This is a genomic window from Xanthomonas dyei (assembly GCF_002939865.1).
Taxonomy (GTDB): Bacteria; Pseudomonadota; Gammaproteobacteria; order Xanthomonadales; family Xanthomonadaceae; genus Xanthomonas; species Xanthomonas dyei.
Genome location: NZ_MDEE01000036.1, coordinates 1 through 52,402, shown reverse-complemented (window position 1 = coordinate 52,402; position 52,402 = coordinate 1). Strand labels below are relative to the sequence as shown.

The window sequence follows — 52,402 nt, the reverse complement described above, 5'->3', positions numbered from 1 at the left end:
AAATGGCGAAACTCCGAAGATCCAAACGAGACTCTCCGGAACGATGCGGACATTCCGCACTCTCAGGCATCGTTATTCAGACCTTCCCTAGACAAACCACGCATGCCTGGGCACCGAGAACGCCGCAACACGCTTTCATGAGGGCAACGCTGTCGCTGCTAAAGCTACAGCGCCCGATGCTTGGCTTCCCCAAAGAACGGGGTGTGGTGCGCGCAGTCGTTGAGGCGGACTACTTCCAGATGATCCACGTCGTCGCCTTCGAGCAGGTTGAGCGTGGTCGGGGCCTGGCGGAAGCTCCACAGCTTGGACAGCGGCAGGCCGAGGATCTTGCACAGGATCACGCGGTTGACCGCATCGTGCGCGACCACCAGCAAGGTGTCGTCGGCGCCCAGGCCATCGGCCGCGCGTGCCAGGCCGCGCCAGCTGCGGTCCAGCACCTGACGCAGCGATTCGCCGCCCGGCATCAGCACGGTGTCCGGCTCTTCGCGCCAGGCGCGCAGGCGCGCGGGGTCCTTGTCGTTGATCTCGCTGGCCAGCAGGCCTTCCCACTCGCCGTGAGCGATTTCCTGTAGGTCCGGATCGGTCTGCAGCAGGCTTTCGCGCGATGCGCCCAACGCAGCCTTGGCAGTGGCCTGCGCGCGCGACAGCGGCGAGGCGACCGCACGGGTGATCTGCAACGCCTGCAGCCGCTCGCCCAACGCACGCGCCTGGCCTTCGCCAACCGGCGACAGCGGAATATCGATCTGGCCCTGGTAACGGCCTTCGGCGTTCCACGGCGTCTCGCCGTGACGAGCAAGCAGGATGCGCATGCGCTGAGAGTTCCTTGGGGGAGGGGGCGGCACGCCGCGGCGAAACCGGACCGCATCATAACCGCTCCCCGCCCCTTCCCTCTGCGCTTCAGTGCACGCCCTGTTCCTTGCTAGCCGCCGCGCCACCGTTACGCACCCCACCTGAGCCTCTAGACCCTCCAAGCTGCGGCTGTGCGCTTCCGATCCTCGGATCCTGGTGAACTTGTCGAGGCCGGCAGCGGTGCCGGTGCGTTCAACCTGGAGATCGGCCGCTGTGTGCCGGCGTCACGCGCGCGATGCAGCCAACAGCACCGCCACGCTGGACCTGCAGCCCTTGCGCGCAGTACGCGTCCCGATACGGCAGGACGCTGTTGCGGGCCAATATCCGCCACTCTGCGAGGCGCACTCAGACGCGACCGAACACCGGATCGCTGTGGCTGGGCTTGCCGGTTTCCAGGTGACCGGCCAGACGCCGCCGGAACGCGCCGGCCGGTTGCTCCACGACCACGTCGTACCAGTGGTCGCTTGCGGCGAGCGGCAACTGCAGTGTCTGGCGCTGACCTGCAGAAAGTTGCAGCGCGCGCGGGCTCGGATCTGCGTAGTCCAGCGCACGCAGTTGCAGCGTGCAAGGCTGTTGCCCGGCGTTACCGATCTCCAGCACCAGCGTGCCGCCATCCTGGCGCGCTTCGAGCCAAGGTGCAGCAGCAGCTTGCGGTGTCGTGGCCAGATCGCCGGCAAATTCGCGCAGGAATCCGTTCGGCCCGTGCACGCGCAGCGCATATGCGCCGTCGTGCGCGGCACCCATCGGAACGTCATCGAGCCGGGTGCCAGGCAATACCGTGTAGTACCAGGGCCCGCCAGTAGGCGCGCTGGTGTAGACATTGAATGCCGCCGCAGCCGTCCCGGTGTTGACGAATTGCAACTGCAGCGCGCCATCGTCCTGCACGCGTGCGTGCACCTGCAAGGCATACGGCAAGGCGCGCGCCGGGCGTTGGCCGGGCTCTTGCCGTGGCATGACGGCGTTGGTCGGCGGCACCGGCAATGGTTTATTGCGTAACGCCGCCGTACGTGCGCGGTAGTCGCTGATGGACGGCAATGCGCTCAGTGCCGAATCGTCCGGCTCGCGGAAATCGAACACACTGGTGAGATCGCCACTGACCGCCCGACGCCACGGGCTGATATTCGGCTCGGCCACACCGAAGCGACGTTCCAGCAACCGCAATACCGAGGTGTGATCGAACACCTGCGAATTGACCCAGCCGCCACGCGTCCATGGCGAAATCACCAGCATCGGCACGCGGATGCCCAGGCCTACCGGCACGCCGTTGTAGGCCTCGCCGCGCACATCGACATTGCTGCGGCCCATGCGCGCGTCCAGCGCCGGCAATGGCGCCGGCACATGATCGAAGAAACCGTCGTTCTCGTCGTAATTGATGATCAAGGCTGTTCTCGCCCAGACCTGCGGATTGGAGGTCAGCGCATCGATCAACCGCGCCACCAGCGATTCGCCGTAAGCCGGCGGCGCTTCGGGATGTTCGCAATATGCGGTGGGCGGAATGATCCACGACACCTGCGGCAAGCGATTGCCCTGCACGTCGGCAGCGATGGCGGCAATCAGGTGGTCGGCCTGGGTGCTGGCTGCATTGTCTGCGGTGGATCCGGGCACACAGGCACGCGCGCGGCGATAACGTTCGTCGGCTGTGTCCAGTCCTCTGTAGTGCGCAAAATACGCCAACGAGTTGCAGCCGAAATTGTCGTACTCCTGATACACGCGCCAATCGATGCCGGCCGCCTGCAAGCGCTGCGCATAGGTGGTCCAGCCCATCGCCGCGTAACCGGGTTTGTCGCGCGCCATGTCGGCGGTCCAGTTGCCGTCATCGGCGTTGTCGGCCACCTGCGCGCGGGTATCGCCCACACTCAGCCCGCTGGTGCCGGTGAACAGATACATGCGATTGGGATTGGTCGGCCCGTGCATCGAGCAGAAATAACCATCGCAGATGGTGAACGCGTCGGCGAGCGCGTGGTAGTACGGAATGTCGTGACGTTGGAAGTAGCCCATCGTCAGCTCGCCCTTGTAGGACACCCACGCGTCGTATTCGGCCCAGCGCGCCGGGTCCTGCCCGTGGCCGGCTTTCCACGAATGATCCAGGCTTTTGATCAGCGGCGCGCTCGTGGTTTGCGCATCGAAGGCAAACGGCAGCAGCCGGCGCCCATCGGCTGCCGGCTGACTCCACACCGGGTGGCCATCGCGCAACTGCAACGCACGCGGATCGCCGAACCCGCGCACACCGCGCAGCGTGCCGAAGTAATGATCGAACGAGCGATTCTCCTGCATCAGGATCACCACATGTTCGATATCGCGCAGCGTGCCGGTCCGCGCATTGGCCGGCAGTGCCAGCGCGCGACCGATCGACGACGGCAATGCCCCGGCGGCGGTGAGCGCAGCAACGCGCTTGAGGAAATCGCGGCGCGAAGAAGATGACGTCATGACGAAAAAAACCTGCAAAAGTCGGTGGCGCGCAACGCACACGGCGGCCGCACACGACACGTATAGCGGGGCTACGCGACAGTTTTGCGACAGCCACCGTCATCAATGTTTCATGAGCCATTGACACCCTGCGTCGCGAAACGCCGGTCTTGCGCCGTGCGTCCGCCCTCAGCCGTGCTCGAACAGGACTCCCCCATGACTCCCGCCCGTCGTTTCCATGTCACGCCACTGGCCCTCGCCCTCGCCCTCGCCGCGCTGCTTCCTGTCATTGCGCACGCTGCCGACCCCATCCCCGCCAACGTGGCGGATGCACCGGCAACGCCCGCCGATGCGGCCGGCAATGCGACTCAGCTGGATGCGATCAATGTGGTCTCGCAAGGCAGCACGCGGCAGGTGCAGCGCATCAGCCGGCAGGATATCGATCAGCTGACGCCAGGCAGCAGCGCCTTCAAAGCGGTGGAAAAACTGCCCGGCGTGCAGTTCCAGTCCGCCGATCCGTTCGGCACCTACGAGTGGTCCACGCAGGTCACCTTGCATGGCTTCGACCAGAGCCGCCTGGGCTACACGCTCGACGGCATTCCGCTGGGCAACATGAGTTACGGCGTCACCAACGGCCTGCACATCACCCGCGCCATCATTTCCGAAAACCTCGGTTCGGTAGAGATCGCACAAGGCGCCGGCGCACTCGGCACCGCGTCCAACACCAACCTCGGCGGCACCATGCAGTTCTACTCCGCCGACCCGCAGACCACGCCCGGCGCGCGGCTGGTGCAGACGGTGGGCAGCGATGCCACGCGACGTACCTTTGTGCGCGCCGATACCGGCGATCGCGATGGCTTGTCGGCGTATCTGTCCTACGCCAATGCCACTACCGACAAGTGGAAAGGCTTCGGCGATCAGCAATCCGAACAGGCCAACCTCAAGACCGTGTACCAATGGGGCGACGGCAATCGTCTGAGCCTGTTCCTGGATACCTCACGGCGCAAGGAATACGACTACATGGATCTGTCGTTGACCAGCCAGCGCGCACTGGGCTGGGACTACGACTACCTGCAACCGGATTGGGCCACCGCCGTGCAGATGGCGCGCGCCTACCAGACCACCGGCGCCACCAGCGGCGTGGCCAACGGTTACCCGCAATCGCTGGCTGGGTTGCCCAGCGATTACAGCTGGCTCGATGCCAGTTATTACGCCGGCGGCGGCCTGCGCCGCGACAATCTTGCCGGCCTGTCGGGCACGTTCGTGTTCGGCGGTGTCACGTTGGATGCCACCGGCTATTACCACGCCAATCGCGGCGAAGGGCAATGGGTCACGCCGTATGTCGTCACCTCGGCGCAGATTCCGGTGTCGATGCGCACCACCGACTATGGCCTGGACCGTTTCGGCGGTACCAGCGCAGTGAAGTGGTCGTGGGGCGCTCACGATCTGGAAGCCGGCGTGTGGGCGGAAAATGCGCGCACCACGCAGGGCCGCAACTACTTCGCGCTCGGCAACGAGGGCTACACCTCGCTGTACAACGTGTACGAAGCGCAGACTCCCTTCCGCCGCGACTTTCTGCAGCGCTACACCACCCAGACCCGCATGCTCTACGTGCAGGACACCGTGCGTTTGCTCGATGACCGCCTGACGTTGAACTACGGCGCAAAAGCGCTCAACACCACTACGCGCGCGCAATCGCTGGTGCCCACCACATCACTGGCGCAAGGCCGCATCCGTGCCGAAGACAGCTTTCTGCCGCAAGTCGGCGTGAACTACAAACTCGACGAACGGCAGGACATCTACGCGTCCTACAGCAAGAACATCGCCGCCTTCGGGTTCACCCCGTTCGCCACCTCGCAGGCCGCGTTCGATCGCAGCCGCTCCACGCTGGAGCCGGAAGAGTCGCAAACCGTGCAGATGGGCTACCGCATGCAGGACGAGCAGTTCCAGCTCTCGGCCGATGCCTACTTCACCAAGTTCTCCAACCGTCTGCTGACCACCTCGCCGTGCAGCGCGGTGCAGACCTGTGCATCGATCCTGAGCAATGTCGGCGCGGTGCATAGCGCCGGTGCGGATCTGGCGGTGATGTGGCGCCCGACTGACGGCCTGAGCTGGTTGAACTCGCTGTCGTGGAATCGCTCGCGCTATCAGGACAATTACCTCAACAACGGCGTGGTGGCGACCTCGGGCAAGGACGTGGTTGGCATCCCGGCGCTGATGTTCTCTTCCAGCGCCAGCTACCAGCTGGGCAACCTGCGCCTGGATCTGGACGGCAAGTATGTCGACAAGCGCTACATCACCTTTCTCAACGATTCGCAGGTGCCCTCGTACTGGCTGTTCAACGCCGGTGCGCGCTACGACTTCGGTCGCGTCGGCGGCGTGGCGGATATCGCGCTGGCGCTCAATATCACCAACCTCACCGACAAGCGCTACTTCGCCAGCACCGGCACCAACGGCTATGTCGCCTCCGATCCGGATGGCTACAACCAGACCATGGTGGTCGGCGCCCCCCGCCAGTACTTCATGAGTCTGGACGTGAAGTTCTGAGCAGCCTTGCAATCGCCGCTCTCCCGCTGGGGAAGAGGTTGGGGTAAGAAGACGGGCGCCAAGCGAGGAGCGCATGGAAAAGCGCTTGGGTCGCTGACTGCCTCGGTGGGTGAGGCACCCCTCATCCGGCGCTGCGCGCCACCTTCTCCCGCACGCGGGAGAAGGCATGCGAACGATCGCCTGGCGTCTTGCGCAGATCCGCCGCTGCCTATCCCGACACAATCCTTCTCGCCTTGTCGCCCTCTCGCCCTCTCGCCTTATCGCCTCCTGGCCCTCTCGCCTGCGGGCCTTCTGGCCTTGTCGACTTGTCGACGTATTCGTTTTCTCGTCGTGCTCTGCTTCTCTGGCATCCCCGCCCTTCCCCCGCCAGCGGGGGAAGGTGCCCGCAGGGCGGATGGGGGCAGCAGTGGTCAGCCAACCCACGCATGCGGCCCCCGCCCATCCAGCGCCGCCCTCGCCACCACTCACCCGAACGGCAGCCATCACTGCAGACCGGTTCTTGCACCGCCGCATGGCAGCCACCTCGCCCCGCATATAATCAGCAACTTACTTTTACTCAGCAGGCCCCGCCAGATGGCGCAGACGATGAAGGCGCTGGTCAAGCGCGAAGCGAACAAAGGCATCTGGATGGAGCAGGTTCCCGTGCCCACGCCTGGCCCCAACGAGGTGCTGATCAAGCTGGAAAAGACCGCCATTTGCGGCACCGATCTGCACATCTACCTGTGGGACGAATGGAGCCAGCGTACCATCACGCCCGGCCTGACCATCGGCCATGAGTTTGTCGGCCGTGTGGCCGAGCTCGGTTCGGCGGTCACCGGTTACCAGGTCGGCCAGCGCGTCTCGGCCGAAGGCCACATCGTCTGCGGTCATTGCCGCAACTGCCGTGGTGGCCGCCCGCACCTGTGCCCCAACACGGTGGGCATCGGCGTCAACGTCAACGGCGCATTCGCCGAATACATGGTGATGCCGGCGTCCAACCTGTGGCCGATCCCGGACCAGATCCCCTCCGAGCTGGCCGCGTTCTTCGACCCGTACGGCAACGCCGCGCATTGCGCGCTGGAGTTCGATGTCATCGGCGAAGACGTGCTGATCACCGGCGCCGGCCCGATCGGCATCATTGCCGCCGGCATCTGCAAGCACATCGGTGCGCGCAACGTGGTGGTCACCGACGTCAACGATTTCCGCCTGAAGCTCGCCGCCGACATGGGCGCCACGCGCGTGGTCAACGTGTCCAACACCTCGTTGAAGGAGGTGATGAAGGACCTGCATATGGAAGGCTTCGACGTGGGCCTGGAAATGAGCGGCAACCCGCGCGCGTTCAACGACATGCTCGATTGCATGTACCACGGCGGCAAGATCGCCATGCTCGGCATCATGCCGCGCGGCGCCGGCTGCGACTGGGACAAGATCATCTTCAAGGGCCTCACCGTGCAGGGCATCTACGGCCGCAAGATGTACGAGACCTGGTACAAAATGACCCAGCTGGTGCTATCGGGTTTCCCGCTGCAAAAAGTGCTGACGCATCAACTGCCGATCGACGACTTCCAGAAAGGCTTCGACCTGATGGAAGAAGGCAAGGCCGGCAAGGTCGTGTTGAGCTGGAACTGACCGACCGGCAGTGAGCAACGCAAAAGGCGCCGCAAGGCGCCTTTTGCATGTCGCGTGTTCGATGTCAGACAGCTGCATCACGCGTGGCAGTCATCGCCCGCCACGCATGCACCAGCCACGCGTCTAACGCATCGCACTCACGGCCAGGTGACGGTGGCGGTCGCCACCAGATGATTCTGCGAATTTTGCCGCCCGAAGCCGAATTCGGCCGCTTCGCTGGTGTCGTAATAGCCCACGGTCAGACCCAGCGGGCCGAAGGTCTTGCCCACGTTCACGCCGAAGTCGTTGTAGTCGTGGTCCACCTGGCTGAGCGCCGAGGTGTAAATGCTGTGCCCGGCATGCGCGCCAACGGTGAAGTCATGCGGCAACGCCCAGTTGGCATCCAGCGCGTAGTAATACCCATCGGTGTCGGTGCCATACAGATCGTTGGTGTAGGCAACGGTCAGGCTGTAGGTCTTCAGGAACGTGGTTTTGGTGATCAGCTCGGCGTAGTTGGAAGCGCCCGCGCCCAGGTACTGGTAGCGGTTCACCATCACATCGAGATTGAAATTGGTGCTCAGATCGGTGTTGTAGCCGACAAAACCGTCCACTTCCCAATCCGGATCGCCAGCGCCGAAATCGACATTGGAGGCCCAGGTGCCGACGTAGAACCCGTACGGCAATTTGTAGGTCAGCCCGGCCTGAAACGCGGGCTCTTCGTTGGTCTGCGAGATACCGCGGAACAGGTAATCGCTGGTCACCGCAAACGTGCCGCTGAGCGGCGACGCGGGCGCTTCTTCGTCCTGCGCCTGTGCAAACGGCACCGCACCCAACAGCAGCAACGACGACAGACAACAAGCGAGCGGGGAAGGCTTCATGGGCATCTCCTGAAACGATGGGCGGTCGGTTGGCGAGCGAAGACTGCACAGACTTCTTAGTCCAACTGTCATTGCAGCGCAACATATACGCCACGCTCGCTTGATCCAGCGCACATCCGCAGAGGCGATGCGCTGATCATATCTCCGTCTCATCGACCGATTGCGCCGAATCTTGATGGCGGAGAGTGCGGAATGGGAAGTGAGGATTCGCACCAACCGTAGCAGGGCTCCTCTGGCGAATCGTCGGTAGCGATCGCTTGCCCAGACCCAGTGCGTCGCCCACCTGCCTGCATCAGGCTGGAAACACGCCGTAGTGCCGTGCGGCCAGTCGCAGCTGCTGACCGGGCTCGAAGCTTCCTGCTGAGGCCGGTAGTTCCACTTCCACCTCGTTGCCGGCCGGCTGCAGCGTGGCACGCAGGCGCAGGCGCGCCCCACTACGCTGCGACCAGGCCACCGTGGCCGGCCAGCCGGCGTCGTCGGGCACCAGATCTTCCGGACGCACGTACACCTCGACCGGGCCGGCGGCCAGTGCGGCGTTGGCTGCCGGCAACGCGTGGCCTGCGACCTGGATCTGCCCTTGCGCCAGCACACCGGGAATGCGGTTCACCGCACCCACGAACGAATACACGAACGGCGAAGCCGGTTTGTCGTAGATCATCGCCGGGGTGTCGAGTTGCTCGATGCGGCCACGGTTGAGGATGGCGACACGGTCGGCCAGTTCCAGCGCTTCTTCCTGATCATGAGTCACGAACACCGTGGTCAGACCGGTCTGTTCGTGCAGCGCGCGCAGCCAGCGCCGCAGATCGCGGCGCACCTGCGCATCCAGCGCGCCGAACGGCTCGTCCAGCAGCAGCACGCGCGGCTCGATCGCCAGCGCACGCGCCAGTGCCACCCGCTGCCGCTGCCCACCCGAGAGCTGGGTGGGATAGCGCTGCTCCAGGCCCTGCAATTGCACCAGCGCCAGCAGTTCTTCCACACGCGCACGGATACGCGCTTCGGCCCAGCGCTCGTTGCCGCGGCGCACCCGCAGCCCGAAAGCGATGTTCTCGAACACGTCCATATGCTTGAACAACGCATAGTGCTGAAACACGAAGCCGACCCGGCGCGACTGCACGCTCATGCGCGTGGCGTCTTCATCGCCGAACAGCACCTGCCCGCCATCGGCATGCTCCAGCCCGGCCATGATCCGCAGCAGCGTGGTCTTGCCCGAGCCCGAGGGGCCGAGCAAGGCCAGCAACTCGCCCTGACGCACATCCAGGGTGATGTCGTCCAAGGCGGTAAAGGTCTCGAACTGCTTGCGCAGGCGGTGGATGCGGATGCCCATGGTCACCTCAATGGCGGTGGTTGGCGGCCAGCGAATCGCCGTGCCGCCATTCCAGATACGTCTTCAGCGCCAGCGTCAGCAGCGCGGTCAAGGCCAGCAGCGACGCGCACGCGAACGCGGCGCTGTAGGCGTATTCGTTGTAAAGAATTTCCACATGCAGCGGCAGCGTATTGGTGCGCCCGCGGATATGCCCGGACACCACCGACACCGCGCCGAACTCGCCCATCGCGCGCGCCGCGCACAGCAGCACGCCATACAACAGGCCCCAGCGGATATTGGGCAAGGTCACGCGCCAGAACATCTGCCAGCCATTCGCACCCAGACTCAGCGCGGCCAGTTCTTCGTCGCTGCCCTGCTGCTCCATCAGCGGCATCAACTCGCGCGCAATGAACGGGAAGGTGACAAAAGTCGTCGCCAGCACGATGCCCGGCAGCGCGAACACGATCCGCGGCAGCTGGATCACCAGCTCGCCCAAGGCCGGCAACTGCACCCGCCACCCTTCGTCGATCAACGGCCAGGCCCAACCGCTGCGGCCGAAGATCAGCACGAAGATCAAGCCCGCCACTACCGGCGAAACCGAGAACGGCAGGTCGATCAGACTGACCAGCAGGCGTTTGCCCCAGAACTGATGTTTGCTGATGGCCCACGCGGCGGCAACGCCGAAGATCAGGTTCAACGGCAACACGATCGCCGTCACCAGCAGCGTCAGCTTGATCGCCGACAACGCATCCGGGTCGACCACCGCGCGCAAAAACACTTCCCAGCCGCCGCGCAGCGCTTCGGCAAATACCAGCACCAGCGGCAGCAGCAAGAACGCCAGCAGAAAGACCAGCGCCCCCAGAATCATCAGCCACTGCACCCAGCGCGGCTCGTTGGTGGCCGAATCGGTGATGCGGCGTGCCTGCTCGGTCATCGCGCGGGTCTGCACTATGGAAGGCAGCGATGAAACAGCATCGCTCATGCGGGCCTCCGTTGATAGCGCAACAGGCGTGCCTGCAGCGTGTTGACCAGCAGCAGCATCACGAACGACAGCAACAGCATTGCCGCTGCGATTGCGGTGGCACCGGCATAGTCGAATTCTTCCAGCCGGATGGTGATCAGCAGCGGCGCGATCTCGGTGGAATTGGGCAGGTTGCCGGCGATGAAGATCACCGAGCCGTACTCGCCCACCCCGCGCGCAAACGCCAGTGCAAACCCGGTCAGCACCGCCGGCCACAACCCCGGCAGCACCACCCGCCACACCGTCTGCCAGCGCGAGGCGCCCAACGTGGCGGCGGCCGCTTCCAGCTCACGCTCGCTTTCGGCCAGCACCGGCTGCACTACCCGCACCACGAACGGCAACCCGACGAACACCAGCGCCAGCACGATGCCCAGCTGGGTGTACGCAACCTTGATGCCGATCGCCTCCAGCCACCGCCCGACCCAGCCGTTGCCACCGTACAGCGCGGTCAAGGCAATGCCGGCCACGGCCGTCGGCAACGCAAACGGCAGGTCGATCACCGCATCGAACAAGCGCTTGCCCGGAAAGCTGTAACGCACGAACACCCACGCCACCCAGGTACCCATCACCGCATTGAATGCGCCCGCGACGAAGGCCGTGCCGAAGCTCACCCGCAACGCCGACAGCACGCGCGGCTCGCTCCATACCTTCCACAAGCCTTCCCAGCCCAGGCCGCTGGTCTTGATGAAGATCCCCAGCAGCGGGATCAGCACGATCAATCCGAGCCAGGTCAGGGTGATGCCCAGACTCAGGCCCAGCCCCGGCATCACGCGTCGGCGCGATGGCGACGCTGGGCGTGCGACCGACGTCTGCATGCCTACTTCTTGGCCTGGATCTGGTCGAACAGGCCGCCGTCGGCGAAGTGTTCCTGCTGCGCCTTATCCCAGGAGCCGAACGCCTGCTGGATGGTGACCAGCTTGATGTCCGGGAAGCGGGCCAGGTCCGCCGGGTCGGCGAATTCGGGGTGGCGCGGGCGATAGAAATGCTTGGCGGCCAGCTTCTGGCCTTCCGGCGCGTACAGATAGCGCAAATAGGCTTCGGCCACATCGCGCGTGCCGTGCTTGTCCACGTTCTTGTCGACCAGCGCCACCGACGGCTCGGCCAGTATCGACAACTTCGGCACCACGATCTCGAACTTGTCCTTGCCCAACTCTTCGCGCGCCAGCAACGCCTCGTTTTCCCAGGCCAGCAGCACATCGCCGATGCCGCGCTGCACGAAGGTCGTGGTGGCGCCGCGTGCGCCGGTATCCAGCACCGGCACGTTGCGGAACAGCGCCTGCATATAGCGCAGGATGCGTTCGCGATCGCCCTTGAAGATGTGATCGGCGTAGGCCCAGGCGGCCAGATAGTTCCAGCGCGCGCCACCGGAGGTCTTGGGGTTGGGGGTCACCACCGCCACGCCAGAGCGCAGCAGATCCGGCCAATCGTGGATGTTCTTCGGGTTGCCCTTACGCACCAGGAACACGATCGTGGAGGTATACGGCGCGCTGTTGTCGGGCAGTCGCTTCTCCCAATCGGTATCGATCAACTTGGCCTTCTGCGCGATGGCATCCACGTCGTATGCCAGGGCCAGCGTGACCACGTCCGCCTCGATCCCGTCGATCACCGCGCGTGCCTGCTTGCCGGAGCCACCATGCGAGGTCTCCACGGTGACTGTGTCCTGCGGGTGTTGCTGCTTCCACTGCGCCGCAAACACCGTGTTGTAGTCGCGGTAAAACTCGCGCGTAGGGTCGTAGCTCACATTGAGCAGCCCGATGTCGCGCGCCCCCGCCGGTCCGGCCAGGGCCAGCAGGGTGCAAAGAAGGGAAGCAAGACGGATACGGGGGTGTGTCACAACGATCTCCTGGCCGGTGGGCGCAGCTGAACAGCAAGCATGCCATGCTGCGCAGCGGCACGCGGGCGGTGAAATGACATCAGTGCCGCCGCTTATGCCGATTTTGCATGACGTAGTGGTATGCCGTTGTGATCGTTAACATTGCGCTTCTTTCTTTGCCACAGCGACCGCCATGACCCGTCCGCCTGCCGCGCTCACCGCCCACTACGCCGCCGAACTGGAGACGATCCAGTCCCAGGGCCTGTTCAAGTCCGAGCGCATCATCACCGGCCCGCAGTCGGCGCGGATCACGCTGGCCGACGGCCGCAGCGTGCTCAACTTCTGCGCCAACAACTACCTGGGCCTGGCCGACCACCCGGACATCATCCAGGCCGCCAAGGACGCACTGGACACGCACGGCTTCGGCATGGCCTCGGTGCGTTTCATCTGCGGCACCCAGGATCTGCATAAGCAGCTCGAGCGCACCATCGCCGCGTTCTTCGGCACCGAAGACACCATTCTGTATGCGGCCTGTTTCGATGCCAACGGTGGCCTGTTCGAGCCGTTGCTCGGCGAGCACGATGCCATCATTTCCGACGCACTCAACCATGCCTCCATCATCGACGGCGTGCGCCTGTGCAAGGCCAAGCGCTTCCGCTACGCCAACTGCGACATGGCCGATCTGGAAGCGCAGCTGCAGGCCGCCGATGCGGCCGGCTGCAAGACAAAACTGATCACCAGCGACGGCGTGTTCTCGATGGACGGCTTCATCGCGCCGCTGGACGAGATCACTGCGCTGGCGCGCAAGTACAACGCGTTGGTGCACATCGACGAATGCCACGCCACCGGCTTTCTCGGTGCCACCGGGCGCGGCTCGGCCGAGGTCAAGGGCGTGCTGGACCAGATCGACATCTTCACCGGCACCCTGGGCAAGGCGATGGGCGGCGCGCTGGGTGGTTTCACCACCGCAAAGCGCGAGGTGATCGAACTGCTGCGCCAGCGCTCGCGCCCCTACCTGTTCTCCAATTCGTTGCCGCCGCACGTGGTAGCCGCCGGCATCAAGGCGTTCGACATGCTGGAAGCGGCCGGCGACCTGCGCACGCAACTGGTCGACAACACCCGCTATTTCCGCGAGCGCATGACCGCCGCCGGCTTCGACCTCAAGCCCGGCGTGCATCCGATCAGTCCGGTGATGCTCTACGACGCACCGTTGGCGCAAAAGTTCGCCGAGCGCCTGCTGGAAGAAGGCATCTACGCCATCGGCTTCTTCTTCCCGGTGGTGCCCAAGGGGCAGGCGCGTATCCGCACCCAGATCAGTGCCGCGCATACCCGCGAACATCTGGATCAGGCCATCGACGCCTTCATCAAGATCGGCCGCGAACTCGACGTCATAAAGGCCTGAGCATGCGCACGGTGCTGCGCCAACGGCTCCTGCTCGCGGCGCACACCGATGCCCAGGCGCAGCTGCTCGCCGACAGTTGGGAAACCCGCTGCCTGCATTGCCGTCGCCGCCTGCACATCGGCATCGACGGCGAACCGCTGGGCCACACCACGCTCGAACACGTGGTCCCGCAGGCCTGGTTTGGACGCCGCGCGGCGGCGGCGCTGTGCGCGCTGGTTGGCGACGACCCCAACGACGCCCGCAATCTGGCGCTGGCCTGTGCCGGCTGCAATCACGCCAAAGGACGGCGCCACGATGCCAATGGCGCCGGCGATGCACGCGCCGTCGAGGTCGTCAGCGCGCTGCTCAGCGCGCGTCTGGCACGCTGGCGGGAACCGACGTCAGCGCCTGGACTTCCTCCACGCTGAGCATCCGCCAGGCGCCTTTGCCCAACGCGCCCATCGGCAGCGACCCGATCGCCACGCGCACCAGCCGCAGCACCCCGATCTCCACGGCCGCCAGCAACCGACGAATCTGCCGGTTGCGGCCTTCGTCCAGCACGATTTCCAGCCACGCATTGCGCTCGCCCTCACGCAGCAAACGCACCTGCTTGGCGCGCAGCAGCGCGCCATCACCGTCGGGGTCGGGATCGATCACCCCGGCCTGCAGCTGCGCCAGCTGCGCGGCGCCGGGCCGGCAGTCGACCTGCACGTGATAGGTCTTGTCCGGACCAATGGCCGGGTCGGTCACCGCCGCCGCCCATTGCGGGTCGTTGCTGAAAAGCAGCAGACCCTCGCTGGCCTTGTCCAGACGCCCCACCGGCGCAATCCACGGCAGGCCGGCGCCGTCGAAACAGCGATACACCGTGTCCCTGCCCTGCTCGTCGCGCACCGTGGTGACCACGCCGCGCGGCTTGTTGAGCATCAGATAGACCCGCGCAGGCCCGGCCAACTGCTGGCCATCGACCGTGATCGCCTCGTGCTGGTCGGCACGGATCGGACATTCGGGGTCGCGGATCACCCGCGCATCCACACTGACGCGCCCATCGGCGATCCAGCGTGCCGCTTCGGTGCGCGAACACACCCCCAGCTTGGACAACACCCGTGCCAGCCCATGCCGTGGCAGGGCGGTCACCGGCCCTGCCGCCGATGGACGCGAGACACGCGTTGGCGCCGCCGACCCACGGTTGCGATGCCGGGACGTGGCCGGCGGAGGTCGCCGGGGCATACCGTCCCGACCGCGCGGCTTACTTGTTTTCGACCGGCTTGGCGTCGGCCGCCGGTGCGGGCGCCGCTGCCGCTGGCGCTGCGCCGGCAACCGGGCGCGCCTTGACCACACGCACGCCGCGCGCCTTCATCCAGGCATCGAACTCTTCGGCGGTCATGCGCTTGCCGTTCTGGCTCATGTCGAAGCGCCACGGCGTGTTGTCGAACGCGGTGGTGGCCTTGTAGGCGGCTGGATCGTTCGGATTGACGGTGCCGCCCGGCGGAATGACCTTGGCCAGATCCTGGCAACCTTCCACCCGCAGGCGCAGCAGCACGCGGTCCACCGATTGATCGCTGCTGTACGGCTGGGCCAGCACGCCGGTGGGCATGCCCAGCTGCACGCTGCGGGTGTAGAACTCGGCGGCTGCCGGTGCGATGACGGTGGCAGGCAACGGCAGCGGCTGGGACACCGTGCTGCCGGCGCAGTTCGGAGCGGCGTAGGCGGCGGGAATCAAGGCGAGACAGAGCAATCCTGCCGAAGCGGTACGCAGCATCGTTGGTTCTTCCAATAAGAGTGTGGTGTCGACGCGGCGAGTGTAGGCAGCGATGAACGCTGTTTCAACCGGAACCGTGCCGGGATGGCAACACAGACAGCATTGCAGCCTGTGCGCGGAGGAATGTGGGGACGTTCGGAGCGCACATAGACAAAACCCGGCGCAAGGCCGGGTTTTGTATGGAACAAGCTAGCGGTCCAATTAGTTCTGGACGTTCAGCTCGGTACGACGGTTCTTCGCACGGCCTTCCGGATTGTCGGAACCATCCGGGTTGGCGTTCGGAGCAATCGGACGGCTCTCGCCGTAGCCGATCGGGCCGACCAGACGCGACGCATCGACGCCGTTCTTGGTCAGGTAGTCGTACACGGTGGTCGCACGACGCTCGGACAGCTTCTGGTTGTACGCGTCGGTACCCTTCGAGTCGGTGTGACCGGCAACCTCGACCTTCAGGTCGGGGTAACGCTTCAGGATCTCGGTCGCTTCGCTCAGGATCGACATTGCGTCAGGACGCAGGGTCGACTTGTTAAAGTCGAAGTTCACGCCCTTCAGGTCGATCGACACAGGCACCGGGCAACCGTCCGGACCGATGGTCTGGCCAGGCTGCGAAGCCGGGCACTTGTCGTCGCAGTTGTTGACGCCGTCACCGTCGTCATCCAGGTCTGCGCAGCTCGGAGCAACCGGAGCCGGAGCCGGCGGCGGAGCGGTCGACGGAGCCGGTCCCAACGGGATCACGACGCCGACCGAAGCCAGCACGTCGCCGAACCAGTCTTCCTGCGGAGCAGCAACGCTCTGGTCGTTGAAGTCGGCGCGGTAGGCCAGTTCAGCACGCACGGCGACGCGCTTGTCGAAGGTGGTCTGCAGACCGACACCAGCCTTGGCGGCAAAGTTGCCGTCCTTCTGCTGGCCCGGCGAAACCGGGTTCGGGGTTGCGTCGAACTCTTCTTCCGAACGCTGATAGCCCAGACCGAACAGCAGGTAGGGGTTCCAGCCGCGGCCTTCCTGGATGAAGTGGCGACGCAGGTCGAACGAGATGCCGTACTGGCTCCAGTTCTGATCCTGGTTGGCATCGAAGTTCGGGTTCTGATAGTTCAGTTCACCGTCGATCGACCAGTTCGGGCTGACAAACTTGCCCAGGCCCAGGGTGACGAACGGAGCATCATTGGTCAGACGATCGCTGTCCTGGAAGTTGAAGCCAGCGCTACCGGTCAGGTACCAACGGTCATCGAACTCCTGCGCGGACGCAGCCTGGGCAACTGCCAGACCGCCGAGCAACGCGGCAGTGAGAATTTTCTTGTTCATTTATACAGCTCCTTCTTTGGGAGATAAACCGATAGAGGCGTGTTCTTGGTAAAGATGCTCATCACATCCAGAGCCATCGGGGCGCAGATTAAGCCGGCTTCAGTGAAGATCGCGTTAACGGTCATATAACATGTGAAAGCAATCACCATGGCGGCGCAGCCCATCCAATACTACGTATACAGTTTCATGAAGGAAAGGACGGGGCACCCACTTCCGTGTATCAACGCATCTGAACGGTAGCCGACTTGAGCCGGTTGAAGACGGTTACAGGCATGCCGGTTCGCAGCGGTTCCGTCGGCATCAAAAACCACATTGGTGAACGCAACGCCCCGCCCGAGCTGAATTGCGGGGTCAGTGGTTGCAGCCGCCTCGCTTCACAACGCACCCTGAACTCCCCACCAGGAGCGCCCCGATGAAAGCCGTCGTCCTTACCCGTTATCTGCCGATCGACGATCCGGCATCGCTGCTTGACATCGACGCGCCCGCCCCGGCAGCGCCGTCGGGGTATGACTTATTGGTCCGCGTTGAAGCGATCTCGGTCAATCCGGTGGATACCAAAGTGCGCGCGCCCAAGCCGCAGCCCCTGGCCGAGCCAAAAATTCTGGGATACGACGCTGCGGGCGTGATCGAAGCGGTGGGCCCGGAGGTCACTGCGTTTGCCGTGGGCGACGAGGTGTACTACGCCGGCGACATCGGCCGGCCGGGCAGCAACGCGCAGTATCAACTGGTGGATGCGCGCATTGCCGGGTGCAAACCCACCTCGCTGAGTTTTGCCCAGGCGGCCGCATTGCCGTTGACCACGCTGACCGCGTGGGAGCTGCTGTTTCAGCGCATGCCGTTCGCATTCGATGGCGCACGCAACCGCGGCCGGCATCTGTTGATTATCGGCGGCGCTGGCGGGGTGGGTTCGATCGCGATCCAGCTGGCGCGGCACGCCGGCTTCACGGTGATCGCCACCGCCTCGCGCCCGGAGAGCATCGAATGGGTGCGGCAGATGGGGGCGCAACATGTCATCGACCACCATCAACCGCTGCACCCGCAGTTGCAGGCGATGGGTCTGCAACAGGTGGATGCAGCACTGAATCTGGCCGATACCGACCGCTACTGGCAGCAGCTGGGCGAGATCCTGGCGCCGCAGGGGCATGTGGGCCTGATTGTCGAGCCACGCGGCCCGCTGATGATTGGCGACCCCTACAAGTCCAAGTGCATCGGCATCCATTGGGAGCTGATGTTCGCACGGTCGCGCTACGCCACCGACGACATGGTGGAGCAGCACCGCATCCTCAACCGTGCCGCGAGCCTGATCGATGCTGGCGAGCTGCGCACGACGCATACCGAGACGCTGTCGCCAATCAATGCCGACAACCTGCGCGAAGCGCATCGGCGGCTGGAGGGCGGCAGCACCATCGGCAAGCTGGTACTGGCCGGGTGGTAGCCGCAGCGGCTGGCGCCGCCTGTTTGCACGGCAGTGAACTGCAGCCCGGAGGCGCCTGTGCCGGCTTTCGGGCTGCACGAACGCTGTGATCAAGCGCCGCCGCCGCATAGGCAGACGCTCGGTAAGGCAGGTCTTGGCATAGCGGACGGTGTGACGTCGGCCAACTAGCAGGTGCGTCGCGGCCGGCAGCGCCAAATCCGGCACCTTGGGACTTGCCGCCACGCGCGTTTGCCTGCATCGTGCGCACTCCGTACGCCAGCGTATCCATATCATGTCGCCCGCCACCGGCCCTTCCGCCTCCTCCTTCCCGTACCTATTCACGCCACTCGATCTGGGTTTCACCCAATTGCGCAATCGCGTCCTGATGGGCTCGATGCACACCGGGCTGGAAGATCGCGCGCGCGATTTCCCCAGGTTGGCCGCCTATTTCGCCGAACGGGCGGCGGGCGGCGTCGGCCTGATCGTCACCGGCGGCTTCTCGCCGAACGTGGTGGGTTGGCTCAAGCCGTTCGGCGGCAAGCTGTCGTGGCCTTGGGAAGTGCGCCCGCACCGCCAGGTCACCCGGGCGGTGCACGAACAAGGCGCCAAGATCTGCATGCAGTTGCTGCACGCCGGGCGCTATGCGTATCACCCGTTGTCGGTGGCGCCGTCCAAGCTGCAGGCACCGATCAACCCGTTCACCCCGCGCGCGTTGTCGGCAGCGGCGGTGGACCGGCAGATTGCCGCCTATGCGCGCGCCGCGCGGCTGGCGCGCGAGGCCGGCTACGACGGTGTCGAGGTGATGGGCTCGGAAGGCTATCTGATCAACGAGTTCACCGCCGCGCGGACCAACAAGCGCAGCGATGCCTGGGGCGGTGACGCAACCAAGCGCATGCGGTTTGCGGTGGAGATCGTGCGCCGCATCCGTGAAACCTGCGGGCCGGACTTCATCATCATCTACCGGCTGTCGCTGGTGGACCTGGTCGAAGACGGCAACCAGTGGCAGGAGATCGTGGCGCAGGCGCAGGCCATCGAAGCCGCCGGCGCGACCATCATCAACTCCGGCATCGGTTGGCATGAAGCGCGCGTACCGACCATCGCCACCTCGGTGCCACGCGCCGCATTCGCCGGCGTTACCGCTAAGCTCAAACCGCACCTGCGGATTCCGGTAGTGGCGAGCAACCGCATCAACATGCCGGAAGTGGCAGAACGCATTCTGTCCGACGGCGCAGCGGACATGGTCTCGCTGGCGCGCCCGCTGCTGGCCGACCCGCAGTGGACCAACAAGGCCCGCACCGGGCAGTCGCACACCATCAATACGTGTATCGCCTGCAACCAGGCCTGCCTGGATCACGTATTCGAAAACAAACTGGCTACCTGCCTGGTCAACCCGCGCGCGGTGCACGAAACCGAGCTAATCTATACGCCTGCTACGGCACCCAAGAGCATTGCCGTGGTCGGCGCCGGACCGGCGGGGCTTGCATGCGCGACGGTGGCGGCCGAGCGCGGGCATCGCGTCACCTTGTTCGATGCGGGCAGCGAGATTGGCGGGCAGTTCAATGTCGCCAGGCGTATCCCCGGCAAGGAGGAATTCAACGAAACGCTGCGCTATTTCCGTCACCGGATCGAAGCCACCGGCGTCCAGTTGCGTCTGAACACGCACGTGCAGGCAGCAGACCTCACGGACTTCGACGAGGTTGTGCTGGCGACCGGAATCGAGCCGCGCAAGGTCGACTTCCCCGGCGCCGATCACCCAATGGTGGTGAACTACCTGGATGTGGTGCTGGGTCGGCATGTGGCCGCCCCCAAGGTGGCGATCATCGGCGCGGGTGGCATCGGTTTCGATGTCGGCGAGTTTCTGGTGCACGCCGGGGAGTCGTCAGCGCTGGATCCGCAGCGCTGGATGGCCGAATGGGGTGTGGACCCGACCTTCGAGGCGCGCGGCGCGCTGGCCAAACCGCAACCCGAGCCCCCTGCCCGTCAGGTCTGGCTGCTGCAGCGCAGCCCTGGGCGCCCGGGTGCCCGCCTGGGCAAGACCACCGGCTGGATCCACCGCGCAACGCTCAAAGCCAAGGGCGTCAAGATGCTCGGCGGCGTGGAGTATCTGGGCGTGGACGATGCCGGCCTGCGCATTCGCGTCGACGGCGACGAGCAATTGCTCGACGTCGGCACCGTGGTGATCTGTGCCGGTCAGGAACCGCGACGCGAGCTGCTGGCCGCGCTGCAGGCCAACGGCCAGCAACCGCACCTGATCGGCGGCGCGGACGTGGCCGCCGAGCTGGACGCCAAGCGCGCGATCAACCAGGCCAGCCGACTCGCTGCGAGGTTTTGATGCGTGCGCTCCACCAGATGAGGCGGTACCGCGCCATCCCGGAGCGATAGCGGTCGATGCGCAAGCCCCTCTCCGCTCGGGAGGGGCTTTGAAGCTGCGGCGCCACGGCTCCTAGCTCCGTCTGCGCCAGCGCTCTGATCACCATCTCGCGTGCGCCGTTCTTCGTATTGTCTTTGAGCTGCGGTATAAGCGGCGCATGCCGCCTTCTTCGACAAAGCGCCCGCCCCCTGGCCTGTCAATGGAAACCTTGCTGGCGTACACGGCTGCGCACTTCGGTAAAAGCCTGCTCTGGTACACCGGCGAGTTGTTGCTGATCTTCGCCCTGACCGAATACGTGGGACTGAGTGCAACAGCTGCCGGCGTGTCGGTTGCTGCCGGGCTGCTGGTCAGTGCCGCAATGGGGCTGTTCGCTGCGCGCCGCTGGCAGACGGGCGTCAGCCTGGCCTGGGCCGGACGCGCGCAATGGCGAGGCATGGCGCTGGCAGCGGTGACGATGTCCTTGCTGTTTGTGGTGCCGCTGTTACCACCACCTGCACGTCTGCCGTGCGTGCTGTTACTCAGCCTGCCGTTTCGTGCGGCCTACGCCATCGGCGATGTTGCGCAGAACACGTTGCTTGGACTTTGCCATTGGCCATGGCGTGGAGCACAAGGCGTGAGCGCACTGCGCTTGATCGGCAGCGGTCTGGCTGCCTTATCGATGAGCGCAGTGATCGGGCTGCTGCTCTCCAGGCCGCATGCGGGTGCCGCCACGGCAATGACGGTTGTTTGCATTGCGAGCTGTATCGCAGTGACCTCGTCCTGGTGGTTGCGTCTGACGCTGCAATCGCAGACGCAGGACGTCAACAGCATGCCTGCCGATCGATTTGTCGCATCCTCGCGTCATCATCAACTGTTGCCGCTGGTAGTGATTGCGCTGCTGTCGCTGACCTTGCCTACGTTTACCAAACTGGCACCGTATCTGGCGCAGACACTGGTTATTTCGCAACGTTGGGGTAGCGCGCTGCTGATCAGCTACGCCATGGGCTCGGTGGTCGTACAACCACTGGCAGCACGCCTGCACACCGGCGCGTTTCAGCGACTCGGATACAGCGGTGCAGTGCTGGTCGGCTGTGGGCTGCTGTTTGCGTTGCAGACAACGCGCGGCATCTGGCTGGATGCAGCGCTGGCACTTTGCGTCGGCATGGCGGCGGGCAGCGCCGGACAATGGGTGTGGGCGCGCCATGCCGAACTTTCCATACAGTACAGCCCCGCACAACAAGCTCGCCGCTTTGCCGTGCTGACAGCCGTGGCACAGGTTGCGCTTGCCCTGGGCAGCGCCGTGGTCGGCCTACTGCTGAGTCTGCACAACACGCACGGCGCAGCTCAAGCGCAGCTTGCATGGTCGATGGCAATCGGGCCTGTGGTCTGCGGCGCGGCGTGTCTGTGGCTGGCATGGAGCAACCGTGCATCGCTACTTGAGCGAACATTGGCTGCCGAAACGACACCACTCCAAACTTGACGGCATGTTTGGGGATGCACGCTATGTGGATCCTCGACGACAACGGCGCGAAGATTTTTCGCTTGATCCGCGCTGAAATATTTAACGGCCAACAAAGCGTAGCGAGTCATCGTCAGACAGGTATGGACGGCGCACGAGAAGCGGAGTTTGCGAGTGGCATAGGCCACAAGGTGGACAGGCCGCGCACGCCTGGCAGCTGGGAGGCTTTCAGTCGCCTTAGACGTCTTTAGCGGATTGGCCAACATGGCCGACACATGAAAAAACCTTTCACTGTACTTATCGAAGCCACTTGCTCATTCAATGCGCGTGGCCGCCCGACTCACTAAATGACGTTGACGCTGCGGTAGCAGACGGGTGTGTGATCGTAGATGGAGATTGGGCATCAACTGACGATGCGCATGACCCTGGCGCATGATCATCATGACAGCGCCACGCAGCTTGGTGATCTCGAATGTACGACTGGCGAGCGACGCCTGAGCGAATCGCGCAACACAGTGGAGCAACCATGACTGCGAAAGCGTGGCCATCAGTTTCGTCGCGATACCGATGCAATAACGCAACGTTTGAAATCGCATGCAAAGTTGCTGTGCCCATTTGCAGACAACTACGTGCTAAATGATTCCGCAAGGTGTGCGATGCACGCACGCAGCGCGTCCAACTGACCACTATTTTTCCGCGCAACGACGCGTACATTCGACGCCTATCTTTTCGCAGCACCAGAGAACGCGTGCAGCCAGCGTGAAAGAAGAGTTCTTCAACGATCTAGTTTCGCCATGCACGCAATATCAGCGCCAAAAACTGCGCGCGATCAACTGTCGCCGAGCGAATGCGACGCGCATGACATGGTGCGTTGCGTGATACGTCGTGGGCACAACGCAGGCACAGCCGATGTCGTGCCGCGTCAACCCCGCCCATTCAGCCAAGATTGTGTGATCGCCGCCTACCTTGCGCCAACTTTTTGACCCACCTCATTTGGTGGGCACCTTCGGTAGATCTCTCTTTCACCGAAGACCGGGCGGCCCGTGACAGGTCGCCTCCCCATGACGCCAAGCCTTTCGCACTGGTGCATCCACTTTGGAGGCTCTGCGGACCGGCCCATACGGAGCAAGGAGTTGTATGAAGATGATTTGGATATTCTGGCTTGCGCAATTGATGCCGCAGCCAGCTGCAGATTCGCTGTGTTTGAGTACGACCGTTTATCTGGAAGCACGCGACCAGACCTTGCGTGGCCAACAGGCTGTTGCGGAAGTTGCGTTGCGTCGGCTGGACAGCGGTTTGTGGGGCGACTCGATGTGTGAGGTGGTCACCGCACGCAAACAGTTTGCACCGACGATCGTGGCACCAGGCACGCAGTTGAAGAACGACGATGCCTGGAACAAGGCGTTGGGTGTTGCCCTCGCCGCAGAACGTAACTGGGCGTTGCCTGTAGGTCAGCGCAAGGAGATCGTACCTGGCGCGAGCCACTTTGCTGCCAGCGCGATTGCCAGCCCGAGTTGGCGCAATGCGTATCAGGTTGCAACCATCGGCGATCACACCTTCTACCGCGTACAGAAGCTGCGCCCGCGTACTGCGTCGTAACGGCACGATGGGCCGATAGCGCGCTGCAACGTGCCCGCACCGTTGCGATACCGCATTGGACCAACGACTCGCTGTTTTCGCGCTCGCCAGTTCGCAAGAGCCAGCGCGTGAGAGGCTCTGCGCACGATTACTCCTGATGCATGCACTCGTGATGCGTGCAAGCGCATCATCTGCGCTGCCAATAAATCGGTATGCGTGATGATGCCGATGACACGTAGCGTGTGTTACCCGTCTACCACGACTGGGCGGCCGGCGCCGGCGATGTGATCGGCCGCTTCGCGTAGCGAATGCTGATCGTCGAAGATCACCAGCCAGCGGCGCAACAGCGCAGAGCGCGGCACGCTAACGCAGCGCGCTTCACCTAGCGCTAGAGGCCGCGATACGCCCGCCTACGCATCACCGCACTGCGGCTCTGACGGCAGCACAGCTTGCCGCCTAACCCGGCTAAGCTTGCATCCCCTCTTCCTAACTGGACGCACATGAAGCTCTACACCAAGCCCGGTGCCTGTTCGCTTGCAGACCACATTGTGTTGCGCTGGTCCGGGCTTCCGTTCGACCTGGTCGTAGTCGACGCAACCACCATCAAGTCGCCCGAGTATCTGCAGCTCAATCCCGCTGGCGCAGTGCCGTTGCTGGTGGTCGATGATTGGGCATTGACCCAGAACGCGGCCATCCTGAATTACATCGCCGATGTTGCGCCGCTCAGCAGCCTGGGCGGTGACGGCAGTGCGCGTAGCCGCGCCGAAATCAATCGCTGGATCGCCTTTTCGAATGCCGATGTGCATCCGACCTTCAAGCCGATCTTCGGCAGCACCGCGTATCTGCAGGATGAGTCATTGATCGCGCGCAGTCACGACGATGCACGCAGCAAGTTGCGCACGCTCTACACGCGCGTCGATGCGCATCTGCAGGGCCGCGACTGGCTGGCCGGCGACAGCCATACCGGCGCCGACGCCTATCTGTTCGTGACCTTACGGTGGGCCAACAAGGCAGGCGTGGACCTCAGCGGCCTGACCGCGCTGGATGCGTTCTTCAAGCGCATGCAGGCCGATGCCGATGTGCAGGCCGCGCTGAAGGCCGAAGGCCTGTCGTAACAGGCACCGCGGGGTGACGGGTGACGCCACGTCACACGGCAAGGCAAGGCAACCCATCGCAGTGCGTGCAGATCATCGCCTCGCGTTGTCCGCAGACCATCGCCGCAGATCGAGCTCCGCATGCAGGTCCAGCGCCTGCATGCGGACACAAAAAAACGCCGGGCAGTGCCCGGCGTTCTCGTAGCAACTACAGCTGCGAACCTCAGCCCAGCAGATGCGACACGCCGCTGCGCTCTTCTTCCAGCTCGGCCAGGGTCTTGTCGATGTACTTCTGGCTGAAGTCGTCGATCGGCAGATCCTTGACCAGGGTGTACTGACCGTTCTCGGTGGTCACCGGGAAGCCGAAGATCACGCCTTCCGGAATGCCGTAGGAGCCGTCGGACGGCACGCCCATGGTGACCCACTTGCCGTTGCTGCCCAGCACCCAATCACGCACGTGATCGATGGCGGCATTGGCGGCCGATGCGGCCGACGACAGACCGCGCGCTTCGATGATCGCCGCGCCGCGCTTGCCCACGGTCGGGATGAAGGTGGAGGCGTTCCACTCCTGGTCGTTGATCGCATCATTGATGGATGCGCCATCGGAGGTTGCGAAACGGTAGTCCGGGTACATGGTCGGGCTGTGGTTGCCCCAGACCACCAGCTTCTCGATGCCGCCGACCGGCTTGCCGAGCTTGAGCGAGAGCTGGCTCAGGGCGCGGTTGTGGTCCAGACGCAGCATGGCGGTGAAGTTCTTCGGGTTCAGATCCGGCGCCGACTTCATCGCGATGTAGGCATTGGTGTTGGCTGGGTTACCGACCACCAGCACCTTGACGTCACGCTTGGCCACCTTGTTCAACGCCGCGCCCTGCGCGGTGAAGATCTTGGCGTTCTCCAGCAGCAGGTCCTTGCGCTCCATGCCCGGACCGCGCGGACGCGCACCGACCAGCAGGGCGACGTCGATGTCCTTGAACGCCACTTCGGCGTCGTCGGTACCGACCATGCCGGCCAGCAGCGGGAACGCGCAGTCTTCCAGCTCCATCATCACGCCCTTGAGCGCGGCCTGGGCCTTCTCGTTGGACAGTTCCAGCAATTGCAGGATCACCGGCTGATCCTTGCCCAGCATTTCGCCCGAGGCGATGCGGAACAGCAGGGCGTAGCCGATCTGGCCGGCAGCGCCGGTCACAGCAACACGAACAGGTGCTTTCATGGGGTATTTCCTCTGCTAAAAAGCGTTGGTGGGGTCGCGCGCTGGCGTGGCGCAAGGCCTGGCGGCGCGCGTTGACAAGCAAACGGCCGCACATGGCGGCCGTTCGATCAGGGTCAATCAGGCGGCGAGGATCTTATTCCACTCCGCAACGCGGTCGGCCTTGGCGGCCAGCACGGCGTCAGTGTCGCCTTCAATGGTGAGCGTGTTGATGGTGTCGCCCTGGGCAACGCTATCCACCACGTCCAGGCCCTGGGTGACCTTGCCGAACACGGTGTGCTTGCCGTCCAGCCACGGGGTGGCGGTGTGGGTGATGAAGAACTGGCTGCCATTGGTGTTCGGGCCGGCATTGGCCATGGACAGCACGCCGCGCTCGTGGCCGACGCCATTGTTGGCCTCGTCTTCGAAACGATAGCCCGGGCCGCCGCGGCCGGACCCTTCCGGGCAACCGCCCTGGATCATGAAGTCGGCGATGACGCGGTGGAAGCTCAGGCCGTTGTAGAAGCCGCGCTTGGCCAGATTGACGAAGTTGGCGACGGTCAGCGGTGCCTTCTCCGGATACAGCTCAACAACGATCGGGCCGCGGGACGTGTCGAAAGTGGCGATCAGGGACATGGAAATCCTTGCAGGTTCTGGGGTGATCAACAGCCCATTAGGATACACCCGGGCGCACAGACGACTGCGCAGGTACGACCATGGTCCAAGGCCGTCGTCGGGCCTGGATTCGAGCAGCCGTCACGCTGCCTGAATGGGCGATCTGAATCGACTTGCGTCAATCCGCAACGGCAACGCAACGAAACCGCTATAATGCTGGGCTTACCTCATCTCAAGACTGGCGCCAGACAGGGGCCCTTTCCGCATGTCCATTGAAAAACTCCGCAATATCGCCATCGTCGCCCACGTCGACCATGGCAAGACCACCCTCGTCGACTGCCTGCTGAAGCAGTCCGGCACCCTGTCCGAACGCACCGTCTTGGCTGAGCGTGTGATGGACAGCAACGATCAGGAAAAGGAACGTGGCATCACGATCCTGGCCAAAAACACGGCCATCACCTGGAACGGCAACCGCATCAATATCGTCGACACCCCCGGACACGCCGACTTCGGTGGCGAAGTCGAGCGCGTGCTGTCGATGGTGGACTCGGTGCTGATCCTGGTCGACGCGATGGACGGCCCGATGCCGCAGACGCGCTTCGTGACCCAGAAGGCCTTTGCGATGGGCTTCAAGCCGATCGTGGTGGTCAACAAGATCGACCGTCCCGGCGCACGCCCGGACTGGGTGATCGACCAGGTGTTCGACCTCTTCGACAAGCTCGGCGCAACCGACGAGCAGCTGGACTTCCCGATCGTCTACACCTCCGCGTTGAACGGCTACGCCAGCCTGGATTCGGACGTGCGCGACGGCGACATGACCCCGCTCTATGAAGCGATCATGCAGCACGTGTCGGCACCGGACGTTGACCCGGACGGCCCGTTCCAGATGCGCATCAGCCAGCTGGACTACAACAACTTCGTCGGCGTGATCGGCATCGGTCGCATCCAGCGCGGCGTGCTGAAGAAGAACATGCCGGTCAGCGTGATCGACCGCGAAGGCAAGAAGCGTCAGGGCAAGGTACTGCAGGTGCTGGGCTTCCTGGGCCTGGAGCGTATCGAGCAGGACACCGCCGAGGCCGGCGACATCGTCGCGATCTCCGGCGTGGCCGAGCTGACCATTTCCGACACCGTGTGTGCGCTCGATCACCCGGAAGCGCTGCCGGCGCTGACCGTGGATGAGCCCACCATCTCGATGACCTTCCAGGTCAACAACTCGCCGTTCGCCGGCAACAAGGACCTGTCCGGTGGCAAGTTCCTGACCAGCCGCCAGCTGCGCGACCGTCTGGACCGCGAGAAGGTGCACAACGTGGCACTGAAGGTCGAGGAAGGCTCCGACGCCGACAAGTTCCTGGTCTCCGGCCGTGGCGAACTGCATCTGTCGGTGCTGATCGAAAACATGCGTCGCGAAGGCTATGAGCTGGCCGTGTCGCGTCCGGAAGTCATCATCAAGGAAATCGACGGCAAGCAGATGGAGCCGATCGAACAGCTGGTGGTGGACATCGAAGAACAGCACCAGGGCGGCGTGATGGAAAAGCTGGGCAGCCGCAAGGGCCAGCTGAAGAACATGGAATCGGACGGCAAGGGCCGCGTGCGCCTGGATTACATGATCCCGGCGCGTGGTCTGATCGGCTTCCAGAACGAGTTCCGCACCCTGACCCAGGGTTCGGGCCTGCTGTTCCATGTGTTCGACCATTACGGCCCGAAGGAACAGGGCGCCATCGCCAAGCGCCAGAACGGCGTGATGATTGCCAATGCTGCCGGCGCCACTCCTGCCTATGCGCTGGGGCCGTTGGAAGAGCGTGGCCGCCTGTTCGCCGCCGAAGGCGACAATGTGTACGAAGGTCAGCTGGTCGGTATCCACTCCAAGGACAACGATCTGACCGTCAACGCGATCAAGACCAAGCCGCTGACCAACATGCGCGCCTCGGGCAAGGACGATGCCATCAAGCTGACCCCGGCGATCAAGTACACGCTGGAGCAGGCGCTGGACTTCATCGAGGACGACGAGCTGGTCGAAGTCACCCCGAAGGAAATCCGCCTGCGCAAGAAGGGCTTGACCGAAAGCGACCGTAAGCGCTCCGGCCGTTCCGGCTGAGTTGCTGACTAAGCCACAGTCGTGAGCAACAAGCCTTACAGCCCGGATCCGCGCGCGCATCCGGGCCTCCACGCGATCGCCTTGCTAGAGGCGGTCAAGGGTGGGCTTGCGCTGCTGGCGGCGACGGGCCTGGAAATTCTGGGCCCGCTCCCGCTGCAACATGCGGTCAGTACGCTGATCCGCCGTTTCAATCTGGATCCGGACCACGGCGCATTGCCGTCGTTACTCAAGACCATCAGCCCCGATGCGGTGCATCTGGCGGCCGCCGCCATGCTGGCCTACGGCCTGCTGCACGTGGTGGAAGCCTGGGGTCTGTGGCGTGCCAAGGCCTGGGCCTCGGTACTGGGCTGCCTGTCGGCGGCCATCTACCTGCCTTTCGATATCTACGCCATCATCCGTCATCCTGGCTGGACCGCCTGGGGCGTGCTGGCGATCAACCTGATCGTGGTCGGCGTGCTGGCACGCGATCTGGTCAAGCGCCGGCGTCGCTGACCCTGCCCGCCCGTCCATGGGCGCGCCAGCACGTTGTCACCCCGACGCAGCGACGTTAGCCTGCGGAAAGTCCCCCGCGGAAAACCGCCCATGCGCTCCACCACCTTGTGCTTTGCGCTGCTGCTGGCGTTGTGCGGCTATGCACATGCCGATGACCTGCAACATCCGGCCACAGGCAACGCCTCGGCGGCCAAACCGCTCGACCTGATCGATGCCGATGTCGCCGGCCTGCAAGCCCACATGGCCCGTGGCGAGACCACCAGCCTGGACCTGACGCGCGCCTATCTGCAGCGCATCGACACCATCGACCGCGCCGGTCCAACGCTCAACGCCGTGATCGAGCGCAATGCGCAGGCCGAGGCGGACGCCCGCACCCTGGACGCCGAGCGCGCCGTCGGCCGCGTACGCGGACCGCTGCACGGGATTCCGGTACTGCTCAAGGACAACATCGACGCCGTGCCGATGGTCAACAGTGCCGGCTCGCTGGCGCTGGCCGAGTTTCGCCCCAACCGCGATGCGTTTCTGGTGCAGCGCCTGCGCGCGGCCGGCGCGGTAATCCTGGGCAAAACGAATCTGAGCGAATGGGCCAACTTCCGTTCCACCCAGTCCAGCTCCGGCTGGAGCGCCCGCGGCGGGCTGACCCGCAATCCCTATGCGCTGGATCGCAATCCGTGCGGCTCCAGCGCCGGCACCGGCGCGGCGATCGCCGCCAGCCTGGCCACGGTGGGTATCGGCACCGAAACCGACGGCAGCATCACCTGCCCGGCTGCGGTCAATGGCCTGGTCGGGCTCAAGCCCACCGTCGGCCTGGTCAGCCGCGACGGCATCATTCCGATCTCCGCCAGCCAGGACACCGCCGGCCCGATGACCCGCAGCGTCGCCGACGCCGCCACGTTGCTGCAGGCCATCGCCGCGCCCGATCCGCAGGACCCAGCGACGCGCACTGCGCCGTCTTCCACCCCGAACTATCTCGCCCACCTCAAACCCGATGGCCTGCGCGGCGCGCGCCTGGGGCTGCTGCGCAATCCACTGCGCGAGGATCCCGCGATCGCCGCCGCATTGGAGCGCGCCGTACAGACCTTGCGCGCGGCGGGTGCCACGGTGATCGAAACCCGCCTGCCCACCGATGGACAGTGGGATGCCGCTGAGCAGACGGTCCTGTTGGTCGAATTCAAGGCCGGCTTGAATGCCTATCTACGCAGCCACGCCCCACCGGTCAAAGATCTGGACGCGCTGGTTGCCTTCAATCGTGCCAATGCGCGGCGCGAAATGCCCTACTTCGGCCAGGAGTTGTTCGAGCAGGCGCAAGCTGCGCCCGGCCCGGAGGACCCGGGCTATCTGAGCGCGCGCGCCAACGCCAAGCAGCTCGCCGGCGAACAAGGTATCGACGCAGCACTGAAAGCCGACCGCCTGGACGCCCTGATCGTACCCACCACTGGCGCCGCCTGGGTCACCACGCTCGGCAAGGGCGATACCTTTCCCGGTGCCGGCTACGGCGCCGCGGCAGTGGCCGGGTATCCCAGCCTGAGCGTGCCGATGGGGCAGACCCAGGGTCTGCCGCTCGGATTGCTGTTCATGGGCACCGCGTGGAGCGAGCCGCGCCTGATCGAACTGGCCTACGCCTACGAGCAACGCAGCCACGCGCGGTTTGCGCCGGGCTACGCGACGAGCGCACCGCCCGCGACATCGGGCGCATCGCAACCGAAGACGGCCGACTGACCGCACCGCCAAGCAGCACTGGGGCGGTGCAGGCATCGACGTGGTGAGACAGCATCACCCGAATGTCGCGCTGCTTACCGCCCAGCCAGCGCAGCACTGCCACGGTGTCGATGCGCCGCATCGCGAACCGGTTGGGCGCCAGCGCACGCACCGCGATCAGGCGCGTCGACAGGCAACGCTAGATCGATGCCGCCGGCTCGCCGTCTTCCGCACCCGGCGAACGCACGCTCTCCGGCGAGATCGGCCCTGCAGCAAGCGATACCGGCTTTTCCTGCGCCGCAATTTCGGCACGGATCCTGGGCAGCGCGTACGCGTGCTCGCGGGTCAGAAAGTCGATCATCCGCTCGCGCACTAGGCAGCGCAGGTCGAACGCATCGCCGGAATTGCGCGCGCTCACCAACAAACGGACCTGGATGGTGTTGTCGCTGGTATCGGTGATCTGGGTGACGCAGACGCGCCCATCCCACAGCGGCTCGCTGTGGCAGATGCGCTCCAGTTCCGCGCGCACCGCCGCAATCGGGGTGCGGTAATCCAGCCACAAGAACGCGGTACCGAGCAGGTCTGCACTGGCCCGGGTCCAGTTCTGGAAGGGGTTTTCGATGAACCAGGTCAGCGGCACCACCATGCGCCGCTCGTCCCAGATACGCACCACCACATACGAGCTGCCGATCTCTTCGATCCGGCCCCATTCGCCTTCCACGATCACCACATCGTCCAGACGAATCGGTTGGGTCAGCGCAATCTGCAGCCCCGCAATCAGGTTGCCGAAGACAGGCTTTGCCGCAATACCGGCCACCAGCCCGATGATCCCTGCAGACGCCAATAGCGTCTTGCCGATCTGGCGCACCTGCTCGAAGCCGAGCAGCACCACCGAGATACCGAGCAGGATCACCGTGCCCATCACCACGCGACTCAAGACCCGTGTCTGGGTCTGGATACGCCGCGCGGTGAGATTGTCCGATACCTCGATCGGATTGCTGCGCAGGATCGCCATTTCGCCGGCAGCGACCGCACGCACCAACAACCAGGTGACGCAGCCGACGATGCCGACATGCAACAGGTGCTGCACCGCTGCCAGCGCCTTGCCGGACAGCGGCGTGGCCTCGGTGGCGATGCCCAGAAACAGCAGCGGCAGGATGAAGGCCGCCGGCAGCGTGACCACGCGGATGATGCGTGCGCGGCGATAATCGCGGCCCTGCATGCGGCGAAACAGCCACAGCATCAGCGACCAGGTGACGACGCCCGCCAGCAGCGCGGCGCCCAGCGGAATTGCGTATTCGCGGATGACGTTCCAATCGGCAGTCAAACCGTTCCTCCTGTGGGGGGGCGAGAGGGATGGCTGCCAGAGCATGCCGCATGCGGCATGAGCATCACGTCATACGCACAGTGACTTCATGCGCCCAACGGCTGCGATGCCACCTGTTGCTGCTTGCGTACGATCGCCATCGCAATTTCCAGCGACTGCTCATAGTTCAAGCGCGGGTCCACGCTGGAGCGATACGCGCGCTCAAGATCGCGCTCGGTCAACTCGCGCGCGCCGCCCGTGCATTCGGTGACATCTTCGCCGGTGAGTTCCAGATGCACGCCACCCAGCCGCGTGCCGGCCGCCGCATGCAGATCGAACGAGGTTTCCACTTCACTGCGAATATTGTCGAAACGCCTTGTTTTGTAGCCGTTTCCGGTGCTTTCGGTGTTGCCATGCATCGCATCGCAGACCCACAGCACGCGTCGGCCATCGCGCTTGACCGCCTCCAGCAGCGGCGGCAATTTTTCGGCAATCTGCATGGCACCCATGCGATGGATGAAGCTCAAACGCCCGGGTTCGTCCTCCGGGTTGAGCACATCGATCAGGCGCAGCAATTGGTCCGGCTGCACCGACGGCCCCACCTTGATCGCAATCGGATTGCGCACGCCACGCAGATATTCCACATGCGCGCCATCCAGCGCCGCGGTACGCATGCCGATCCACGGGTAATGCGTGCTGAGGTTGAACCAGCCCCACTGCCGCGGCACCTGACGGGTCAGGCCTTCTTCGTAGGGCAGCAACAACGCTTCGTGCGAGGTGTAAAAGTCGATGCGATTGAGGTTGTACACCTCCGACCCGGACAGGGTTTCCATGAAGCGCACCGCATCGCCGATCGACGCCACCATCTTCTGGTAGTCCGCCGCCAGCGGCGAATAGCCCACCCAGTCCAGGTTCCAGTATTCGGGGTGGTGCAAGTCGGCGAAGCCGCCATCGATCAACGCGCGCACGAAGTTCATCGTCATCGCCGACCGCGAGTGCGCAGTGATCATGCGGCGCGGGTCGGGCACGCGTGCGGCCTCGGTGAAGGCCGGCGCATTGATCACATCGCCTCGGTAGCTGGGCAAGGTCACGCCGTCGCGCGTTTCGGTGTCGGCCGATCGTGGCTTGGCGTACTGCCCGGCAAAGCGCCCGACCCGCACCACCGGCAGGCGCAGGCCATGCACCAGCACCAGACTCATTTGCAGCAGCACTTTCAGCCGATTGGAGATCGTGCCCGATTCGCAATCGCTGAAATTCTCCGCGCAATCGCCACCCTGCAACAGGAAGCGCTTGCCTTCCTGCGCCTCTGCCAGCTGGCGCTTGAGCGCGAAGATCTCCCACGAGGTCACCAGCGGCGGCAAGTGCCCCAACTCGCCCATGGCGCTCTGCAGTGCGGCTTGATCCGGGTATACCGGCAGCTGCAGCGCGGGTTTGCCACGCCAGCTGCCGGGCGCCCACGCCGAGGCAGCGGAATCGGAAACGGGAGAAGCGGCGGAAGGATTCATGGCAACAACACTCCTGGACAGCCTGCGATGGTGGCAGAGCCGGCGCGTCACGCAAAGCGCCGGTGCGCCTGATGCCCTTCTGGATGAAGCCATCGCTGGCGCGCAAACGCTTGCCGCGCAGATGCGCACGACTGAACGGCAAGCAAAGCCATACGCCCAGGCATGACTTTCGGCCTACGCTAGCGCCCGCTCGTAAGCGGAGTGTTACGAGGTAACACATCCTCCCTAGCCCGTCCTGCGACCGCCATGACTCCTCGCCTCCTCCCCGTTGCCATCGTTTCCATCCTCTTGTCTTCCTGTGCCGGCGCCGCACTGGCCGCAGATCCCGCCGCCGCGCAAACCACCGATCTGGACACCGTCAACGTGATCGCCAAGCTCGAAGCGGCGCGCAACGCCTTGTCTCCGGATATCGGCAGCAGCCAGTACGCCATCACTGCCGAAGACATCGACCGTCTTCCGCTCGGCGCCTCCACACCACTCAACCAGGTGCTGCTGCAGGCACCGGGCGTTGTGCAGGACTCGTACGGCGGCATCCATGTGCGCGGCGATCACGCCAACCTGCAATACCGCATCAACGGCATCATGCTGCCCGAATCCATCTCCGGCTTCGGCCAGAGCCTGGAGCCGCGCATCATCAAGAACCTCAAGCTGCTCGATGGCGCCTTGCCCGCGCAGTTCGGCGACCGCACCGCCGCAGTTGTGGACATCACCACCAAAAACGGCGCCGAGCTGGGCAATGGCGGCAGCGTCGGCATCACCGGCGGCTCGTACGACACGGTCAATCCAAACGCCTCGCTGTGGGGCAGCAGTGGGCGCTGGAGCTGGTTCGTGACCGGTGACTACGAACAGAACAGCCACGGGCTGGAAAACCCGGTCGACAGCCGCTCGCCCGAGCACGACAAGACCCATCAGGGCAAAGGCTTTGCCGATCTGAGCTATCTGATCAATGAGAACACGCGCCTCAGCCTGTTGGTCGGCTACGCCAACAACCGCTTTCAAATCCCGAATAATCCCGGCCAGACCCCGGCGTTCGATTACCTGGGTACCACCGATTTCGACTCCTCGCGCCTGGACGAAAACCAGCGCGAAGCCACCCGTTTCGGCACCTTGGCACTGCAAGGCACGCTCGGCGACACCAGCTATCAGCTGTCGGCCGGCCAGCGCTATAGCAGCGTCGCGTTCTCGCCCGATGTGGCCGGCGATCTGATCTTCAACGGCATCGCCTCGCAGGTGGACCGCAGCAATCGCGCCAACACCGTGCAGGCGGATTTCTCTACACCCTGGGGCAGTGCACATACGCTGCGCTATGGCCTGTACGGCAACTTTGAACACGCCATCGCCAGCAACAATTCTTCTGTCTTCCCGGCCGATGCAGACGGCAACCAGAGCAGCAACGTGCCGGTGTTCATTCCCGATGGCAGCCGCTTCCACGCCAGCACTTACGCGATGTATCTGCAGGACGAATGGAAGATCGCCGACGACTGGACGGTCAACTACGGCGTGCGCGGCGACCGCTACAAGGCCTTCGGGGCAAGCGAGAGCCAGCTCAGTCCGCGTCTGGGTGTGGTCTGGACTGCAAGCCCCAGCACCACCGTGCACGCCGGCTACGCGCGCTACTTCACTCCGCCTGCCAGCGAGCTGATCTCCACCAGCGATATCGCGCTGTACGACGGCACCACCAACCAGCAATCCACCGGCGGCGGCCCGACTACGCCGCTGAGCGAACGCAGCGATTACTACGACCTCGGCATCTCGCAAGAAGTGAGCGATCACCTGACCCTGGGCCTGGACACTTACTACCGCAAAGCGGACCGGTTGCAGGACGAAGGCCAGTTCGGCGCCGCTTATGTCTATTCCACCTTCAATTATCGCAACGGCCGCATCCGCGGTGCCGAGTTCAGCGCCGACTACAGCAATGGCCCGGTGACCGCGTATTTCAACCTCGCCTACAGCAAGGCGATGGGCAAGCAAGTCATGACCAGCCTGTACAACTTCGACCCGGATGCCTTGGCGTACGCACAAAACAACTGGATCCATCTGGACCACGACCAGAAGCTGACCTCCTCCGGCGGCATCAATTACTCCATCAACGACAACAGCCGGATCGGGGCGAATTACCTCTATGGCAGCGGCCTGCGCACCGATACCGATACCGTGCCCAATGGCGGCGAACTCCCGTCGTACTTCCAGTTGAATCTCAGCGCCGGGCACGATTTCGCGCTCACTGCGCACCCGCTGCACGCGCAGCTGGCCGTCCTCAACGTGCTCGATCGCAGCTACCAGCTGCGCGACGGCGGCGGCATCGGCGTATTCGCCCCGCAATGGGCACCACGCCGTGGTGTTTACCTGAGCCTGCAGCAGACATTCTGAGCGCGTTGCTAGAAACACCGGCAAGTGTGCGACGCGGCGGAAGGACCTGGTCGATTCCAGATCCTTCTGCTTTGCAGGTTCAACGAAACGGACAGACTGATTGGCATGCGCCAGACCTGATCGCAGACTCGCGCTGGTGATCGGTGTTCCGTCGCGCCTGGCCATCCATCAAGGCCGCGCCTGTTCAAGTAGCGCACATCGCGTACCGGTACCGTCACCGATGTCATCGGCGCGCTAAAGAAACGCGTTACTGGAACAGACAATCTGCTGCGATCTGTCCATGTAATGACGTTGAACCGGCCAACTCGAAGCATGGACGCCAGCGGCAAGAGTACGCGGGCATTGGCTTGTACAAAGAATCCAAGCGCTCACAGCCTTGGTTTCAAGTACCGACCTTGCCGCCCCGCAATCGGGACAGCGCTATCGGCTGCTATCAACGCATGTCAGTGATGCACTGACGTCCGACGCGCTTTGAAACCTGCGTATAGCGCCCACAAGGCCAACGCCACAAACCACACCATGCTCCACATCGGCATGCTCAGGCCCAGGAATCGCCAGTCGATATTGCCGCAATCCCCCGTGCCGGTCAGCACGGTGCGGAACACCTCGAACGGCCCCATCGTCTCGCTCAGAAAGCTCAGCGGAGGCCCGCACGACGACATCATGTCCTTGGGCCGGATCTGCACCCACACATGTCGCGCCGCGATGCCCATGCCCACGCCGGCAGCGATGAAACTCAGCACGCCATACACCTTGCGCCCACCGGCCGCGCGCGGCCCGTGCAGCGCACCCAGCAGGAAAAACACCGCCAGCGCCGCAAATGCGATCCGTTGAAAAATACACAGCGGGCAAGGCTCAAGGCCCAGGTGCAATTGCACATAAATCGCGTAGGCCAGCAGTCCTGCGCAAGCAAGAAACCCCAACAGAAACTGTGCCCGGAAACCCCAACGGAATGGATTCATCGTGACCGCTTGCCTAGGACCAAGGCCTCGATTATCAGCCATGACCGCTGCCATGACCACGGATGCATGCGTCTGACGGAGCGCCTGCTGCGAAGCCCTGCAACATCTGCGTGGTGCTGTCGGCTGCGTGCAGAGCACTCAAGCGCTCCTCAAGAATTGTGGAGGCATCCAGATCACTTGGCGTGGAGGGTGATCCGGCTCGGGCACGAACGGTTGATGCGCCTTGATCGCCTCATCGCTCGACGCTTGCTGCGGGCAAGCTGCAGCCATTGCCACGCGAAACCCGCACAAACCCTCTATCTCTATGCTATCCACTTGGCCGCTGGGAGTTCCACGGGTTCCGGGAACAAGAGACCGACCCGCGTCCCATCCAATGCGTTAGTGGCGCTCACTTGTTACTCGGCGCTTCTGATATGAGGTGCGTCGCTCAAATATCCCAACACCGCCTTCCCGTCCAACACACGCTCCGATGTTACCGCACTCCAAACTCGCATTTGTGCCTTTAAACCAGGCGACAAGCGCTCGCGGATTCTTCAAACCACGCAGGCAGTACTAAAGCGCCCCGCAATCCCACCAAACCAGCCATGCCCTCCCCCCGGCTGCCTCGATCGACAACCTAGACGCCCAATAAAAAAGCCCGGCGCAAGCCGGGCTTTTTCGAAAATCTTGACGAAGGGATCCGATTACTCGGCCACTTCTTCCGCCACGACCGGACGGTCGACCAGCTCGACATACGCCATCGGCGCATTGTCACCGGCACGGAATCCTGCCTTCAGGATGCGCAGGTAGCCGCCGGGACGGGTCGCGTAACGCGGGCCCAGTTCGACGAACAGCTTGCCCACGGCTTCCTTGTCGCGCAGGCGAGCGAACGCCAGACGACGGTTTGCAACGCCATCGACCTTGCCGATTGTGATCAGCGGCTCGGCGACGCGACGCAATTCCTTGGCCTTCGGCAAGGTGGTCTTGATCAGCTCGTGCTTGAACAGCGAAGCCGCCATGTTGCGGAACATGGCTTCGCGGTGCGCGCTGGTGCGGTTGAACTTACGACCGGATTTCTGGTGACGCATGAGTGTGATTTCCTAAGGAATGTTGAGACTACTGAGAGACGTTGTCGCCATCCTGGCGCTGTTGAATGGACTGCGGTTGGTCCGAACCGGCCGTCCTTCGACCGGGTGTCACCGCGGGCTTTGGCCCGTCGATGTGGAAAAACAAACACGGGCGCCCGAAGACGCCCATGCCTTGACACATTAACCAAGCATGCCGTGCTGGGCGACACCGGCCGGCGGCCAGTTCTCCAGCTTCATGCCCAGTGCAAGGCCGCGCTGTGCCAGCACTTCCTTGATTTCGGTCAGCGACTTCTTGCCCAGATTCGGGGTCTTGAGCAGCTCCACTTCGGTCTTCTGGATCAGATCGCCGATGTAGTAGATGCTCTCGGCCTTGAGGCAGTTGGCCGAACGCACAGTCAGCTCAAGGTCGTCGATCGGGCGCAACAGCACCGGATCCACGCCGCTGGCAGCCGGCTTGGCCGCACCGCGATCGCGGTGGGTGAAATCGCCGAACACCGACAGCTGATCGCTGAGGATGTCGGCGGCGGTGCGCACGGCTTCCTCGGCATCGATCGTGCCGTTGGTTTCGATATCGATGACCAGCTTGTCGAGGTCGGTGCGCTGTTCGACACGTGCAGCTTCCACAGCGTAGGCAACGCGACGCACCGGCGAGAACGACGCATCCAGCATCAGACGACCGATGGTACGGGTCTCTTCGTCCGGACGACGACGCGCAGCAGCCGGCTGATAGCCGAACCCACGCTCGATCTTCAGACGCATGTTCAGTGCGGTGTCTTTGGTCAGGTGACAGATCACGTGCTCGCCGTTGATGATCTCAACGTTGTGATCGGTCCTGATGTCGGCCGCAGTGACCGTGCCCGGACCCTGCTTGGACAACGACAGCGTGGCGCTGTCGCCACTGTGCATACGAATCGCCACGTCTTTCAGGTTCAGCAGGACGTCAAGCACGTCTTCCTGCAAACCCTCGACCGTGGTGTACTCGTGCAGCACGCCGTCGATCTCGACCTCGGTGATCGCAAAACCGGGGATCGACGACAACAGCACACGACGCAGGGCATTGCCCAGCGTGTGCCCGTAACCGCGCTCCAAGGGCTCGATCACGACCTTGGCACGGTTGTCGGTAAGACGTTCGATCTGCGGACCACGTGGGCGCAGAACCTGGTTGGCGGTAACCGTCATGTTGCGGGGTCTCCTGCGAACCTCCAGCAGTGCCGGAGGTTCTCCAATGTGAATTACTTCGAATACAACTCGACGATCAGCGCTTCGTTGATATCCGAAGGCAGGTCAGCGCGATCCGGCACGGCCTTGAACACGCCGCTGAACTTCTTCGAATCGACTTCAACCCACGACGGCGTCATGTCGTGCTGCTCAGCCACGGTCAGGGCTTCCTGCACGCGGAGCTGCTTCTGTGCTTTTTCCGACAGCGTGATCGCATCGCCAGCCTTGATCTGATACGAAGCCAGATTCACCGACTTGCCATTGACCAGCACGCCACGGTGCGACACCAGCTGGCGCGCGGCCGGACGGGTGACGGCAAAGCCCATACGGTAGCAGACGTTGTCCAGACGGGTTTCCAACAACTGCAGCAGGTTCTCGCCGGTGTTGCCCTTCTTGGTCGAGGCCTTCTTGTAGTAGTTGCGGAACTGGCGTTCCAGCAAACCGTAGATGCGCTTGACCTTCTGCTTTTCACGCAGCTGGGTAGCGTAGTCGGAGAGCTTGCCCTTGCGAGCCGCGCCGTGTTGGCCGGGCTTCTGCTCAAGCTTGCACTTGGAGTCCAGCGCACGCGCCGGGCTCTTGAGGGAAAGGTCGGCGCCTTCGCGGCGCGCGAGCTTACAGGTAGGACCGATATAACGAGCCATTTCTTATCGCTCCCTTTAGACGCGACGCTTCTTCGGCGGACGGCACCCGTTGTGCGGGATTGGCGTCACGTCGATGATGTTGGTGATCTTGTAGCCCACGTTGTTCAACGAACGCACGGCCGACTCACGGCCCGGACCCGGACCCTTGATACGTACTTCCAGCGACTTCACGCCGTAGTCGAGCGCAGCGCGGCCAGCCTTTTCGGCGGCAACCTGAGCAGCGAACGGGGTCGACTTACGCGAACCACGGAACCCGGCGCCGCCGGACGTAGCCCACGACAAGGCGTTGCCCTGGCGATCGGTGATGGTGACGATGGTGTTGTTGAACGAAGCGTGGACGTGAGCGACGCCATCAGTGATGACGCGCTTGATCTTCTTCTTCGTTTTCTTTTCTGCTGGCTTTGCCATGATCTATCCCTTACTTCCTGATCGCCTTGCGCGGACCCTTACGGGTGCGGGCGTTGGTACGGGTGCGCTGACCACGCAGCGGGAGACCACGGCGATGACGCAGACCGCGATAGCAGCCAAGGTCCATCAGTCGCTTGATCGCGATACCGATTTCGCGGCGCAGGTCGCCTTCGACGACATACTTGCCGACTTCGGCGCGCAGGCGCTCGATTTCGGGTTCGGACAGATCACGAATCTTCGTGGTCGAGGTAACGCCTGCGGATTCGCAGAGCTTCTTCGAACGGGTACGGCCGATGCCGTAGATGCTTTGCAACCCGACCCAGACGTGCTTCTGGGCTGGCAGGTTGACGCCTGCAATACGCGCCATGACGCGATTCTCCAACTGAGTGATGGCCCGACAGCGCCCAGGCGCCATCCGGCAGGATGGATCAAAAGTGAACTCGGAATTATAGCAAGGCCTCGGATTACTTTGAAGCCCGTGGAACCAAGGGTTCCATGGACCCGGCGTGGGGAGTGTGCCCTCGCTCCGGCGCCGGACGGTGTTGATCCAGAAAACTTCTCCGAATCGCCTGTGCTACTCCCGCACAAGACCACCCCGTCACACCCGCGCGCGAGACGTCGCGCGAGCCGCCCTTCTGATCGGAAGATCGTGGCCCGGGAACCAGGCCGTCTTCACGTAATGAGGATCTAGTGTACCACTTAACCGCGCGCCAGGCCGCCGCGCGAGCCACCCTTCAGATTGGCCTTCTTCAGCAAGCTCTCATACTGATGCGACATCAAGTGCGCCTGGATCTGCGCAATGAAATCCATCACCACCACCACCGCGATCAACAGCGAGGTGCCACCGAAGTGGAACGACGTGCCCAGCTGCGTGCGCATGATCTCCGGAAGCAGGCAGACGATGACCAGGTACAACGAACCCGCCGCCGTCAGCCGCGTTAGCACGCCATCTACATAATCTGCCGTGGCCTTGCCCGGACGGATACCAGGAATCAGTGCGCCTGATTTCTTGAGGTTGTCGGCCGTTTCCTGCGAGTTGAACACCAGCGCCGTGTAGAAGAACGCGAAACCGATGATCAGCGCTGCGAACACCAACATGTGCACCGGCTCACCCGGCCCGAGCGCGTTGGCGATCTTCTGCAGCCACGAACCCACGCCGCTGCCCGATGCCGCCTGACCCGACCACATCGACAGCGTCGCCGGAAACGCCAAGATGCTCGACGCGAAAATCGGCGGAATCACGCCGGCCATATTGAGCTTCAACGGCAGGAACGAGGTCTGGTTCATGTACGCATTGCGACCGCCCTGACGGCGTGCGTAGTTGACCGTAATACGCCGTTGTCCACGCTCGACGAACACCACAAACAGCGTAAATGCCAGAATGGTGATGACGATCAGTAGCAGCGAAATGAAGCTCAGATTGCCTTCGCGAAACGCCTCGACGGTCTGGATTGCTGCAGACGGCAGGCCAGCCACGATGCCGGCAAAGATGATCAGCGATACACCGTTACCGATGCCGCGCTCAGTAACCTGCTCGCCGACCCACATCAGGAAAATGGTACCGGCCGTCAATGCGATCACTGCGGTGAGCACGAAGCCCATGCCCGGCGCGTACACCACCGGAGCGCCGCCCGGCGCAGTCTGGTTCTGCAGCGCGAGCGCGATACTACCGCCCTGCACCACCGCCAGAAGCACCGCGCCAATGCGCGAATACTGGGTGATCTTGCGTCGGCCCGACTCGCCTTCCTTCTGCATCGCCTTGAGGGCGGGAAAGATGTGCGTGGCCAACTGGATCACGATCGATGCCGAGATGTACGGCATCACGTTCAACGCAAAAATACTGAAACGGTGCAGGGCGCCGCCCGAGAACATGTTGAACATGTCCACGATGCCGCCACCCTGCGCCTGCATCAACGAAAGCATGGCATCGGGATTGACGCCCGGCACCGGCACATAGCAGCCGATGCGATAGACGATCAATGCCCCGAGGACGAACAGCAGCCGCTGACGAAGTTCCGTGAACTTGCCGAGCCCGCCACCGAGGTTACCAATGCCAGCCTGCGCCATCTGCCGATTACTCCTCTACGCTGCCGCCGGCAGCTTCGATTGCTGCCTTGGCGCCTGCGGTCGCCGCAACGCCCTTCAGCACGAACTTCTTGCTCAGCTCGCCCTTCAGCACGATCTTCGCCTTCTTGGCGCGGCTCGGGACCAGATTGGCCGCACGCAGCGCTGCAAAGTCGATTTCACCTGCTTCCAGCTTATCCAGCTGGTAGGAAAGCACTTCTGCGCTGTCGCGTGCCATCTTGGACCGGAAACCGATCTTCGGCAGACGACGCTGCATCGGAGTCTGGCCGCCTTCGAAGCCAGCCTTGATCTTGCCGCCGCCCTTACGCGCGAACGAACCCTTGTGGCCACGACCACAGGTCTTGCCAAGGCCAGAACCGATGCCGCGGCCGACGCGCGTACGCTCGGTACGGGCGCCATCGGCGGGCTTGAGGTCATTGAGATGCATAGCCATGGAATTAGTCCTCAACCTTGACGAGGTAGTGAACCGTGTTGATCAGGCCGCGCACCTGCGGGCTGTCCTTGAGTTCACGCACATCGTTGATCTTATTCAGGCCCAACGCATGCACCGACAGGCGGTGACGCGACTGGGTACCACGCAGGCCGCGCACCAGGCGCACCTTCACAGTCTTGCCAGTGTCCTTAGCCATGATTGAGCTCCTCCACCTTCTTGCCGCGCTTGGCCGCAACACGGGCCGGCGACTGCACTTCCGACAGACCCTTCAGGGTTGCACGGACCAGGTTGATCGGATTACGCGAACCGACCGCCTTGGCCAGCACGTTCTTCACACCAACCGCTTCCAGCACAGCGCGCATGGCGCCGCCGGCGATGACACCGGTACCTTCGGAAGCCGGCTGCATGTAGACGCGTGCGGCACCATGACCGGACTTGACCGCGTGCCACAAGGTACCGTTATTCAGATCCACAGTCGCCAGATTCTTGCGCGCCTGCTCCATCGACTTCTGGATGGCGACCGGCACTTCACGCGCCTTGCCGTAACCGAAACCAACCTTGCCCAGACCATCGCCGACCACGGTCAGCGCGGTGAAGGTGAACTGGCGACCGCCCTTGACCGTCTTGCTGACGCGGTTAACCGCGACCAGCTTTTCGATCATGCCATCGTCGACTTTCTCTTCGCGGTTACGGTCGCGATCACGACCCCGCGGTGCACGTTCTTCTGCCATCTTGATTCCTTGATTGATTGAATATGTACGGCTCGAGGCCGCTTATGGTTGTGGAATGAAGCGGTGTCCCCGTTGCCGTTACAAAAGAACGGGACGGTCCGGCATCTCCCTGCCGGCGGAAACGCGGACGCGGCCGATGGCCACATCCGCAGCAGTGCTTAGAACTGCAGGCCGCCTTCGCGAGCTGCATCGGCCAGCGCCTTGATGCGGCCGTGGTAACGGTAGCCCGAGCGGTCGAACGCGACCTTCTCGATACCGGCAGCCTTGGCGCGCTCGGCGATCAGCCTGCCAACCTTGACGGCTGCATCGCTGTTCTTACCGTTCTTCAGGCCATCCTTGACGTCCGCCTGCAGGGTGTTCGCCGCAGCGATCACCTTGGAACCGTCGGCAGTGAAGACCTGCGCATACAGATGCTGACCGGTGCGCAGCACCGACAGACGGGCGACACCCAGTTCGCGGATATGCGAGCGGGTGGATTTGGCGCGACGCAGACGGGCAATGTTCTTGTTGATGCTCATGATATTTATCCTACGGAAGCTGAAGGGAAAGCGCGCTCCTGTTAAAAGTCCGCACATGGACGTGCGGGCTCTTGCGAGGGACTCGCCATTAAGCCTTCTTGGCTTCCTTGCGAATGATGACTTCACCGGCGTACTTCACACCCTTGCCCTTGTAGGGCTCCGGCGGACGGAAACCGCGAATCTTGGCGGCGACTTCGCCGACGCGCTGCTTGTCGGCGCCCTGGACCACGATTTCGGTCTGGGTGGGGGTCGACAGCGTGATGCCTTCAGGCGCCACGAACACCAGCGGATGCGAGAAACCCAGCGCCAGGCTCAGATCCTTGCCCTGCATGGCGGCACGGTAACCGACGCCGACCAGCTCGAGCTTACGCTCGAAGCCTTCGGAGACGCCCTTGACCATATTGGCCAGGATGGCGCGCACGGTGCCGGTGATGGCGAGCTGCGACGGATCATTCGCCGACAGGGTTGCAACGTCGCCGTCGATGGCGATTTCCACGCCCACCGGCTTGGGCAGGGTCAACGTGCCCTTGGGGCCCTTGACGCTGACCAGCTCAGGCTGGACGTTGAGCTCAACACCCTTCGGAAGGGACACAGGCTTCTTGGCTACACGGGACATATTCGATTCCTTCCCTTAGGCCACGAAGCACAGGACTTCACCACCAACGCCGGCTTCGCGAGCCTGCGCATCGGTCATGATTCCCTTCGACGTGGAGATAATGGCGATACCCAGGCCACCGAGGACCTTGGGCAGCTCGGTCTTGCCGCGGTACTGACGCAGACCCGAGCGCGAAAAACGCTTCAGGGTCTCGATGACCGGACGGCCTTCGAAATACTTCAGCACGATTTCCAGCTCCGACTTGTTGTTTTCGGTGGCCGTAACGCGCAGGTCGGTGATGTAACCCTCGTCCTTCAGGACTTGGGCGATCGCAACCTTGATCTTGGACGACGGCAATTTCACCGTCTGCTTACCAACCGCGGCCGCATTCTTGATGCGAACCAGCAGGTCGGCGATGGGATCAGTCATGCTCATATGAGTACCTTTGAGTGCACCGATATCCGCTTTCGCGAAAATCTTGTGTTTTCCTGGGAACGGGCCAGGACCCTTGACGCCATGCCAAACCCCTACGGGCAAGACAGAAGCGGAAGTATACGACAAAAGAGCCCGACTTGCGTCGGACTCCGTTGTTGAACAGAACAATCCTGTTCAAACCGGCCGCGAACGGCCGGGATGCTGTTACCAGCTTGCCTTGCGCAGACCCGGAACGTCGCCGTTCATCGTGGCCTTGCGGAGCATGTTGCGACCCAGACCGAACTTGCGGTAAACACCGCGCGGACGACCGGACAGCTCGCAACGGTTACGGTGGCGGCTCGGCGACGAATCGCGCGGCAGCTTCTGCAACTTGGTCGAAGCATCGATCTTCTCTTCGTAGGACGCATCCTGACTGGAGAGAATCTTCTTCAGCGCATCACGCTTGCCTGCGAATTTCTTCGCCAGCTTTGCACGCTTGATGTCGCGGTGGATCATGGAGGTCTTTGCCATTTCGGATGTCCTCGACGGTCAGTTACGGAACGGGAACTTGAACGCTGCCAGCAGCGCCTTCGCTTCCGCATCCGTCTTGGCGGTGGTGGTGATGGCGATATCCATACCGCGAATCGCGTCGACGGCGTCGAAATCGATTTCCGGGAAGATGATCTGTTCCTTCACACCCATGTTGAAGTTGCCACGACCGTCGAAGGAACGACCGGACACACCACGGAAGTCGCGCACGCGCGGCAACGAGATGTTGATCAGGCGATCCAGGAATTCGTACATCTTGGCGCGACGCAAGGTGGTCTTGCAGCCGATCGGCCAACCGTCGCGAATCTTGAACGATGCGACCGAAACGCGCGACTTGGTGACCACCGGCTTTTGACCGGAGATCTTGGACATGTCGGCGACCGCATTCTCAAGAATCTTCTTGTTGGTAGCCGCTTCGCCCACGCCCATGTTGAGCGTGACCTTGACCAGCTTCGGCACTTCCATCGGATTGGTGTAGCCGAATTCCTTCATCAGGGCCGGCACCACGTTTTCCTTGTAAAACTTTTCGAGACGAGTGTTCATGATCTCATTCCTCAGGCGTCGAGCGCCTCACCGCTGGAGCGGAACACACGCAATTTGCGTCCATCCTCCAGCACCTTGAAGCCAACGCGCTCGCCCTTGCCCGTTGCCGGGTTGACGATATTGACGTTGGAGATATGGATCGACGCTTCACGCTCGACCACGCCGCCGGCGACACCCGCCTGCGGGTTCGGCTTGGTGTGGCGCTTGATGATGTTGGCGTTGGAAACGATCACGCGATCGCCGTCCACACGCACAACCTCACCCTGCTTGCCCTTGTCCTTGCCGGTGTTGATGACGACCTGGTCGCCCTTCTTGATACGGTTAGCCATGTGTATGTCCTCCGCTCACAGCACTTCGGGAGCGAGCGAGACGATCTTCATGAACTTCTCGGAACGCAGCTCGCGCGTCACCGGCCCGAAGATGCGGGTCCCGATCGGCTCCTGCTTATTGTTCAACAGCACAGCGGCATTGCCATCGAAGCGGATCAGCGAACCGTCGGGACGGCGCACACCCTTGCGGGTACGCACCACGACGGCGTCGTAGACTTCGCCTTTCTTGACCTTGCCACGCGGAATGGCGTCCTTGACGGTCACCTTGATGATGTCGCCAATGTGTGCGTAGCGGCGCTTCGAGCCGCCCAGCACCTTGATGCACATCACTTCCTTGGCACCCGAATTGTCGGCCACATCGAGGTAGCTCTGCATCTGGATCATGATTCAGATCTCCCTTAGCCGGCCGAACGGGTGACGATTTCGACCACCCGCCAGTTCTTGGTCTTGGACATTGGAGCAATCTCGGTCACACGCACGACGTCGCCTTCATTGCAGGCATTGTCGGCATCGTGTGCGTGCAGTTTGGTCGAGCGCTTGATGTACTTACCGTACAGTGCATGCTTGACCTGGCGCTCCACCAACACGGTGACCGTCTTGTCCATCTTGTTGCTGACGACACGGCCTTCGACCGTGCGCAGCGCTTGCTTTTCGTTGTTGTCGCTCATCGCGGCCGTCCTTACTTGGTGCTGCCGAGCAGGTGCTTAACGCGAGCAATCTCGCGGCGCACCCGGCGGGTATCGTGGGTCTTCGGCAGCTGGCCGGTGACCTGCTGCATACGGAGCGAGAACTGCTCCTTACGCAGATCGGTCAGGTGGGCCTTCAGTTCGTCAGCCGACTTCTCGCGGAGTTGTTTGATATCCATCAGCGCACCGTCCGGGTCACGAAAGTGGTCGTCACCGAGAGCTTGGCAGCGGCAAGGCGGAACGCCTCACGTGCGGTCTCTTCGGGAATACCCTCGATTTCATAGATCATGCGGCCCGGCTGAATCTGCGCGACCCAGTACTCCACGTTGCCCTTACCGGAGCCCATGCGGACCTCGATCGGCTTTTTGGTGATCGGCTTGTCGGGGAACACACGAATCCACATCTTGCCGCCCTTTTTGACGTGGCGGCTGATCGTGCGGCGTGCTGCTTCAATCTGGCGCGCGGTCAGCTGACCGTGCGCCGTGGCCTTGAGGCCGTATTCGCCGAAGCTGACGGCGTTTCCGCTCCATGCCAGACCGTCATTGCGGCCCTTGTGCATCTTGCGATATTTGGTTCGCTTGGGTTGCAACATTGCCGTTACCTCGCTTCACGCGCCGGGCGCGACGGGCGGTCACCACGATCGCCGCGATCGTTACGATCGTTGCGCGGGCTGTCGTCCTGCTTTTCCTGGCCAACCTGAGAGAAGTCGAAGACTTCGCCCTTATAGATCCAGACCTTGATGCCGATGATGCCGTACGTCGTGGACGCCTCGGCAAAACCGTAATCGATGTCGGCACGTAGCGTGTGCAGCGGCACGCGACCTTCGCGGTACCACTCCGAACGGGCGATTTCTGCACCGTTGAGGCGGCCAGCCACATTGACCTTGATGCCCAGGGCACTCAAGCGAATCGCGTTACCGACCGAGCGCTTCATTGCGCGGCGGAACATGATGCGACGCTCAAGCTGCTGCGCGATCGATTCAGCGACCAGCTGCGCATCCAGCTCCGGCTTGCGCACTTCGGTGACGTTGATGTGCGCCGGAACGCCCATCAGCTCGCTCACTTCCTTGCGCAGCTTTTCGATGTCCTCGCCACGCTTGCCGATCACCACGCCCGGCCGGGCAGTATGAATCGTCACGCGGGCGGTTTTGGCAGGACGCTCGATCAAGATCTTGCTGACACCTGCCTGCGCGAGCTTCTTGCGCAGCATTTCACGCACTTTCAGGTCGGCTGCCAAATAGGCAGCGAAATCGCCCTTGTTTGCGTACCACTTGGAGTTCCAGTCTTTGGAGATACCAAGACGGATTCCAGTCGGATGAACTTTATGACCCATGGTCTTTTCCTTTCCGCTTACTTGGCGGCGCCAACAATCACAGTGATGTGACTGGTGCGCTTGAGGATGCGGGTACCGCGGCCTTTCGCCCGCGCCATGAAACGCTTCAGGGACGGACCTTCATCAACCATGATGGTCTTGACCTTCAGCTCGTCGACATCCGCGCCCTGATTGTTCTCGGCATTGGCAATAGCCGACTCCACCACCTTTTTGATCAGGTGCGCAGCCTTCTTGTCCGAGAACTTCAGCAGATTGACCGCACGCTCGGCGGACAAACCACGCACCTGGTCAGCGACCAGGCGGGCCTTCTGCGGGGAGATGCGCGCGGTGCGCAGGATTGCTTTCGCTTCCATCGTCATCTCTCCTTACCTGCTCGACTTCTTGTCGCCACCGTGACCCTTGAAGGTCCGGGTGACGGCAAATTCGCCGAGCTTGTGGCCGACCATATTTTCGTTGACGAGCACCGGAATGTGGTTCTTGCCGTTATGCACGGCGATGGTGATGCCTACCATTTCCGGCAGGATCATCGAACGGCGCGACCAGGTCTTGATCGGCTTCTTGCTACCCGCAGCGGACTCCACCTTCTTTGCAAGGTGGTGATCGACGAACGGGCCCTTCTTGAGTGAACGTGCCATGGTCGATTAGCCCCTACGATCGCGGACGATGAATTGCTGGGTGCGCTTGTTCTTGCGCGTCTTGTAACCCTTGGTCGGAACACCCCAGGGGGTGACCGGATGCGGATTACCCTGACCAGCCTTCGCTTCACCACCACCGTGCGGGTGATCGACCGGGTTCATGGCCGCACCGCGAACGGTCGGGCGAACACCGCGCCAACGCTTGGCGCCGGCCTTGCCCAACTTCTCGAGGTTGTGCTCGTCGTTGCCGACTTCGCCGATGGTGGCGCGGCATTCGACCGGCACCTTGCGCATTTCGCCCGAGCGCAGACGCAGCGTGGCATATATGCCTTCGCGAGCGACCAGCTGGACGGCTGCACCGGCAGCACGTGCGATCTGAGCGCCCTTACCCGGCTTCAGCTCGATACCGTGCACCGTCGTACCGACCGGGATGTTACGCAGCGGCAGCGTGTTACCGGTCTTGATTGGTGCATTGGCACCGGCAATAACCTGGTCGCCAGCCTTCAAGCCCTTGGGGGCGATGATGTAGCGACGCTCGCCGTCGACGTAGCACAGCAGGGCGATATGAGCGGTACGGTTCGGATCGTATTCGATCCGCTCCACACGCGCCGGAATACCTTCCTTGTTGCGCTTGAAGTCGATGATGCGGTAGTGCTGCTTGTGGCCACCACCGACGTGACGCACGGTGATGCGGCCATGGTGGTTACGACCACCGGACTTGCTCTGCGAATCGAGCAGCGCCGCGTGCGGTGCGCCTTTGTGCAGATCGGGAGTAACCACGCGCACGGCGGAACGACGGCCGGGAGAGGTGGGTTTGAACTTCATCAATGGCATGGGATGGACCTCAGGCCTTGGCCGTTACGTCGATGGACTGACCATCAACCAGGCGGACGTACGCCTTGCGCCAATTGCCACGGCTGCCAGCACGGTTACGGAAGGACTTACTCTTGCCCTTGACGTTGACCACGTTGACTGCCTTGACCTTGACGTCGAACAGCTGCTCAACCGCGGCCTTTACATCAGCCTTGGTGGCTTCGTTCGAAACTTCGAAGACATACTGGTTGGAGATTTCCTGCAGGCGCGCGGTCTTTTCGGAGACTCGCGGAGCACGCAGCACGCTGAAGATTTTTTCGTTGCTGCTCATGCCAGCCACTCCTCGATCTTCTTGACCGCATCGGCGGTGATCACGACCGTATCGGCCCCGACCAGAGCGACCGGATCCAGACCCTGCACATCACGCACCTGCACATACGGCAGATTGCGGGCGGACAGATACAGGTGCTCGGAGGCTTCTTCGGTGACGATCAGCGGGCGCTTGCCCACATCCAGTCCCTTCAACTTCTCGATCAGACCCTGGGTCTTGGTGGTTTCGACGTCGAACGCATCGACGATCATCAGGCGACCCTGGCGATTAAGCTCAGAGAAGATCGCGCAGATAGCCGCACGGTACATCTTGCGGTTGACTTTCTGTTCGAAGCTACGCGGCTTGGCCGCGAAGGTCACGCCGCCGCCGACGAAGATCGGAGCCGTCAACGCGCCATGACGCGCGCCGCCGCCCTTCTGCTTCTTCGACTTCTTGGTGGTGCCCGCAACTTCCGAACGCGTCTTCTGTGCCTTGGTACCAGCGCGACCGGCGTTGCGATAAGCGACGACGACCTGGTGAACCAGATCTTCGCTGAATTCGCGACCGAACACGGCATCGGAGACCGAGACCTTGTTGTTACTACCCGTGATAACGAGTTCCATCGTCATCTCTCCTTATGCCTTGCTCGCCGGACGGACGATCACGTCGCCACCAGCTGCGCCAGGCACGGCGCCGCGGATAGCAATCAGACCACGCTCGACGTCGACCTTGACCACTTCCAGGTTCTGCGTGCTTTGCTGCACGGCGCCCATGTGGCCCGACATCTTCTTACCCGGGAAAACGCGACCCGGGGTCTGGCGCTGACCCAACGAACCCGGCGCGCGATGCGACAGCGAGTTACCGTGAGTTGCATCGCCCATACGGAAGTTGTAGCGCTTGATGGTGCCCTGGAAACCCTTACCCTTGGTGACGCCCTGGACGTCGACCTTTTGGCCGACCTCGAAGATGTCCGCCTTGATTTCGCCGCCGACGGCGAAATCGCCGAGCTGCGCATCTTCAACGCGGAATTCCCACAAGCCGCGACCCGCTTCGACCTTCGCCTTGGCGAAGTGACCGGAGGCCGGCTTGTTGACCAGTGCGGCGCGACGCGCGCCAACGGTAATCTGCACTGCGCTGTAGCCGTCGGTTTCAACGGTCTTGATCTGCGCGATGCGGTTCGGAGTTGCTTCGATCAGCGTAACCGGCACCGAGCGGCCATCTTCAGTGAAGACGCGGCTCATGCCAGCCTTGCGGCCCACGAAGCCCAACGAATATTTCTTCGTCATGGTCGTAGTCCTCAGGTCAACTTGATCTGTACGTCGACGCCAGCCGCGAGCTCGAGCTTCATCAGCGCGTCCACGGTCTTGTCGTTGGGGTCGACGATATCGAGCACACGCTTGTGCGTGCGGGTTTCGTATTGATCACGCGCATCTTTGTCGGCATGCGGGGATACGAGGATGGTGTAACGTTCGATCTTGGTCGGCAACGGGATCGGGCCACGCACTTGCGCACCGGTCCGCTTAGCCGTTTCGACGATCTCGCTGGCCGAACGGTCGATCAAACGATGATCGAACGCCTTCAACCGAATCCGGATCTTTTGTTCCGACATGACGGAAGCTTCCTTCGTTAAAAGAGCGACGGGCAAGGCCTCTGGGATACCTGCCCCGGTATTCCTGCGTTGGTGAAATCGCCAGGCATCCTGCCGACGAGGGCTTTCCTCCGCCCAAAAACTGAGGCAGACCGGTAAACCGGCCTGCCCAGACGGAAAAGTATAATGCGCAGCTAGAGCACGGTCAACAACAGGTGAGTTGTTGAGTGCTCCATGCAACGCGACCTTCCCGGTCTGGCGAACACGAGCGGCGTCCTGCCGTTCTTTTCGCTGTGAACCCAGCGCCCTACCCAGGGACACCGAGCCGCGCATTATAGCGACGGATCTTCAGGGGTGCAAGCGTCTATCCAAAAGAATCCGGTATCCCATTCGCATTGCCTACCTTCAACCAAAAAAAGGGCCGGCTTGCGCCGACCCTCCGATTGCGTCGGCGACCGAGGCCGCCGAACTGCAGGCATTGCTTACTTGATGACCTTGGCAACCACGCCGGCGCCGACGGTGCGGCCACCTTCGCGGATT

55 protein-coding genes, 1 other RNA gene and 1 pseudogene are annotated in these 52,402 nt (G+C 63.1%); 14 read left to right on the top strand and 43 right to left on the bottom strand.

Going from position 1 to position 52,402, the window contains the following annotated elements:
- Window positions 1-164: 164 nt before the first annotated feature.
- Both XdyCFBP7245_RS18775 and XdyCFBP7245_RS18770 read right to left on the bottom strand, forming a co-directional pair.
- On the bottom strand, window positions 165-809 hold the full coding sequence (locus XdyCFBP7245_RS18775; RefSeq protein ID WP_005993981.1) for a histidine phosphatase family protein: 645 nt from the start codon (window positions 807-809) through the stop codon (window positions 165-167).
- Window positions 810-1,194: 385 nt separating this feature from the next.
- Window positions 1,195-3,276, bottom strand: a complete 2,082-nt coding sequence (locus tag XdyCFBP7245_RS18770) for a phosphocholine-specific phospholipase C (RefSeq protein WP_104616975.1) — start codon at window positions 3,274-3,276, stop codon at window positions 1,195-1,197.
- 105 nt (window positions 3,277-3,381) lie between these two features.
- Here XdyCFBP7245_RS18770 and XdyCFBP7245_RS18765 point away from each other — a divergent pair, with 105 nt between their 5' ends.
- Together XdyCFBP7245_RS18765 and tdh are read left to right on the top strand one after the other, a co-directional pair.
- Window positions 3,382-5,802, top strand: coding sequence for a TonB-dependent receptor (locus XdyCFBP7245_RS18765; RefSeq protein WP_104616974.1), 2,421 nt, complete (start codon window positions 3,382-3,384; stop codon window positions 5,800-5,802).
- 573 nt (window positions 5,803-6,375) lie between these two features.
- Window positions 6,376-7,410 carry an L-threonine 3-dehydrogenase gene (gene tdh, locus XdyCFBP7245_RS18760; RefSeq protein ID WP_193552432.1) on the top strand — a complete coding sequence of 345 codons (1,035 nt, stop codon included), beginning with the start codon at window positions 6,376-6,378 and terminating at the stop codon, window positions 7,408-7,410.
- 137 nt (window positions 7,411-7,547) lie between these two features.
- Here the strand turns inward: tdh and XdyCFBP7245_RS18755 are convergent, their stop codons facing one another.
- The 5 genes and pseudogenes from XdyCFBP7245_RS18755 to XdyCFBP7245_RS18735 form a co-directional block, all read right to left on the bottom strand.
- Entirely contained in the window at window positions 7,548-8,267 is a 720-nt protein-coding gene (locus XdyCFBP7245_RS18755) for a TorF family putative porin (RefSeq protein WP_104616972.1), read from the bottom strand.
- A 292-nt stretch (window positions 8,268-8,559) separates the two neighbouring features.
- Window positions 8,560-9,591, bottom strand: a complete 1,032-nt coding sequence (locus XdyCFBP7245_RS18750; protein WP_104616978.1) for a sulfate/molybdate ABC transporter ATP-binding protein — start codon at window positions 9,589-9,591, stop codon at window positions 8,560-8,562.
- A 7-nt stretch (window positions 9,592-9,598) separates the two neighbouring features.
- On the bottom strand, window positions 9,599-10,552 hold the full coding sequence (cysW, locus tag XdyCFBP7245_RS18745) for a sulfate ABC transporter permease subunit CysW (RefSeq protein ID WP_104616971.1): 954 nt from the start codon (window positions 10,550-10,552) through the stop codon (window positions 9,599-9,601).
- On the bottom strand, window positions 10,549-11,406 hold the full coding sequence (cysT, locus tag XdyCFBP7245_RS18740; RefSeq protein WP_104616970.1) for a sulfate ABC transporter permease subunit CysT: 858 nt from the start codon (window positions 11,404-11,406) through the stop codon (window positions 10,549-10,551). The genes cysW and cysT overlap by 4 nt, the downstream gene beginning before the upstream one ends.
- Window positions 11,407-11,408: 2 nt before the next feature.
- Window positions 11,409-12,505 (bottom strand): annotated as a pseudogene (locus XdyCFBP7245_RS18735) (sulfate ABC transporter substrate-binding protein).
- 92 nt (window positions 12,506-12,597) lie between these two features.
- Here XdyCFBP7245_RS18735 and kbl point away from each other — a divergent pair.
- Entirely contained in the window at window positions 12,598-13,806 is a 1,209-nt protein-coding gene (gene kbl / locus XdyCFBP7245_RS18730) for a glycine C-acetyltransferase (RefSeq protein ID WP_104616968.1), read from the top strand.
- Between the two features lie 2 nt (window positions 13,807-13,808).
- Window positions 13,809-14,213 (top strand): HNH endonuclease, encoded by a 405-nt coding sequence (locus XdyCFBP7245_RS18725; protein ID WP_104616967.1) that lies wholly within the window; start codon window positions 13,809-13,811, stop codon window positions 14,211-14,213.
- On the opposite strand, the gene XdyCFBP7245_RS18720 is transcribed toward XdyCFBP7245_RS18725, so the two are convergent.
- The 3 genes from XdyCFBP7245_RS18720 to XdyCFBP7245_RS18710 form a co-directional block, all read right to left on the bottom strand.
- Complete coding sequence (locus XdyCFBP7245_RS18720) at window positions 14,152-15,012, bottom strand: pseudouridine synthase (RefSeq protein ID WP_104616966.1); 861 nt, start codon at window positions 15,010-15,012, stop codon at window positions 14,152-14,154. The genes XdyCFBP7245_RS18725 and XdyCFBP7245_RS18720 overlap by 62 nt on opposite strands.
- Window positions 15,013-15,031: 19 nt before the next feature.
- Entirely contained in the window at window positions 15,032-15,544 is a 513-nt protein-coding gene (locus XdyCFBP7245_RS18715) for a hypothetical protein (protein WP_104616977.1), read from the bottom strand.
- A gap of 201 nt (window positions 15,545-15,745) precedes the next feature.
- Window positions 15,746-16,843, bottom strand: a complete 1,098-nt coding sequence (locus XdyCFBP7245_RS18710; RefSeq protein WP_055846063.1) for an OmpA family protein — start codon at window positions 16,841-16,843, stop codon at window positions 15,746-15,748.
- 412 nt (window positions 16,844-17,255) lie between these two features.
- Between XdyCFBP7245_RS18710 and XdyCFBP7245_RS18705 the strand changes: the two genes are divergently transcribed.
- The 3 genes from XdyCFBP7245_RS18705 to XdyCFBP7245_RS18695 all read left to right on the top strand — a co-directional run bounded on the left by XdyCFBP7245_RS18705 (window position 17,256) and on the right by XdyCFBP7245_RS18695 (window position 22,087).
- A complete protein-coding gene (locus XdyCFBP7245_RS18705; RefSeq protein WP_104616965.1) occupies window positions 17,256-18,278 on the top strand; it encodes a zinc-binding alcohol dehydrogenase family protein in 1,023 nt (340 codons plus the stop codon).
- A 271-nt stretch (window positions 18,279-18,549) separates the two neighbouring features.
- On the top strand, window positions 18,550-20,589 hold the full coding sequence (locus XdyCFBP7245_RS18700; protein ID WP_104616964.1) for an NADPH-dependent 2,4-dienoyl-CoA reductase: 2,040 nt from the start codon (window positions 18,550-18,552) through the stop codon (window positions 20,587-20,589).
- 196 nt (window positions 20,590-20,785) lie between these two features.
- Entirely contained in the window at window positions 20,786-22,087 is a 1,302-nt protein-coding gene (locus tag XdyCFBP7245_RS18695) for an MFS transporter (protein ID WP_104616963.1), read from the top strand.
- A gap of 86 nt (window positions 22,088-22,173) precedes the next feature.
- On the opposite strand, the gene XdyCFBP7245_RS18690 is transcribed toward XdyCFBP7245_RS18695, so the two are convergent.
- A non-coding RNA gene (locus XdyCFBP7245_RS18690) (sX9 sRNA) lies at window positions 22,174-22,249 on the bottom strand.
- Between the two features lie 954 nt (window positions 22,250-23,203).
- Between XdyCFBP7245_RS18690 and XdyCFBP7245_RS18685 the strand changes: the two genes are divergently transcribed.
- Both XdyCFBP7245_RS18685 and XdyCFBP7245_RS18680 read left to right on the top strand, forming a co-directional pair.
- Window positions 23,204-23,665 carry a cell wall hydrolase gene (locus XdyCFBP7245_RS18685; protein ID WP_055846073.1) on the top strand — a complete coding sequence of 154 codons (462 nt, stop codon included), beginning with the start codon at window positions 23,204-23,206 and terminating at the stop codon, window positions 23,663-23,665.
- A gap of 479 nt (window positions 23,666-24,144) precedes the next feature.
- Window positions 24,145-24,759 (top strand): glutathione binding-like protein, encoded by a 615-nt coding sequence (locus XdyCFBP7245_RS18680; RefSeq protein ID WP_104616962.1) that lies wholly within the window; start codon window positions 24,145-24,147, stop codon window positions 24,757-24,759.
- A 202-nt stretch (window positions 24,760-24,961) separates the two neighbouring features.
- Here the strand turns inward: XdyCFBP7245_RS18680 and XdyCFBP7245_RS18675 are convergent, their stop codons facing one another.
- The gene (locus tag XdyCFBP7245_RS18675; protein ID WP_104616961.1) at window positions 24,962-25,948 is read right to left on the bottom strand and encodes a malate dehydrogenase; all 987 of its coding nucleotides are present in this window, start codon (window positions 25,946-25,948) and stop codon (window positions 24,962-24,964) included.
- Window positions 25,949-26,065: 117 nt separating this feature from the next.
- Window positions 26,066-26,560, bottom strand: coding sequence for a peptidylprolyl isomerase (locus XdyCFBP7245_RS18670; RefSeq protein WP_010368631.1), 495 nt, complete (start codon window positions 26,558-26,560; stop codon window positions 26,066-26,068).
- Window positions 26,561-26,804: 244 nt separating this feature from the next.
- Between XdyCFBP7245_RS18670 and typA the strand changes: the two genes are divergently transcribed.
- The 3 genes from typA (at window position 26,805) to XdyCFBP7245_RS18655 (ending at window position 30,845) form a co-directional block, all read left to right on the top strand.
- Window positions 26,805-28,634, top strand: coding sequence for a translational GTPase TypA (gene typA, locus XdyCFBP7245_RS18665; protein WP_104616960.1), 1,830 nt, complete (start codon window positions 26,805-26,807; stop codon window positions 28,632-28,634).
- A 21-nt stretch (window positions 28,635-28,655) separates the two neighbouring features.
- Window positions 28,656-29,126 carry a DUF2127 domain-containing protein gene (locus XdyCFBP7245_RS18660; protein WP_104616959.1) on the top strand — a complete coding sequence of 157 codons (471 nt, stop codon included), beginning with the start codon at window positions 28,656-28,658 and terminating at the stop codon, window positions 29,124-29,126.
- 90 nt (window positions 29,127-29,216) lie between these two features.
- Complete coding sequence (locus XdyCFBP7245_RS18655; protein WP_170068709.1) at window positions 29,217-30,845, top strand: amidase; 1,629 nt, start codon at window positions 29,217-29,219, stop codon at window positions 30,843-30,845.
- Between the two features lie 178 nt (window positions 30,846-31,023).
- Here XdyCFBP7245_RS18655 and XdyCFBP7245_RS18650 read toward each other — a convergent pair whose 3' ends face one another.
- Both XdyCFBP7245_RS18650 and XdyCFBP7245_RS18645 read right to left on the bottom strand, forming a co-directional pair.
- Window positions 31,024-32,151, bottom strand: a complete 1,128-nt coding sequence (locus tag XdyCFBP7245_RS18650; RefSeq protein ID WP_104616958.1) for a mechanosensitive ion channel family protein — start codon at window positions 32,149-32,151, stop codon at window positions 31,024-31,026.
- A gap of 86 nt (window positions 32,152-32,237) precedes the next feature.
- Window positions 32,238-33,635, bottom strand: coding sequence for a class II 3-deoxy-7-phosphoheptulonate synthase (locus XdyCFBP7245_RS18645; RefSeq protein WP_104616957.1), 1,398 nt, complete (start codon window positions 33,633-33,635; stop codon window positions 32,238-32,240).
- Between XdyCFBP7245_RS18645 and XdyCFBP7245_RS24075 the strand changes: the two genes are divergently transcribed.
- Both XdyCFBP7245_RS24075 and XdyCFBP7245_RS18640 read left to right on the top strand, forming a co-directional pair.
- Window positions 33,634-33,801: a hypothetical protein gene (locus XdyCFBP7245_RS24075; RefSeq protein WP_158255526.1), complete on the top strand. Its 168-nt coding sequence runs from the start codon at window positions 33,634-33,636 to the stop codon at window positions 33,799-33,801. The genes XdyCFBP7245_RS18645 and XdyCFBP7245_RS24075 overlap by 2 nt on opposite strands.
- A gap of 80 nt (window positions 33,802-33,881) precedes the next feature.
- Window positions 33,882-36,005, top strand: a complete 2,124-nt coding sequence (locus tag XdyCFBP7245_RS18640; protein WP_104616956.1) for a TonB-dependent receptor — start codon at window positions 33,882-33,884, stop codon at window positions 36,003-36,005.
- A gap of 443 nt (window positions 36,006-36,448) precedes the next feature.
- Here XdyCFBP7245_RS18640 and XdyCFBP7245_RS18635 read toward each other — a convergent pair whose 3' ends face one another.
- The 28 genes from XdyCFBP7245_RS18635 to rpsJ all read right to left on the bottom strand — a co-directional run bounded on the left by XdyCFBP7245_RS18635 (window position 36,449) and on the right by rpsJ (window position 51,883).
- Window positions 36,449-36,967: a disulfide bond formation protein B gene (locus XdyCFBP7245_RS18635; RefSeq protein ID WP_104616955.1), complete on the bottom strand. Its 519-nt coding sequence runs from the start codon at window positions 36,965-36,967 to the stop codon at window positions 36,449-36,451.
- A gap of 683 nt (window positions 36,968-37,650) precedes the next feature.
- Window positions 37,651-38,034 (bottom strand): 50S ribosomal protein L17, encoded by a 384-nt coding sequence (gene rplQ, locus XdyCFBP7245_RS18630; protein WP_003486665.1) that lies wholly within the window; start codon window positions 38,032-38,034, stop codon window positions 37,651-37,653.
- A 180-nt stretch (window positions 38,035-38,214) separates the two neighbouring features.
- Entirely contained in the window at window positions 38,215-39,213 is a 999-nt protein-coding gene (locus XdyCFBP7245_RS18625) for a DNA-directed RNA polymerase subunit alpha (protein ID WP_104616954.1), read from the bottom strand.
- A gap of 53 nt (window positions 39,214-39,266) precedes the next feature.
- Window positions 39,267-39,893 (bottom strand): 30S ribosomal protein S4, encoded by a 627-nt coding sequence (rpsD, locus tag XdyCFBP7245_RS18620; protein ID WP_002811641.1) that lies wholly within the window; start codon window positions 39,891-39,893, stop codon window positions 39,267-39,269.
- A gap of 15 nt (window positions 39,894-39,908) precedes the next feature.
- On the bottom strand, window positions 39,909-40,301 hold the full coding sequence (rpsK, locus tag XdyCFBP7245_RS18615) for a 30S ribosomal protein S11 (protein WP_003486671.1): 393 nt from the start codon (window positions 40,299-40,301) through the stop codon (window positions 39,909-39,911).
- 10 nt (window positions 40,302-40,311) lie between these two features.
- On the bottom strand, window positions 40,312-40,668 hold the full coding sequence (rpsM, locus tag XdyCFBP7245_RS18610) for a 30S ribosomal protein S13 (protein WP_003486672.1): 357 nt from the start codon (window positions 40,666-40,668) through the stop codon (window positions 40,312-40,314).
- Window positions 40,669-41,000: 332 nt separating this feature from the next.
- Complete coding sequence (gene secY / locus XdyCFBP7245_RS18605; protein WP_039412801.1) at window positions 41,001-42,368, bottom strand: preprotein translocase subunit SecY; 1,368 nt, start codon at window positions 42,366-42,368, stop codon at window positions 41,001-41,003.
- Between the two features lie 7 nt (window positions 42,369-42,375).
- Complete coding sequence (gene rplO / locus XdyCFBP7245_RS18600; protein WP_104616953.1) at window positions 42,376-42,819, bottom strand: 50S ribosomal protein L15; 444 nt, start codon at window positions 42,817-42,819, stop codon at window positions 42,376-42,378.
- A 4-nt stretch (window positions 42,820-42,823) separates the two neighbouring features.
- Window positions 42,824-43,015, bottom strand: a complete 192-nt coding sequence (gene rpmD, locus XdyCFBP7245_RS18595; RefSeq protein WP_006450646.1) for a 50S ribosomal protein L30 — start codon at window positions 43,013-43,015, stop codon at window positions 42,824-42,826.
- A complete protein-coding gene (gene rpsE, locus XdyCFBP7245_RS18590) occupies window positions 43,008-43,550 on the bottom strand; it encodes a 30S ribosomal protein S5 (protein WP_003486682.1) in 543 nt (180 codons plus the stop codon). The genes rpmD and rpsE overlap by 8 nt, the downstream gene beginning before the upstream one ends.
- 158 nt (window positions 43,551-43,708) lie before the next feature.
- Window positions 43,709-44,068: a 50S ribosomal protein L18 gene (gene rplR, locus XdyCFBP7245_RS18585; RefSeq protein ID WP_082473395.1), complete on the bottom strand. Its 360-nt coding sequence runs from the start codon at window positions 44,066-44,068 to the stop codon at window positions 43,709-43,711.
- Window positions 44,069-44,156: 88 nt separating this feature from the next.
- Entirely contained in the window at window positions 44,157-44,684 is a 528-nt protein-coding gene (gene rplF / locus XdyCFBP7245_RS18580; RefSeq protein ID WP_064634201.1) for a 50S ribosomal protein L6, read from the bottom strand.
- A 15-nt stretch (window positions 44,685-44,699) separates the two neighbouring features.
- A complete protein-coding gene (rpsH, locus tag XdyCFBP7245_RS18575) occupies window positions 44,700-45,098 on the bottom strand; it encodes a 30S ribosomal protein S8 (RefSeq protein WP_010371096.1) in 399 nt (132 codons plus the stop codon).
- A gap of 204 nt (window positions 45,099-45,302) precedes the next feature.
- On the bottom strand, window positions 45,303-45,608 hold the full coding sequence (gene rpsN, locus XdyCFBP7245_RS18570) for a 30S ribosomal protein S14 (protein WP_005917137.1): 306 nt from the start codon (window positions 45,606-45,608) through the stop codon (window positions 45,303-45,305).
- A gap of 18 nt (window positions 45,609-45,626) precedes the next feature.
- Complete coding sequence (gene rplE, locus XdyCFBP7245_RS18565) at window positions 45,627-46,169, bottom strand: 50S ribosomal protein L5 (protein ID WP_010371090.1); 543 nt, start codon at window positions 46,167-46,169, stop codon at window positions 45,627-45,629.
- Between the two features lie 11 nt (window positions 46,170-46,180).
- Window positions 46,181-46,498: a 50S ribosomal protein L24 gene (gene rplX / locus XdyCFBP7245_RS18560; RefSeq protein WP_006450639.1), complete on the bottom strand. Its 318-nt coding sequence runs from the start codon at window positions 46,496-46,498 to the stop codon at window positions 46,181-46,183.
- Window positions 46,499-46,513: 15 nt separating this feature from the next.
- On the bottom strand, window positions 46,514-46,882 hold the full coding sequence (gene rplN / locus XdyCFBP7245_RS18555; RefSeq protein WP_003486699.1) for a 50S ribosomal protein L14: 369 nt from the start codon (window positions 46,880-46,882) through the stop codon (window positions 46,514-46,516).
- A 14-nt stretch (window positions 46,883-46,896) separates the two neighbouring features.
- Window positions 46,897-47,166 (bottom strand): 30S ribosomal protein S17, encoded by a 270-nt coding sequence (gene rpsQ / locus XdyCFBP7245_RS18550; RefSeq protein ID WP_005993374.1) that lies wholly within the window; start codon window positions 47,164-47,166, stop codon window positions 46,897-46,899.
- A gap of 11 nt (window positions 47,167-47,177) precedes the next feature.
- Window positions 47,178-47,363 (bottom strand): 50S ribosomal protein L29, encoded by a 186-nt coding sequence (gene rpmC / locus XdyCFBP7245_RS18545; RefSeq protein ID WP_055846121.1) that lies wholly within the window; start codon window positions 47,361-47,363, stop codon window positions 47,178-47,180.
- A complete protein-coding gene (gene rplP / locus XdyCFBP7245_RS18540) occupies window positions 47,363-47,776 on the bottom strand; it encodes a 50S ribosomal protein L16 (protein WP_003486706.1) in 414 nt (137 codons plus the stop codon). The genes rpmC and rplP overlap by 1 nt, the downstream gene beginning before the upstream one ends.
- Window positions 47,777-47,781: 5 nt before the next feature.
- Window positions 47,782-48,516 carry a 30S ribosomal protein S3 gene (gene rpsC / locus XdyCFBP7245_RS18535; RefSeq protein ID WP_104616952.1) on the bottom strand — a complete coding sequence of 245 codons (735 nt, stop codon included), beginning with the start codon at window positions 48,514-48,516 and terminating at the stop codon, window positions 47,782-47,784.
- A gap of 17 nt (window positions 48,517-48,533) precedes the next feature.
- The gene (rplV, locus tag XdyCFBP7245_RS18530) at window positions 48,534-48,869 is read right to left on the bottom strand and encodes a 50S ribosomal protein L22 (protein ID WP_002811686.1); all 336 of its coding nucleotides are present in this window, start codon (window positions 48,867-48,869) and stop codon (window positions 48,534-48,536) included.
- 12 nt (window positions 48,870-48,881) lie between these two features.
- Window positions 48,882-49,151 carry a 30S ribosomal protein S19 gene (rpsS, locus tag XdyCFBP7245_RS18525; protein WP_005993369.1) on the bottom strand — a complete coding sequence of 90 codons (270 nt, stop codon included), beginning with the start codon at window positions 49,149-49,151 and terminating at the stop codon, window positions 48,882-48,884.
- A gap of 6 nt (window positions 49,152-49,157) precedes the next feature.
- Window positions 49,158-49,985 carry a 50S ribosomal protein L2 gene (gene rplB, locus XdyCFBP7245_RS18520; protein ID WP_003486715.1) on the bottom strand — a complete coding sequence of 276 codons (828 nt, stop codon included), beginning with the start codon at window positions 49,983-49,985 and terminating at the stop codon, window positions 49,158-49,160.
- A gap of 10 nt (window positions 49,986-49,995) precedes the next feature.
- On the bottom strand, window positions 49,996-50,295 hold the full coding sequence (gene rplW / locus XdyCFBP7245_RS18515; RefSeq protein ID WP_002811694.1) for a 50S ribosomal protein L23: 300 nt from the start codon (window positions 50,293-50,295) through the stop codon (window positions 49,996-49,998).
- The gene (rplD, locus tag XdyCFBP7245_RS18510) at window positions 50,292-50,897 is read right to left on the bottom strand and encodes a 50S ribosomal protein L4 (RefSeq protein WP_055846344.1); all 606 of its coding nucleotides are present in this window, start codon (window positions 50,895-50,897) and stop codon (window positions 50,292-50,294) included. The genes rplW and rplD overlap by 4 nt, the downstream gene beginning before the upstream one ends.
- 12 nt (window positions 50,898-50,909) lie before the next feature.
- A complete protein-coding gene (gene rplC, locus XdyCFBP7245_RS18505; RefSeq protein ID WP_104616951.1) occupies window positions 50,910-51,560 on the bottom strand; it encodes a 50S ribosomal protein L3 in 651 nt (216 codons plus the stop codon).
- An 11-nt stretch (window positions 51,561-51,571) separates the two neighbouring features.
- A complete protein-coding gene (rpsJ, locus tag XdyCFBP7245_RS18500) occupies window positions 51,572-51,883 on the bottom strand; it encodes a 30S ribosomal protein S10 (RefSeq protein WP_003486723.1) in 312 nt (103 codons plus the stop codon).
- Between the last annotated feature and the right edge of the window lie 519 nt (window positions 51,884-52,402).

What these genes read in the sequence shown, in the direction of transcription:
- rpsD (WP_002811641.1), bottom strand. Translation starts at nt 39,893, where the DNA reads ATGGCTCGTTATATCGGTCCTACCTGTAAGCTCGCGCGCCGCGAAGGC.
- tdh (WP_193552432.1), top strand. Translation starts at nt 6,376, where the DNA reads ATGGCGCAGACGATGAAGGCGCTGGTCAAGCGCGAAGCGAACAAAGGC.
- XdyCFBP7245_RS18775 (WP_005993981.1), bottom strand. Translation starts at nt 809, where the DNA reads ATGCGCATCCTGCTTGCTCGTCACGGCGAGACGCCGTGGAACGCCGAA.
- rplN (WP_003486699.1), bottom strand. Translation starts at nt 46,882, where the DNA reads ATGATCCAGATGCAGAGCTACCTCGATGTGGCCGACAATTCGGGTGCC.
- XdyCFBP7245_RS18655 (WP_170068709.1), top strand. Translation starts at nt 29,217, where the DNA reads ATGCGCTCCACCACCTTGTGCTTTGCGCTGCTGCTGGCGTTGTGCGGC.
- rpsH (WP_010371096.1), bottom strand. Translation starts at nt 45,098, where the DNA reads ATGAGCATGACTGATCCCATCGCCGACCTGCTGGTTCGCATCAAGAAT.
- rplB (WP_003486715.1), bottom strand. Translation starts at nt 49,985, where the DNA reads ATGCCATTGATGAAGTTCAAACCCACCTCTCCCGGCCGTCGTTCCGCC.
- rplX (WP_006450639.1), bottom strand. Translation starts at nt 46,498, where the DNA reads ATGGCTAACCGTATCAAGAAGGGCGACCAGGTCGTCATCAACACCGGC.
- XdyCFBP7245_RS18695 (WP_104616963.1), top strand. Translation starts at nt 20,786, where the DNA reads ATGCCGCCTTCTTCGACAAAGCGCCCGCCCCCTGGCCTGTCAATGGAA.
- XdyCFBP7245_RS18725 (WP_104616967.1), top strand. Translation starts at nt 13,809, where the DNA reads ATGCGCACGGTGCTGCGCCAACGGCTCCTGCTCGCGGCGCACACCGAT.
- XdyCFBP7245_RS18645 (WP_104616957.1), bottom strand. Translation starts at nt 33,635, where the DNA reads ATGAATCCTTCCGCCGCTTCTCCCGTTTCCGATTCCGCTGCCTCGGCG.
- XdyCFBP7245_RS18705 (WP_104616965.1), top strand. Translation starts at nt 17,256, where the DNA reads ATGAAAGCCGTCGTCCTTACCCGTTATCTGCCGATCGACGATCCGGCA.
- XdyCFBP7245_RS18685 (WP_055846073.1), top strand. Translation starts at nt 23,204, where the DNA reads ATGAAGATGATTTGGATATTCTGGCTTGCGCAATTGATGCCGCAGCCA.
- XdyCFBP7245_RS18720 (WP_104616966.1), bottom strand. Translation starts at nt 15,012, where the DNA reads ATGCCCCGGCGACCTCCGCCGGCCACGTCCCGGCATCGCAACCGTGGG.
- secY (WP_039412801.1), bottom strand. Translation starts at nt 42,368, where the DNA reads ATGGCGCAGGCTGGCATTGGTAACCTCGGTGGCGGGCTCGGCAAGTTC.
- rpsS (WP_005993369.1), bottom strand. Translation starts at nt 49,151, where the DNA reads ATGGCACGTTCACTCAAGAAGGGCCCGTTCGTCGATCACCACCTTGCA.
- rplQ (WP_003486665.1), bottom strand. Translation starts at nt 38,034, where the DNA reads ATGCGTCACCAGAAATCCGGTCGTAAGTTCAACCGCACCAGCGCGCAC.
- rpsN (WP_005917137.1), bottom strand. Translation starts at nt 45,608, where the DNA reads ATGGCAAAGACCTCCATGATCCACCGCGACATCAAGCGTGCAAAGCTG.
- XdyCFBP7245_RS18755 (WP_104616972.1), bottom strand. Translation starts at nt 8,267, where the DNA reads ATGAAGCCTTCCCCGCTCGCTTGTTGTCTGTCGTCGTTGCTGCTGTTG.
- rplF (WP_064634201.1), bottom strand. Translation starts at nt 44,684, where the DNA reads ATGTCCCGTGTAGCCAAGAAGCCTGTGTCCCTTCCGAAGGGTGTTGAG.
- rplC (WP_104616951.1), bottom strand. Translation starts at nt 51,560, where the DNA reads ATGACGAAGAAATATTCGTTGGGCTTCGTGGGCCGCAAGGCTGGCATG.
- XdyCFBP7245_RS18715 (WP_104616977.1), bottom strand. Translation starts at nt 15,544, where the DNA reads ATGCTGCGTACCGCTTCGGCAGGATTGCTCTGTCTCGCCTTGATTCCC.
- cysW (WP_104616971.1), bottom strand. Translation starts at nt 10,552, where the DNA reads ATGAGCGATGCTGTTTCATCGCTGCCTTCCATAGTGCAGACCCGCGCG.
- rplE (WP_010371090.1), bottom strand. Translation starts at nt 46,169, where the DNA reads ATGAACACTCGTCTCGAAAAGTTTTACAAGGAAAACGTGGTGCCGGCC.
- XdyCFBP7245_RS18765 (WP_104616974.1), top strand. Translation starts at nt 3,382, where the DNA reads ATGTTTCATGAGCCATTGACACCCTGCGTCGCGAAACGCCGGTCTTGC.
- XdyCFBP7245_RS18770 (WP_104616975.1), bottom strand. Translation starts at nt 3,276, where the DNA reads ATGACGTCATCTTCTTCGCGCCGCGATTTCCTCAAGCGCGTTGCTGCG.
- rpsJ (WP_003486723.1), bottom strand. Translation starts at nt 51,883, where the DNA reads ATGTCGGAACAAAAGATCCGGATTCGGTTGAAGGCGTTCGATCATCGT.
- rpsQ (WP_005993374.1), bottom strand. Translation starts at nt 47,166, where the DNA reads ATGAGCGACAACAACGAAAAGCAAGCGCTGCGCACGGTCGAAGGCCGT.
- rplP (WP_003486706.1), bottom strand. Translation starts at nt 47,776, where the DNA reads ATGTTGCAACCCAAGCGAACCAAATATCGCAAGATGCACAAGGGCCGC.
- XdyCFBP7245_RS18625 (WP_104616954.1), bottom strand. Translation starts at nt 39,213, where the DNA reads ATGACGGTTACCGCCAACCAGGTTCTGCGCCCACGTGGTCCGCAGATC.
- XdyCFBP7245_RS18710 (WP_055846063.1), bottom strand. Translation starts at nt 16,843, where the DNA reads ATGAACAAGAAAATTCTCACTGCCGCGTTGCTCGGCGGTCTGGCAGTT.
- rpsM (WP_003486672.1), bottom strand. Translation starts at nt 40,668, where the DNA reads ATGGCGCGTATTGCAGGCGTCAACCTGCCAGCCCAGAAGCACGTCTGG.
- rplO (WP_104616953.1), bottom strand. Translation starts at nt 42,819, where the DNA reads ATGGCTATGCATCTCAATGACCTCAAGCCCGCCGATGGCGCCCGTACC.
- rpsE (WP_003486682.1), bottom strand. Translation starts at nt 43,550, where the DNA reads ATGGCAGAAGAACGTGCACCGCGGGGTCGTGATCGCGACCGTAACCGC.
- cysT (WP_104616970.1), bottom strand. Translation starts at nt 11,406, where the DNA reads ATGCAGACGTCGGTCGCACGCCCAGCGTCGCCATCGCGCCGACGCGTG.
- rpsK (WP_003486671.1), bottom strand. Translation starts at nt 40,301, where the DNA reads ATGGCAAAGCCAGCAGAAAAGAAAACGAAGAAGAAGATCAAGCGCGTC.
- rplV (WP_002811686.1), bottom strand. Translation starts at nt 48,869, where the DNA reads ATGGAAGCGAAAGCAATCCTGCGCACCGCGCGCATCTCCCCGCAGAAG.
- XdyCFBP7245_RS18680 (WP_104616962.1), top strand. Translation starts at nt 24,145, where the DNA reads ATGAAGCTCTACACCAAGCCCGGTGCCTGTTCGCTTGCAGACCACATT.
- XdyCFBP7245_RS18700 (WP_104616964.1), top strand. Translation starts at nt 18,550, where the DNA reads ATGTCGCCCGCCACCGGCCCTTCCGCCTCCTCCTTCCCGTACCTATTC.
- XdyCFBP7245_RS18635 (WP_104616955.1), bottom strand. Translation starts at nt 36,967, where the DNA reads ATGAATCCATTCCGTTGGGGTTTCCGGGCACAGTTTCTGTTGGGGTTT.
- XdyCFBP7245_RS18670 (WP_010368631.1), bottom strand. Translation starts at nt 26,560, where the DNA reads ATGTCCCTGATCGCCACTTTCGACACGTCCCGCGGCCCGATCGTTGTT.
- kbl (WP_104616968.1), top strand. Translation starts at nt 12,598, where the DNA reads ATGACCCGTCCGCCTGCCGCGCTCACCGCCCACTACGCCGCCGAACTG.
- rpmC (WP_055846121.1), bottom strand. Translation starts at nt 47,363, where the DNA reads ATGGATATCAAACAACTCCGCGAGAAGTCGGCTGACGAACTGAAGGCC.
- rplR (WP_082473395.1), bottom strand. Translation starts at nt 44,068, where the DNA reads ATGAGCATCAACAAGAACATTGCCCGTCTGCGTCGCGCCAAATCCACC.
- rpmD (WP_006450646.1), bottom strand. Translation starts at nt 43,015, where the DNA reads ATGGCTAAGGACACTGGCAAGACTGTGAAGGTGCGCCTGGTGCGCGGC.
- rplD (WP_055846344.1), bottom strand. Translation starts at nt 50,897, where the DNA reads ATGGAACTCGTTATCACGGGTAGTAACAACAAGGTCTCGGTCTCCGAT.
- XdyCFBP7245_RS18750 (WP_104616978.1), bottom strand. Translation starts at nt 9,591, where the DNA reads ATGGGCATCCGCATCCACCGCCTGCGCAAGCAGTTCGAGACCTTTACC.
- rpsC (WP_104616952.1), bottom strand. Translation starts at nt 48,516, where the DNA reads ATGGGTCATAAAGTTCATCCGACTGGAATCCGTCTTGGTATCTCCAAA.
- XdyCFBP7245_RS24075 (WP_158255526.1), top strand. Translation starts at nt 33,634, where the DNA reads ATGGCAACAACACTCCTGGACAGCCTGCGATGGTGGCAGAGCCGGCGC.
- rplW (WP_002811694.1), bottom strand. Translation starts at nt 50,295, where the DNA reads ATGAGCAGCAACGAAAAAATCTTCAGCGTGCTGCGTGCTCCGCGAGTC.
- typA (WP_104616960.1), top strand. Translation starts at nt 26,805, where the DNA reads ATGTCCATTGAAAAACTCCGCAATATCGCCATCGTCGCCCACGTCGAC.
- XdyCFBP7245_RS18640 (WP_104616956.1), top strand. Translation starts at nt 33,882, where the DNA reads ATGACTCCTCGCCTCCTCCCCGTTGCCATCGTTTCCATCCTCTTGTCT.
- XdyCFBP7245_RS18675 (WP_104616961.1), bottom strand. Translation starts at nt 25,948, where the DNA reads ATGAAAGCACCTGTTCGTGTTGCTGTGACCGGCGCTGCCGGCCAGATC.